52 protein-coding genes and 1 tRNA gene are annotated in these 48,849 nt (G+C 68.5%); 25 read left to right on the top strand and 28 right to left on the bottom strand.

What is annotated here, in order from left to right; all coding sequences use genetic code 11:
- Positions 1 to 40: 40 nt before the first annotated feature.
- From ITP53_RS21250 to ITP53_RS21275, 6 genes are all read right to left on the bottom strand, one after another.
- The gene (locus ITP53_RS21250) at positions 41 to 997 is read right to left on the bottom strand and encodes an anti-sigma factor family protein (protein ID WP_195897170.1); all 957 of its coding nucleotides are present in this window, start codon (positions 995 to 997) and stop codon (positions 41 to 43) included.
- Positions 987 to 1,622, bottom strand: coding sequence for an RNA polymerase sigma factor SigM (gene sigM, locus ITP53_RS21255; RefSeq protein ID WP_195897171.1), 636 nt, complete (start codon positions 1,620 to 1,622; stop codon positions 987 to 989). Before sigM ends, ITP53_RS21250 begins: the two co-directional genes overlap by 11 nt.
- A 15-nt stretch (positions 1,623 to 1,637) precedes the next feature.
- Entirely contained in the window at positions 1,638 to 3,152 is a 1,515-nt protein-coding gene (locus ITP53_RS21260) for a protein kinase family protein (protein WP_195897172.1), read from the bottom strand.
- Between the two features lie 166 nt (positions 3,153 to 3,318).
- Positions 3,319 to 4,926: a murein biosynthesis integral membrane protein MurJ gene (gene murJ, locus ITP53_RS21265; protein ID WP_236051047.1), complete on the bottom strand. Its 1,608-nt coding sequence runs from the start codon at positions 4,924 to 4,926 to the stop codon at positions 3,319 to 3,321.
- Entirely contained in the window at positions 4,923 to 7,031 is a 2,109-nt protein-coding gene (locus ITP53_RS21270) for a DUF6049 family protein (protein WP_195897173.1), read from the bottom strand. Before ITP53_RS21270 ends, murJ begins: the two co-directional genes overlap by 4 nt.
- A gap of 50 nt (positions 7,032 to 7,081) precedes the next feature.
- Positions 7,082 to 7,606, bottom strand: coding sequence for an aminoacyl-tRNA deacylase (locus ITP53_RS21275; protein ID WP_195897174.1), 525 nt, complete (start codon positions 7,604 to 7,606; stop codon positions 7,082 to 7,084).
- A 147-nt stretch (positions 7,607 to 7,753) separates the two neighbouring features.
- On the opposite strand from ITP53_RS21275, the gene ITP53_RS21280 reads away from it, so the two are divergent.
- The gene (locus tag ITP53_RS21280) at positions 7,754 to 9,154 is read left to right on the top strand and encodes a CCA tRNA nucleotidyltransferase (RefSeq protein WP_195897214.1); all 1,401 of its coding nucleotides are present in this window, start codon (positions 7,754 to 7,756) and stop codon (positions 9,152 to 9,154) included.
- Here ITP53_RS21280 and ITP53_RS21285 read toward each other — a convergent pair.
- Positions 9,134 to 10,420, bottom strand: a complete 1,287-nt coding sequence (locus ITP53_RS21285) for an MFS transporter (RefSeq protein WP_195897175.1) — start codon at positions 10,418 to 10,420, stop codon at positions 9,134 to 9,136. The genes ITP53_RS21280 and ITP53_RS21285 overlap by 21 nt on opposite strands.
- 99 nt (positions 10,421 to 10,519) lie before the next feature.
- Between ITP53_RS21285 and idi the strand changes: the two genes are divergently transcribed.
- Positions 10,520 to 11,104, top strand: coding sequence for an isopentenyl-diphosphate Delta-isomerase (gene idi / locus ITP53_RS21290; RefSeq protein WP_195897176.1), 585 nt, complete (start codon positions 10,520 to 10,522; stop codon positions 11,102 to 11,104).
- Between the two features lie 51 nt (positions 11,105 to 11,155).
- On the opposite strand, the gene ITP53_RS21295 is transcribed toward idi, so the two are convergent.
- Together ITP53_RS21295 and ITP53_RS21300 are read right to left on the bottom strand one after the other, a co-directional pair.
- Positions 11,156 to 12,235 (bottom strand): inositol-3-phosphate synthase, encoded by a 1,080-nt coding sequence (locus ITP53_RS21295; protein WP_195897177.1) that lies wholly within the window; start codon positions 12,233 to 12,235, stop codon positions 11,156 to 11,158.
- A gap of 12 nt (positions 12,236 to 12,247) precedes the next feature.
- Positions 12,248 to 12,838 (bottom strand): PadR family transcriptional regulator, encoded by a 591-nt coding sequence (locus ITP53_RS21300; protein WP_195897178.1) that lies wholly within the window; start codon positions 12,836 to 12,838, stop codon positions 12,248 to 12,250.
- A 133-nt stretch (positions 12,839 to 12,971) separates the two neighbouring features.
- On the opposite strand from ITP53_RS21300, the gene ITP53_RS21305 reads away from it, so the two are divergent.
- The 4 genes from ITP53_RS21305 (at position 12,972) to ITP53_RS21320 (ending at position 18,414) form a co-directional block, all read left to right on the top strand.
- Entirely contained in the window at positions 12,972 to 13,358 is a 387-nt protein-coding gene (locus tag ITP53_RS21305) for a DUF5318 family protein (protein WP_195897179.1), read from the top strand.
- A 258-nt stretch (positions 13,359 to 13,616) separates the two neighbouring features.
- Positions 13,617 to 16,034: a transglycosylase domain-containing protein gene (locus tag ITP53_RS21310; protein ID WP_195897180.1), complete on the top strand. Its 2,418-nt coding sequence runs from the start codon at positions 13,617 to 13,619 to the stop codon at positions 16,032 to 16,034.
- The gene (locus ITP53_RS21315; protein ID WP_195897181.1) at positions 16,031 to 17,353 is read left to right on the top strand and encodes a glycosyltransferase family 87 protein; all 1,323 of its coding nucleotides are present in this window, start codon (positions 16,031 to 16,033) and stop codon (positions 17,351 to 17,353) included. The genes ITP53_RS21310 and ITP53_RS21315 overlap by 4 nt, the downstream gene beginning before the upstream one ends.
- On the top strand, positions 17,350 to 18,414 hold the full coding sequence (locus ITP53_RS21320; RefSeq protein ID WP_195897182.1) for a mannosyltransferase family protein: 1,065 nt from the start codon (positions 17,350 to 17,352) through the stop codon (positions 18,412 to 18,414). The genes ITP53_RS21315 and ITP53_RS21320 overlap by 4 nt, the downstream gene beginning before the upstream one ends.
- A 63-nt stretch (positions 18,415 to 18,477) precedes the next feature.
- On the opposite strand, the gene ITP53_RS21325 is transcribed toward ITP53_RS21320, so the two are convergent.
- Positions 18,478 to 19,221: a deoxyribonuclease IV gene (locus ITP53_RS21325; protein WP_195897183.1), complete on the bottom strand. Its 744-nt coding sequence runs from the start codon at positions 19,219 to 19,221 to the stop codon at positions 18,478 to 18,480.
- Between the two features lie 72 nt (positions 19,222 to 19,293).
- Here ITP53_RS21325 and ITP53_RS21330 point away from each other — a divergent pair, with 72 nt between their 5' ends.
- Positions 19,294 to 19,473, top strand: a complete 180-nt coding sequence (locus ITP53_RS21330; RefSeq protein WP_195897184.1) for a hypothetical protein — start codon at positions 19,294 to 19,296, stop codon at positions 19,471 to 19,473.
- A gap of 74 nt (positions 19,474 to 19,547) precedes the next feature.
- On the opposite strand, the gene ITP53_RS21335 is transcribed toward ITP53_RS21330, so the two are convergent.
- Entirely contained in the window at positions 19,548 to 19,787 is a 240-nt protein-coding gene (locus tag ITP53_RS21335) for a hypothetical protein (protein ID WP_328815269.1), read from the bottom strand.
- A gap of 265 nt (positions 19,788 to 20,052) precedes the next feature.
- On the opposite strand from ITP53_RS21335, the gene rpsF reads away from it, so the two are divergent.
- From rpsF to ITP53_RS21370, 7 genes are all read left to right on the top strand, one after another.
- The gene (rpsF, locus tag ITP53_RS21340) at positions 20,053 to 20,343 is read left to right on the top strand and encodes a 30S ribosomal protein S6 (protein WP_195897185.1); all 291 of its coding nucleotides are present in this window, start codon (positions 20,053 to 20,055) and stop codon (positions 20,341 to 20,343) included.
- A 79-nt stretch (positions 20,344 to 20,422) separates the two neighbouring features.
- Positions 20,423 to 20,986, top strand: a complete 564-nt coding sequence (locus tag ITP53_RS21345; RefSeq protein ID WP_195897186.1) for a single-stranded DNA-binding protein — start codon at positions 20,423 to 20,425, stop codon at positions 20,984 to 20,986.
- Positions 20,987 to 21,203: 217 nt separating this feature from the next.
- A complete protein-coding gene (rpsR, locus tag ITP53_RS21350) occupies positions 21,204 to 21,440 on the top strand; it encodes a 30S ribosomal protein S18 (RefSeq protein WP_020543048.1) in 237 nt (78 codons plus the stop codon).
- A 14-nt stretch (positions 21,441 to 21,454) separates the two neighbouring features.
- Positions 21,455 to 21,901 carry a 50S ribosomal protein L9 gene (rplI, locus tag ITP53_RS21355; protein WP_195897187.1) on the top strand — a complete coding sequence of 149 codons (447 nt, stop codon included), beginning with the start codon at positions 21,455 to 21,457 and terminating at the stop codon, positions 21,899 to 21,901.
- Positions 21,902 to 22,186: 285 nt separating this feature from the next.
- Positions 22,187 to 23,038, top strand: a complete 852-nt coding sequence (locus ITP53_RS21360) for an ABC transporter substrate-binding protein (protein ID WP_195897188.1) — start codon at positions 22,187 to 22,189, stop codon at positions 23,036 to 23,038.
- A 7-nt stretch (positions 23,039 to 23,045) separates the two neighbouring features.
- Positions 23,046 to 23,885, top strand: a complete 840-nt coding sequence (locus ITP53_RS21365) for an amino acid ABC transporter permease (protein ID WP_195897189.1) — start codon at positions 23,046 to 23,048, stop codon at positions 23,883 to 23,885.
- Positions 23,882 to 24,625, top strand: a complete 744-nt coding sequence (locus ITP53_RS21370) for an amino acid ABC transporter ATP-binding protein (RefSeq protein WP_195897190.1) — start codon at positions 23,882 to 23,884, stop codon at positions 24,623 to 24,625. The genes ITP53_RS21365 and ITP53_RS21370 overlap by 4 nt, the downstream gene beginning before the upstream one ends.
- Here ITP53_RS21370 and ITP53_RS21375 read toward each other — a convergent pair.
- On the bottom strand, positions 24,622 to 26,100 hold the full coding sequence (locus ITP53_RS21375; protein ID WP_328815274.1) for an APC family permease: 1,479 nt from the start codon (positions 26,098 to 26,100) through the stop codon (positions 24,622 to 24,624). The genes ITP53_RS21370 and ITP53_RS21375 overlap by 4 nt on opposite strands.
- A 67-nt stretch (positions 26,101 to 26,167) precedes the next feature.
- Positions 26,168 to 27,469, bottom strand: a complete 1,302-nt coding sequence (locus ITP53_RS21380; protein ID WP_195897191.1) for an MATE family efflux transporter — start codon at positions 27,467 to 27,469, stop codon at positions 26,168 to 26,170.
- A 346-nt stretch (positions 27,470 to 27,815) separates the two neighbouring features.
- Between ITP53_RS21380 and ITP53_RS21385 the strand changes: the two genes are divergently transcribed.
- Positions 27,816 to 31,148, top strand: a complete 3,333-nt coding sequence (locus ITP53_RS21385; protein ID WP_195897217.1) for a replicative DNA helicase — start codon at positions 27,816 to 27,818, stop codon at positions 31,146 to 31,148.
- 83 nt (positions 31,149 to 31,231) lie between these two features.
- On the opposite strand, the gene ITP53_RS21390 is transcribed toward ITP53_RS21385, so the two are convergent.
- Positions 31,232 to 32,257 carry an aldo/keto reductase gene (locus ITP53_RS21390; RefSeq protein ID WP_195897192.1) on the bottom strand — a complete coding sequence of 342 codons (1,026 nt, stop codon included), beginning with the start codon at positions 32,255 to 32,257 and terminating at the stop codon, positions 31,232 to 31,234.
- 112 nt (positions 32,258 to 32,369) lie between these two features.
- Between ITP53_RS21390 and ITP53_RS21395 the strand changes: the two genes are divergently transcribed.
- Both ITP53_RS21395 and ITP53_RS21400 read left to right on the top strand, forming a co-directional pair.
- A complete protein-coding gene (locus tag ITP53_RS21395; protein ID WP_328815278.1) occupies positions 32,370 to 33,020 on the top strand; it encodes a TetR/AcrR family transcriptional regulator in 651 nt (216 codons plus the stop codon).
- A 75-nt stretch (positions 33,021 to 33,095) separates the two neighbouring features.
- Positions 33,096 to 33,542: a universal stress protein gene (locus ITP53_RS21400; RefSeq protein ID WP_195897193.1), complete on the top strand. Its 447-nt coding sequence runs from the start codon at positions 33,096 to 33,098 to the stop codon at positions 33,540 to 33,542.
- Positions 33,543 to 33,550: 8 nt separating this feature from the next.
- On the opposite strand, the gene soxR is transcribed toward ITP53_RS21400, so the two are convergent.
- Together soxR and ITP53_RS60380 are read right to left on the bottom strand one after the other, a co-directional pair.
- Positions 33,551 to 34,045 (bottom strand): redox-sensitive transcriptional activator SoxR, encoded by a 495-nt coding sequence (gene soxR, locus ITP53_RS21405; protein ID WP_195897194.1) that lies wholly within the window; start codon positions 34,043 to 34,045, stop codon positions 33,551 to 33,553.
- A gap of 9 nt (positions 34,046 to 34,054) precedes the next feature.
- Positions 34,055 to 34,486, bottom strand: coding sequence for an Lrp/AsnC family transcriptional regulator (locus ITP53_RS60380; protein WP_195897195.1), 432 nt, complete (start codon positions 34,484 to 34,486; stop codon positions 34,055 to 34,057).
- A 56-nt stretch (positions 34,487 to 34,542) separates the two neighbouring features.
- Between ITP53_RS60380 and ITP53_RS21415 the strand changes: the two genes are divergently transcribed.
- Entirely contained in the window at positions 34,543 to 35,451 is a 909-nt protein-coding gene (locus ITP53_RS21415; protein ID WP_195897196.1) for an SMP-30/gluconolactonase/LRE family protein, read from the top strand.
- Positions 35,452 to 35,453: 2 nt separating this feature from the next.
- On the opposite strand, the gene ITP53_RS21420 is transcribed toward ITP53_RS21415, so the two are convergent.
- Complete coding sequence (locus ITP53_RS21420; protein ID WP_195897197.1) at positions 35,454 to 36,182, bottom strand: ABC transporter permease; 729 nt, start codon at positions 36,180 to 36,182, stop codon at positions 35,454 to 35,456.
- Complete coding sequence (locus tag ITP53_RS21425) at positions 36,179 to 37,084, bottom strand: ABC transporter ATP-binding protein (protein WP_195897198.1); 906 nt, start codon at positions 37,082 to 37,084, stop codon at positions 36,179 to 36,181. Before ITP53_RS21425 ends, ITP53_RS21420 begins: the two co-directional genes overlap by 4 nt.
- A 109-nt stretch (positions 37,085 to 37,193) precedes the next feature.
- Here ITP53_RS21425 and ITP53_RS21430 point away from each other — a divergent pair, with 109 nt between their 5' ends.
- The 3 genes from ITP53_RS21430 (at position 37,194) to dnaN (ending at position 40,444) form a co-directional block, all read left to right on the top strand.
- Positions 37,194 to 38,624, top strand: coding sequence for a sensor histidine kinase (locus ITP53_RS21430; RefSeq protein ID WP_195897199.1), 1,431 nt, complete (start codon positions 37,194 to 37,196; stop codon positions 38,622 to 38,624).
- Complete coding sequence (locus tag ITP53_RS21435; RefSeq protein WP_195897200.1) at positions 38,621 to 39,271, top strand: response regulator transcription factor; 651 nt, start codon at positions 38,621 to 38,623, stop codon at positions 39,269 to 39,271. The genes ITP53_RS21430 and ITP53_RS21435 overlap by 4 nt, the downstream gene beginning before the upstream one ends.
- A 75-nt stretch (positions 39,272 to 39,346) precedes the next feature.
- Positions 39,347 to 40,444, top strand: coding sequence for a DNA polymerase III subunit beta (gene dnaN / locus ITP53_RS21440; RefSeq protein WP_195897201.1), 1,098 nt, complete (start codon positions 39,347 to 39,349; stop codon positions 40,442 to 40,444).
- Here dnaN and ITP53_RS21445 read toward each other — a convergent pair.
- From ITP53_RS21445 to upp, 7 genes are all read right to left on the bottom strand, one after another.
- Entirely contained in the window at positions 40,422 to 40,883 is a 462-nt protein-coding gene (locus tag ITP53_RS21445; protein WP_195897202.1) for a MarR family winged helix-turn-helix transcriptional regulator, read from the bottom strand. The genes dnaN and ITP53_RS21445 overlap by 23 nt on opposite strands.
- Before the next feature lie 19 nt (positions 40,884 to 40,902).
- Positions 40,903 to 41,577 (bottom strand): FadR/GntR family transcriptional regulator, encoded by a 675-nt coding sequence (locus ITP53_RS21450; RefSeq protein ID WP_195897203.1) that lies wholly within the window; start codon positions 41,575 to 41,577, stop codon positions 40,903 to 40,905.
- 99 nt (positions 41,578 to 41,676) lie between these two features.
- The gene (locus ITP53_RS21455; RefSeq protein WP_195897204.1) at positions 41,677 to 43,008 is read right to left on the bottom strand and encodes a helix-turn-helix domain-containing protein; all 1,332 of its coding nucleotides are present in this window, start codon (positions 43,006 to 43,008) and stop codon (positions 41,677 to 41,679) included.
- A gap of 96 nt (positions 43,009 to 43,104) precedes the next feature.
- Positions 43,105 to 43,638 carry a PH domain-containing protein gene (locus ITP53_RS21460; protein WP_195897205.1) on the bottom strand — a complete coding sequence of 178 codons (534 nt, stop codon included), beginning with the start codon at positions 43,636 to 43,638 and terminating at the stop codon, positions 43,105 to 43,107.
- Positions 43,635 to 43,793 (bottom strand): hypothetical protein, encoded by a 159-nt coding sequence (locus tag ITP53_RS21465; protein ID WP_195897206.1) that lies wholly within the window; start codon positions 43,791 to 43,793, stop codon positions 43,635 to 43,637. Before ITP53_RS21465 ends, ITP53_RS21460 begins: the two co-directional genes overlap by 4 nt.
- Before the next feature lie 97 nt (positions 43,794 to 43,890).
- A complete protein-coding gene (locus ITP53_RS21470; protein WP_195897207.1) occupies positions 43,891 to 44,115 on the bottom strand; it encodes a hypothetical protein in 225 nt (74 codons plus the stop codon).
- A gap of 121 nt (positions 44,116 to 44,236) precedes the next feature.
- Complete coding sequence (upp, locus tag ITP53_RS21475) at positions 44,237 to 44,875, bottom strand: uracil phosphoribosyltransferase (RefSeq protein ID WP_195897208.1); 639 nt, start codon at positions 44,873 to 44,875, stop codon at positions 44,237 to 44,239.
- Positions 44,876 to 45,020: 145 nt separating this feature from the next.
- Here upp and ITP53_RS21480 point away from each other — a divergent pair, with 145 nt between their 5' ends.
- The 4 genes from ITP53_RS21480 (at position 45,021) to ITP53_RS21495 (ending at position 46,582) form a co-directional block, all read left to right on the top strand.
- Positions 45,021 to 45,536, top strand: a complete 516-nt coding sequence (locus tag ITP53_RS21480; protein ID WP_407941277.1) for a tRNA adenosine deaminase-associated protein — start codon at positions 45,021 to 45,023, stop codon at positions 45,534 to 45,536.
- A gap of 17 nt (positions 45,537 to 45,553) precedes the next feature.
- Positions 45,554 to 46,030, top strand: coding sequence for a tRNA adenosine deaminase-associated protein (locus tag ITP53_RS21485; protein ID WP_195897210.1), 477 nt, complete (start codon positions 45,554 to 45,556; stop codon positions 46,028 to 46,030).
- Positions 46,027 to 46,482: a tRNA adenosine(34) deaminase TadA gene (tadA, locus tag ITP53_RS21490; protein ID WP_328815287.1), complete on the top strand. Its 456-nt coding sequence runs from the start codon at positions 46,027 to 46,029 to the stop codon at positions 46,480 to 46,482. The genes ITP53_RS21485 and tadA overlap by 4 nt, the downstream gene beginning before the upstream one ends.
- A 10-nt stretch (positions 46,483 to 46,492) precedes the next feature.
- Positions 46,493 to 46,582: transfer RNA gene (locus ITP53_RS21495), tRNA-Ser, on the top strand.
- A 39-nt stretch (positions 46,583 to 46,621) separates the two neighbouring features.
- Here the strand turns inward: ITP53_RS21495 and ITP53_RS21500 are convergent.
- The 3 genes from ITP53_RS21500 to ypfJ form a co-directional block, all read right to left on the bottom strand.
- Positions 46,622 to 47,410, bottom strand: coding sequence for a DUF4352 domain-containing protein (locus ITP53_RS21500; RefSeq protein WP_207756236.1), 789 nt, complete (start codon positions 47,408 to 47,410; stop codon positions 46,622 to 46,624).
- A 111-nt stretch (positions 47,411 to 47,521) separates the two neighbouring features.
- The gene (locus tag ITP53_RS21505; RefSeq protein WP_195897211.1) at positions 47,522 to 47,818 is read right to left on the bottom strand and encodes a type II toxin-antitoxin system VapB family antitoxin; all 297 of its coding nucleotides are present in this window, start codon (positions 47,816 to 47,818) and stop codon (positions 47,522 to 47,524) included.
- A gap of 146 nt (positions 47,819 to 47,964) precedes the next feature.
- On the bottom strand, positions 47,965 to 48,849 hold an 885-nt coding region (ypfJ, locus tag ITP53_RS21510; RefSeq protein WP_207756237.1), incomplete at its 5' end, for a KPN_02809 family neutral zinc metallopeptidase.

A 48,849-nucleotide genomic window follows, 5' to 3' on the forward strand; every position in this document is an offset into this window, starting at 1 on the left:
AAAGAGCCCGCCGAAGCGGGCGCTGACGCCGGTTTTACGTCTACCAGCGGCCCAGGGCGGGCTTACGCAGGTTCTTGCAGTTGAACGGGTCGACGATGTCGATGCGCAACCGCTGGTCGGCCTTGTTCTTCCAGGAGGCGATGACGAGTGCCTCCTGGCCGTTGTACTGGCCCTGGTCGACCGCGTACGTCGGCAGCTTGGACCGGCTCGCCACCCGGCTCACGCACTTGTCGACCTGGCCGTCGGAGGAGTCGCCCTCGTCCATCATGCGGACGAAGCCGAACATGCCTTCGATCGGCTGACGCAGGTCCTGGTCGCTGTAGTTGTGGCCGCTGTCGGTCAGCACGTACGGCCTGGTCGGCTGGACCTCCGCCCACTGAGAGTTCCTGGGAGGGGTCGCGGACTTGGCTTCCACGCCGCCGCCGCTCCCACTCGGTGCCGTGCCGTCGCCGGCTGTCAGCAGGCCGGTGGAGGCCACGGTGGCACCCACCACCACGACGGCGGCCGCCGCGGCCGCCACCGCCGGCATCGCCCATCGGCGCCGCCGGGCGGCTCTCCGCCTGGCCGGGACGATGGTGCCGTCGCCTGCGACCACGCCGAGGCGCACCGGCTCCGGCGTGTCCGCCGGGTCCGTCTCAGGGACGTCCGTGGAGGCCCGTCCGAAGCGGGCAGGCTCCGGCACCTCGACTGACCGCTCCCATGGGGCATCCCGCATGAGCTCGTCCCAGTCGGGTGTTGCCACGAGGCCGATACCCCCGCGCCGAGACTCCGCCTCGGCCGCCAGAGCATTGTCGATGCGTAGTGCGACACCCATCGGCATGGCCGGGGTGGGAGTCGCCGCGAGGACCTCGCGAACCGCCGCCAGGTCTGCCAGTCGCTCCCCGCAGGGGTCGCAGACCGCGAGATGCTCGCGGACCTGGCGCGCCGTACCGGCGTCCAGGAGACCCTCGGCCAACTCGGCCAGGATCTCCAGATCGTAGTGCGTATCACCCGTCACGAAGTTCTGCTCCCTTCGCGGATGAGACGCGATTGAGGTCCGTTCGGTTCCGCAGATGCGAAAGAATCGGGGCAAGTTTCGCGCGCCCTCTGGCACACCTGCTCTTCACGGTGCCGCTCGGCACATTGAGCACCTGAGCTGCGTCTTCGACCGAATAACCCATCATGTCTACGAGTACGAGAGCCGCCCGCTGGTCGCTGGGCAGCAGTTTCAGTGCGGCCGAAACCTCCATGGAGACCTCGCGCTCCACGGTCTGGTCCGGCAGCGGAGTCTCACGCTCGGCCGCCTCGATCAGCTCGTCGTCGGCGACCGGCCTGACTGATTTTCGGCGCATCCTGTCGAGACAGGCGTTGACCACGATGCGGTGCAGCCAGGTGGTGACGGCTGCTTCGCCGCGAAACGTGGCGGCCTTGCGGTAGGCGGAGACGAAGGCGTCCTGCACGGCGTCGGCGGCCTCGTCAGGGTCACCGAGCGTACGCAGGGCGACCGCCCACATACGGTCGCGGTGTCGCTTGACGATTTCGCTGAAGGCGTGTGGATCCCCGTTGATGTGCGCGGTCAGCAGCTCGGCGTCTGTGACCGCCGGCCGCTCCGCTGGAGAGGGTGTCTCGGGTGGGGAGTTCACAAGAGAGATTCCTGATTATGCCGATCCGGGAGAGTGCACCACTACTTCATAGATGGTGCCATGAAACTTGCCTGCATCCGCCGGAACACGTGTAAACCAGATCAAAACGTACTGGCCGCTTGCCGCTTGATCAGGAGTCAGCGTGGTCTCGCCCGACGCGTTCTTCTCGGTGGCCACGGTCTTCAGCGCGTCCAGCTCGGGAGAGTCGCCCACCTTGAGCTCGACGCCGGCGCCGGACGCATCCGACAGAGTAGCCACCACTTCACTGATCTGCATGGACTTGCCCATGTCGAGCAGCAGGCCGACGCCCTCCTTGAGGTTGCCGAGATCGGCGCTGGTGTAGGCCTCGGTCTTCCACAGGGTGCCGGGCTTGCCGTCGATGGCCAGCTCCGCCATTTCGGACTTCTCATCGCTGTCGCCGAGCGGGTCGAAACCCTGGGCCTTCTCCGGCTCGACCGCCTCGGCCTCGGCCGACGCCGACGCGGAGACGCTCGGGGTGCCGGGCTGCGCCTCGGGGGTGGTGGGACTGCCCAGGCTGCGGCCGATCGTCCAGGCGCCGACGCCGACGGCGGCGATGACGAGCAGGACCACCAGCGTCATCAGCACCCGGTTGAGCGTGCCGCCGCCGCCACCGGAGGGCGGACGACGCGGCACGGGCTGCGGCGGTGGCACGGTGAGCTGCTGGCGGTGGGCGATGTCCAGGCCCTCGGTGTGGGAGGCGGAGGCCACCGCGGGCGTCGAGGGGTAGGCGATCGGGATCGGCATGGGCCTGGCCACGTCGGCCAGCGCCTCGGCCACCTCGGCCGGGCTGACCAGCGCGCCCTGGCCCTTGCGGGTCTCGGGCAGGCAGGCCCGTATGGTCACCGCGTCGAGGTAGCCGGGCACCCCGGCGGTGACCTGGCGGGGCGTGCAGAAGTGGCCGTCGGTCATGGGGGCGGCGGGCAGCTCGCCCTCTTCCTCGTCACCCGGCCAGTGACCGGTCAGCCCGGCGTAGAGCAGCCGGCCCAGCCCCTCCGCGTCGTCGAGCGCGGGCTGGTCGGTGGTGAGCCCGGACAGCGCGGCGTCGACGGCGACGCCGAGCACCTTAACCGTGTTGCCGGTCGTCCACACCAGGTGGGAGGGGCGCAGGCACAGGTGGTAGAGCTGCGCCTCGTGGGCGTGCGCGAGCGCCTCGGCGGCCTCGGCGACCAGCCCGGCCGCGCGCTCGGGCTCCAGCGGTCCTGAGGCCAGCAGGTCGGTCAGCGTCTCGCCGGTGACCCACTCGCTCACCACGTAGGAGTGCTTGCCGTCCTCGCCGGCGTCGAACACCTGGGTCAGGCGCGGGTCGGTCAGCCTGCTCGCGGCGCGGGCGGCCGTGACGACCTCGTGGACGCGGGGGAAGTCGGATGTGAACGTGTGCACGGCCACGGGACGGGCGAGGATCTCGTCGATGGCCTTCCACAGGGTCGCGCCGTCGGACTCGCTGACGCGGTCCTCCAGCCGGAAGCGTTCGGCGAGGCGGGTGCCGGGTTCGACGGCCGACGTGCTCACTGGCTCACTCCGCTCGGCCGATCGGGCCTTCTCATGACTCGACTCACCCGCGTGGTGGTGTCCCACGAAGGCCCGCTATGCCGGGTGGATCCGCCCACGCCCCTCCTGCTTCCATTCGCGCGTGTCGGGCTCCATGGTAGTGCCGAGTAGATTCCGCCCGCGTTCTTTACCGACCTACCCGCCCCGCGACCATCCCAACGATCGAGTTGACCTCCGGAATGCGCATTCTGTGGGCCACGCCGAGATAGAGCAGCAAACCGAGACCGCCGGCGATCGCGAGAACGATCAGTGAGTTGACGAGGGCGAGACCGCCGAACATCTGCGTGACCGCCCAGACCGCGGCCAGCGACAGCGCCGCCGTGGGCAGCGCCGCGAGGTACATCCTGGTCATCGCCATGCCGATGGCCCAGCCGCCCAGCCCCTGGAGCCGGCGGCTGGCCAGCAACCAGCCCGCGACCGCGCCCAGCGCGTACGCGATGGCGTACGCGAGCGCCAGCCCCATCACCGCGTAACGGGCCGGCAGGAGGTTGTAGAACAGCACCATGAGCAACGCGTTGACCGCCGTCGTCCCCGCGCCGATGAACACCGGCGTACGAGTGTCGCCGAAACTGTAGAAAACCCGGAGCAACAGCTGGAAGAGCGCGAACGGCACCAGCGCCAGCCCGTACACCTGCAACACGTTGCCGATGTAGACGGCGTCGGCGACGCTGTTGGCCCCGTGCCCGTAGATCGGCACGGTGATCGCCGGCCCGAGCACCATGAGCAGCAGCGACACCGGCACCATCAGCGAGCAGATCAGCCGCACGCTCGACCCGAACTCGCTGCGCACGTCGCCGAAGCGGCCCTCCCCGACGGCCCGGCTCATCCGCGGCAGCATGGCCGTGATCACCGAGACGCCGATGACACCGTACGGAAGCTGGAAAAGCTGGAACGCCAACGTGTACGGGCTGACGCCGTGCCCGGCCACCGCGTCGCCCGCCGAGCTGGCCAGGTTGGTCGTCAGCACGAAGCCGAGCTGGGTGATGACCACGTAGCCGATCGTCCACACACCGGCCTTGGCCATCTCGCCCAGGCGCGCGTTGCGCACGTCCAGGCGCGGCACGAAGGAGAACCCGGCCCGCTTGAGCGCAAGGATCAGCACGACCGCCTGGGCCACGATGCCGGCCGTGGTGCCGAGGCCGAGCAGCGCCAGGTCGCCGTCGGTGACCCGCGCGATGTCGCCGCCCCCGGTGCCGAACACGGCGTAGGCCAGGAACACGCAGATGACGAACAGGTTGTTGACGACCGGCGCCCACATGGGCGCGCCGTAGCGGTCGCGCGTGTTGAGCACGGCGCCCGCCACCGCGCCGATGCCGAAGAAGGCGAGCTGCGGCAGGATGAGCCTGGCCAGCGTGACCGCGACCTCGTACTGCGTGCTGCCGACGTCCCAGACGGTGTAGAGGTCGATGATCAGCGGCGCGGCGAACACGGCGGCGACGGCGACGGCGACCAGCGCCACCGTCGAGAGCGTCAGCAGCCGCTGCTCGTAGGCCCGGCCGCCGTCGGGGTCGTGCTGCTGCGCCCGCACGATCATCGGCACCACGACGCTGCTGAGCACGCCCAGCAGCAACAGGTCGAGGATGCTGTACGGGATCTGGTACGCGACGTTGTAGGAGTCGCCGAGCGCCGCCGTGCCGATGGCGTAGGCGAGCACCATGGTCCGCACGAACCCCGTGACCCTGGACACCATCGTGCCCGCCGCCATGACGGCGCTGGCCCGAAGCATGCGGCTCATACGGTCTCACTTTCCCGGGACTTGGCGGCACGCGCGAGCTTCCGCTCGGACCTGCGGCGCAGCACGCGCGTCACCACGGCCGCGAGCATCACGGTCAGCGCCGCGCCCACGATCACCAGGGCGATCCCGGTGTAGCCGGTGGTGCGGATGGTCAGCCGCTGCGGCTCGCCGTACGGCAGGCCTTCGCGGGTCTTGAGCTGGACGGTCACCGTCGCGTCACCGCTGGTGGTCGTCGTGGCGTTCATCGGCACCTGCACCGTGCCACTCTGCCCGCCGCCGATCGGCAGCGGCTCCTCCTGGCTGAAGTTGACCTGCAGCAGGTTGGGGTTGTTCGACTTGACGTCGATGTAGAGGGAGACGGGCGTGCTCAGCGAGTTCTTCACGCTGATCGGCACCACCCCGTTGGTGCCCGCGAGCGTGCGCGGGCGGTCGGGGCCGGTGCCGGTGATCTGGACCTTGTCGATCCTGGCCGTGACGGCCGTTCTCACCAGGTTGGTCACCGCGCGGCCGGCGCGGGTGCCGTTACGCCAGGCCGACGAGGCGGTCCTGAGCACCGCCGCGTCGAAGCTCGACCGCGTCCCGTCGGAGGTGATCAGGGAGGTGAGCTGGGCCTGCGACCCGACCTCCTTGACCGGCGCGAGGTATTTGCCGGTCAGCTCCTCGTGGCGGTCCTTGTCGGTGTAGGTCAGGCCGGCACGGGGGACCGGGGCCTTGCCCGGTTTGATCGAGTCGAGGTTGGTCATCTGCAGCCACGGGAGCCGGCCCGCGACCTTCAGCAACGCGGTGACGAGCGTCGGGTTGGGGTCCCAGCGTCGCGAAGGGGCGACGACCAGGGACCGCGGTGTGGTCTGACCGGCCTCGGCGGCGATCATCGCGGTCTCGGCGATGAAACGCTGCGTGCTGAGCAGTACGGACGTCGGCGCGGTCGGCTCGAACAGGCGGCTCAGCTCGGCGTCCGCGACCAGCGCGGTGACCGGCCCGTTGACCGAGTCGAGCGTGGAGGCGGCGTCGGGCGTGAACGCGACCGGCGGCTCCGGCGGCAGGTTGGTGGAGTCGAGCAGGACCCGGTCGACCTTCTGGCTGCTGACCGAGAGCAGGTCGAGCGCGTCGGCGTCGAGCAGGCCCGCGGGCGGCCAGTTGGTGGTGGTCTCGGCGTTGCGGTTGAGCAGCGCCCTGGCCACCTGCCCGGCCAGCTCGATCGCCCGGTTTGTCTGCGTGTCCAGCCCGCGGTGCGCGAGCGCCGCCACGTCGGGATCCGCGTACGGGACCGCGACCACGGGTGAGGCGGCCAGCGCGGTCCGCATGGTCGTCAGCCACGTCGCGGCCTCGGCGCTGCCCGGCCTCTCCTCCTCGTCGTCCTCGGTCTTGACCCGGTAGCCCTTCGTCATCGTGTTGAGGTCGTCGAGCAGCGCGGGGTCGACGAACCAGGTGACGGCCTTGGGCGCGGACTGCGCGATGGTGGCCAGGTCGGCGAGCCGGCCCCGGTCGGCGATCGCCTCGCTCAGCTTCTCGTCGACGAACAGGGCGTCGTCGGTCGCCCGGTGCGGCTGGTCGATGACGGGCAGCGCGATGGCCAGCGGGTTGCGCGGCAGCTTCGGCTCGGTGGGCGGCGCGTAGGTGAGGTAGGTCCGCTGCGCGGTGGTGATCGGCACGTTGTTCTGGGCCACGTCGACGGCCACCGGATAGACCCCGAACGACCGGTAGCCGAGCTGCACAGGCGTCGCGGTGAACTCCCAGCGCGCCTGGGCGCCGGCGGCCAGCGGCGGCAGGTCCATCGCCGAGGAGAACGAGACGCTCGGCGGGAGGGTCGCGGGGTTCTGGTCGCTCTGGTAGGCGGCCATGGTGACGCGGTCGGTGAACTTCTGCTGCGTGTAGCGCAGGCGTACGCGCAGGGCGGACATGGGCGTGCCGGTGTCGTTGCGTACCGTGCCGGTGAACTTGATCACATCGGTCTGGCTCTTCGGCACCTCAGGCGTGATCGAGGAGATCGACACGGCCAGGGTCTGCCTGCTCGCCTTCGTGGCAGCCGTGCTCGGCGTCGCGGCCACCATGGGGGCGAGCAACGCGGCGGACAGCACGGCGAGCAGCGCGGCCTTACGGATCACGCGGAAGCCCGGCCTGGAGTACGACGACGCACGCCCGCAATGGTACGGGTTCAGTGCCGCCCCGCGACCGCCTCACGTGATCCCCTCCGGCGTGTGCCGCGTAGGTCGGCCATCTTGCCGGGCAGGAGTGCCAGCAGGTCCAGCGCCCGCATGGTGAGCGCGGTGTGCCGTTCGCCGGTGGTGGTGAAGATCGGCTCGGAGTCCGGTCTGATCCGGTCGTCGATGAGCATCGGCAGCGACTCGGGCAGCAGCAACGGGCAGACCAGCCCGTCGGCGTAGTCGGTCGCCGCGTTGACGACGTGGGCGGGCGCGGGGCGTACCTGGCGTGCGCCGAGTAGTCCGCCGATGGCTCCCGGAGGTGGCGGGGCCGCCACGGTGGACGTGACCGCGATGACGACCTCGCGGTCGATCCTGGTGGCGACCTCGAACACCGTCACCATCAGGCACCTCCCGGGCGCCGCGGAGACCGTCTCCGGCAGTTCTTCCGCGCAAGTCATGGGGCGCGGAAGGCGTACGATCTCATGATGGACCTGGTGTGTGAGGAGCCAGCGGTGGATCGCGAGGGCGTCCTTCATATATGCCTCCTTACCTCGTTCCATGGCCCCCGACGGTCCCTTGACCGACGGTAACCCGGACCTGGTGTGGCCCGGGGGATATGTTCCGGAATCGAAGGACCGACTCGTTTGTCCGACTCAACACTGACCGAAAGCCAGCGGCGGGCCATGACCGACCTGTTCCGCAAGATCGCCCCGGTGGCCGACGAGCTCGGCCGCCTGTTCGCCGCCAAGGGCCACGAGTTGGCCCTCGTCGGCGGTCCGGTGCGCGATCTCCTGCTCGGCCGCATCGGCAACGACCTCGACCTGACGACCGACGCCCACCCCGAGCGGGTTCTGGAGATCGTCAGGGACTGGGCCGACTCCGTGTGGACGATCGGCATCGACTTCGGCACCGTGGGTCTGCGCAAGGGCGCCTGGCAGATCGAGGTCACGACGTACCGCAGTGAGTCGTACGACCCGAAGTCCCGCAAACCCGACGTCATGTACGGCGAGACCCTCGAAGCGGACCTGGAGCGGCGCGACTTCGCGGTCAACGCGATGGCGGTACGCCTGCCCGGCCACGAGTTCGTCGACCCCTACGGCGGGCTGAGCGACCTGGCCGCCAAGCTGTTGCGCACGCCGGGCAAGCCGGAGCGGTCCTTCGACGACGACCCGCTGCGCATGCTGCGCGCCGCCAGGTTCGCCTCGCAGCTCGGGTTCTCCGTGGACGCGCGGGCGGTGGCGGCGATGACCGGGATGGCCGAGCGCATCGAGATCGTCTCTGCCGAGCGGATCCGCGAGGAGCTCGACAAGCTCATCTGCGGCACCTACCCGCGCGAGGGGCTGCGGCTGCTGGTAGAGACGGGGCTGGCCGCGTACGTGCTGCCCGAGCTGCCCAAACTGCGCCTGGAGATCGACGAGCACCACCGGCACAAGGACGTCTACGAGCACTCGCTGACCGTGCTGGAGCAGGCCATCGCGCAGGAGGAGGACGGGAAGCCCGACCGGATCCTGCGCTGGGCGGCGCTCATGCACGACATCGGCAAGCCCAAGACGCGCCGCCACGAAGTGGGCGGGCGGGTGTCGTTCCACCACCACGAGGTGGTCGGCGCCCAGCTGACGAAAAAGCGGATGACCGAGCTGCGCTTCCCCAAGGACGTGGTGGCCGACGTCTCGCGGCTGGTCGAGCTGCACCTGCGCTTCCACGGCTACGGCACGGGTGAGTGGACCGACAGCGCCGTACGCCGCTACGTCCGCGACGCCGGTCACCTGCTGGAGCGGCTGCACAAGCTGACCAGGGCCGACTGCACCACGCGCAACAAGCGCAAAGCGGCCGCGCTGTCGCGTACCTACGACCACCTCGAGGAGCGCATCGCGAGGCTCGCCGAGGAGGAGGAGCTGGCCAAGATCCGGCCCGAGCTCGACGGCAACGAGATCCAGCGCGTCCTCGGCGTCGGTCCTGGGCCGGTGGTGGGGGAGGCGTACAGGTTCCTGCTCGACCTCAGGCTCGACAAGGGCATGATCGGCAAGGAGGCGGCCACCGAGGCGCTGCTGGAGTGGGCCAGGTCACACGACCTTGGCACGTGACGACATCGTGATCATCCGGTAGGCGAAGGCGGAGGCGAAGTAGCCCGCCGTGATGATCATGAGGGCGAGGTAGGACTTGCCGTTCGGGGGGAGGATGACCGCCGACAGGGCCGCGGCGAGGACGTACATGCCGTTGAAGAGCATGTCGTAGATCGAGAACGCCCGGCCCAGGTAGATGTCCTCCACGTCGCGCTGGACCGTGGTGTCGGCGCAGATCTTGACGCTCTGCCCCGCCACGCCCAGCACGAACCCGGCCACCGGCAGCCCCCACTCCTGGAACGGCGCCACGAGCACGGCCGACAGCACGCCGGCCACCGACAACGCGATCGGCACCCAGCGCTCGATCCCGAACCACTCGGTCGCGTACGGGGTGATGATCACGGCGAGGAAGTAGCCGAAGCCGGAGGTGGCCACCACCAGGCTGATGCCGCGCAGCGCGGCGTCGGGGTCGCCGTCGGTGAAGTAGTAGCGGTAGAGGATGATGCCGATCGCCGTCGCCATGCCGTAGAAGAAGCGGTGGGCGGCCATCGCGCCCATGGTGGCGGCGGCGATCCGATGGCCCGCCAGGTGCTTGGCGCCGTCGGCCAGGCCGACCACGACGTTGCGCAGGGCCTCGCGTGCCTTCGGCCTGGCGGCGTCGTACGACGGGCCCAGCAGGTCGCGCCCCATCGTGCGCGCGACCAGCGCGCTCAGCCCGAACATCACGCCGGAGGTGGCCAGCAGCAGCCCGACGCCGACGTCGTCACCGCCGAGCACCTCGCGCAGCAGGAACCCGACGCCCGCGCCCACGAACGTCACCACGGTCCCGGACGTGGGCGTGACCGCGTTGGCCGCCATCAGCCGGTCGGCGGGCACCACGTGCGGCAGCGAGGCGCCGAGCGCGGCCAGGAAGAACCTGTTGACGCCGAGCACGGCCAGCGCCGCCGCGTAGAACGCGGGATCGGGCACGTCCGCGACGACCAGCCCCGCGGCGACCAGCAGCAACGCGCCACGCACGATGGGCGCGACCATCAGGATCTGCCGCCGCGACCAGCGGTCGATGAACACACCGACGAAGGGACCGAGGATGCTGTACGGCAGCAGCAGCACGGCGAGCCCCGCGGCCACTTCGAGCGCGGTGGTCTGGCTCTCGGGACTGAAGAACGCGAAGCCGGTCACGCCGAACTGGAAGATCCCATCGGAGAACTGGGAAACCAGCCGCGTGCCGAACAACCGTCTGAAATCCCTGCCACGAAGGACCACGCGGAGATCGGCGACGAATGACACGCGGTCAGCCTAGCCGGACCGCACCTGCCGGAACCGAGTTGGAGTATCAAATCCGAATGAGGTTCCAATCGGTGCTCATGATCTCGTACGCTTCATAGCGTGACGACCGAGGAACACGTCGTGCTGGTTGACCGTGACGGCCATGCACTCGGCACCGCCCCCAAGACGGCGGTGCACCGCCATGACACCCCCCTGCATCTTGCGTTCTCCAGCTACGTCTTCGACCAGGACGGCCGCGTGCTGCTCACCAGGCGGGCGGACCACAAGATCACCTGGCCCGGCGTCTGGACCAACAGCTGCTGCGGCCACCCGCTGCCCGGTGAGGCGCTCGACCACGCGGTCCTGCGCAGGCTCTCGTACGAGCTGGGTCTTTCCGTGGCACGCGCCGACCTGATGCTGCCGACCTTCGCCTACCGCGCCGCCATGACCAACGGGATCGTCGAGCACGAGCTCTGCCCGGTCTACCGCGTCACGGTCGGCTCGCCCGTCACGCCCAACCCCGACGAGGTGGGGCAGACGCGGTGGATGCCGTGGAAGGAGTTCGTCGACGGCGTCCAGAACGGCCTGCTGGCCGTCTCGCCGTGGTGCAGGGAGCAGGTGCCGCTGCTGACCGGGCTCGGCGCCGACCCGACGATGTGGCAACCCGCCCCGGCGGCCGACCTGCCCCCCGCCGCCCGCCTCTGAACCTGAGAAAGGCGCCACATCCGCTGCGGCGCCTTTCTCAGGTTCAGGAGGTCAGCGCTCGACCTCGCCCCTGATGAACTTCTCGACGTAGTCGCGAGCCTCGTCGTCGGAGTACTGCTCCGGCGGCGACTTCATGAAGTACGACGACGCCGACAGGACCGGCCCGCCGATGCCCCGGTCGAGGGCGATCTTGGCGGCCCTGACGGCGTCGATGATGATGCCCGCCGAGTTGGGGGAGTCCCAAACCTCGAGCTTGTACTCCAGATTGAGCGGTGTGTCACCGAAGGAACGCCCCTCGAGCCTGACGTAGGCCCACTTGCGGTCGTCGAGCCACGGCACGTGGTCGGACGGGCCGATGTGCACGTCGGCCTTGCGCATCTCGTGCGGGATCTGCGAGGTGACCGACTGCGTCTTGGAGATCTTCTTGGACTGGAGCCGCTTGCGCTCCAGCATGTTCATGAAGTCCATGTTGCCGCCGAAGTTGAGCTGGTACGTGCGCAGCAGCTCCACCCCGCGGTCCTCGAACAACTTGGCCAGCACGCGGTGCGTGATCGTGGCGCCGACCTGCGACTTGATGTCGTCGCCGACGATCGGCACCCCCGCCTTGGTGAACTTCTCCGCCCACACGGGGTCGGAGGCGATGAAGACCGGCAGCGCGTTCACGAACGCCACCTCGGCGTCGATGGCGCACTGCGCGTAGAAGCGGTCGGCGTCCTCCGAACCCACCGGCAGGTAGGAGACCAGGACGTCGACCCGGTTGTCACGGAGCACCTGGACCACATCGACGGGTGCCTCGTCGGACTCCTCGATGATCTCGCTGTAGAACTCACCCAGACCGTCGTAGGTGTGACCGCGCTGAACCGTCACCCCCGTGGGCGGCACATCCGTGATCTTGATCGTGTTGTTCTCGCTGGCGACGATCGCCTCGGACAGGTCGCGCCCGACCTTCTTGGCATCCACGTCGAACGCCGCGACGACCTCGACGTCGCCGACGTGGTAGTCGCCGAACTTCACGTGCATCAGGCCCGGGACCCGGATGTCCGGGTCGGCGTCCTTGTAATAGTGAACGCCCTGGACCAGCGACGACGCGCAGTTGCCGACACCGACAATGGCCACGCGAACCGAACCCATCGCACTCGCTCCTTACTCATCAGTTGACGTGGTATCTCTTTCGGGCCTCTCCTCCGATGAGGCCCGACGCTCTGTCGCGATCAGCTCGTTGAGCCAGCGCACCTCGCGCTCGACCGACTCGAGCCCATGACGCTGCAGCTCGAGCGTGTAACTGTCGAGGCGCTCCCTGGTGCGCGCGAGCGCCGTGCGCACCGCGTCGAGCCGCTCCTCGAGCCGGCTGCGCCGGCCCTCGAGAATGCGCAGCCGCACCTCCGCCTCGGTGTGCCGGAAGAACGCGAAGTGCACGCCGAAGCTCTCGTCCTCCCAGGCTGAAGGACCGGCCTGGGACAGCATGTCCTGCAGCCGCTCCTTGCCCTCGGCGGTGAGCTTGTAGACGATCTTCGACCGGCCGCCGACGATCGCGGACGGAGCGGGCTGCTCCTCCGCGATGAGGCCCCGCGCCAGCAGGGATCGCAGACAGGGGTACAGCGACCCGTAGGAGAACGCACGGAACATCCCCAGCAGGGCGTTGAGCCGTTTGCGCAGCTCGTAGCCGTGTAGCGGCGTCTCGTGCAACGACCCGAGCACGGCCAGCTCCAAAACCCTGCCCTGTCCGCTGGCCACTGGAACCGCCCCCTCTCGCGTCGATGTATCGAGCCGATACATCTCCAGGATACGTCGGGCCGCTATATGCCCGCAATCCACGAATCCCGCAAGCCGTTGGGATGATCCGGAAAAACGCCGTAGTCTGGCGCTCATGTGGTCACAGCGAAGGGTGGTGGATTACGGCCTCGCCAAAAGGGCGGTGGTCCGCTCCCTGCGCACCGGGCACGCCTCCCGCGGCGATGTCTGTGACGCACAGCCCTACCTCCTTCGCGCGGCGCGCCACTTCGGCGAGCCGACCGAACGCCCCTGCCCGGTCTGCGAAAGGGAGAACGTCACCAACGTGACCTATGTTTACGGCGATGCGCTCGGGCGGCATGCCGGACAGGCAAAGGTCATGTCAGAACTCGTCGCGATGGCCCATGATTACGATGAGTTCAGGGTGTACGTCGTCGAGGTCTGTCAAGGTTGTTCCTGGAACCACCTGACGGTCTCGTACGTCCTCGGGAACGGACCGCCTGACCGTGCCAGCCAGATGTGACGGTCAGATGTGACGACCCGAGTGTGAAGACCGAGGGCGGCGAATGCATGCGCGCCCGAACGCCGTTTTGTTCAGCCGACGATGCGAGGACGTGTGAGTGAGAGCATGAATGAGGGGACGGCCCGCCCTGGAAGGCGCCGTCGGTCCAGCTCATCCCGTTCCGTTCCCCAGAGTTCTCCGCCACAAACGGGTGAGCAGGGCTGGGGCGCCGCACAACCGCAGCGCCGTGCAGAAGCGGCCTACGAGCAGACGGGCGCCATGGCGGCGCAGCCTTACGAGGAGTCTCCTTCCGCGCGCTCCGAGCAGCCGCCGCGCTCACGTGCTCGCCAGGACACGCGCGCGATGAGCAACCAGGAGACGATGGCCAGCGACATGCCGCGCCGCTCCCGCAGGAGCGGCGGCGGCCGGCCACCTGGCCCCCCGGCCCCGCCGAAGAAGACCAAGGGCGGCTGGCGCAGGTTCGTCCCCAGCTGGAAGATCCTGGTGGCCGGGTTCGTGGTGGTCGCGGCCGGCATCTTCGGCATGATCATGGTCGCGTACGCCAACACCCCGATCCCGACGACGGCGCAGGCCGAGGCGACCGCGCAGCAGAGCACGATCTACTACAACGACGGCAAGACCGTGATCGCCAAGCTCGGGACACCGCGGAAGTCGGTCAAGCTCGCGCAGATCTCCGAGCACGTCAGGGAAGCCGCGATCGCCATCGAGAACCAGAGCTTCTACGAGGACTCCGGCATCTCGATCCCCGCCATGTTCAGGTCCCTGTACATGACCGCGACCGGGCAGCAGCTCCAGGGCGCTTCGACGATCACCCAGCAGATGGCCCGCGGCTACTACGAGGGCCTCAGCCAGGAAGTGTCGATCAAGCGTAAGGTCAATGAGATCTTCGTCGCGGTCAAGCTCGACGACGAGATGACGAAGGACGAGATCCTCGAGACCTACCTCAACACGGTCAACTTCGGCAAGGCTTACGGCGTCGAGGCGGCCTCGAGGGCCTACTTCAACGTCTCCGCCGCCAAGCTGACCCCTGAGCAGGGCGCCTATCTCGCCGCGCGCATTCAGCAGCCCAGCTGGAAGGATGACGAGCCCGCGCTCAGAAGCCGCTTCAAGGACGTCATCACCAACATGGCCAAGGTCTGGCCGGAGAAGTACGGGCAACTCCCGCAGACCGCGAAGTTCCCCAAGACGCACGACGACAAGGGCGCCAACGAGCTCGGCGGCATCAAGGGCTACATGGTGGTCCAGGTTCTGGAGGAGCTCAAGCACCGCGGCCTGACCCCGGACGAGGTCAGGAGCGGCGGCTACGAGATCACCTCGACCTTCGACAGGAAGCTCATGCGTGCCGCTCGGGAAGCGGTGACGAGCACGATGCAGGGGATGAACAAGGAGTTCCACGCCGGCCTGGCCGCGGTGGACCCGAAGAACGGCCGCGTCGTGGCGTTCTACGGCGGTACCGACTACGTCACCGACCCGGTCAACGAGCCCTTCGACGCCAAGAAGCAGGCCGCCTCCGCGTTCAAGCCGTACGTCCTGGCGGCCTGGCTGCAGGCCGGCTACTCGCTCAAGAGCTATGTGCCGGGCAACGAGACGGTGCCGAAGGAACTCCCTGGTCAGCAGGACGGCGGTATCACGAACAGTCACAACGTCGGCCGGGCCGTCGACGTGGTCAAGGCGACCGCCCAGTCGGTCAACACCGCGTTCGTCTCGATGGCGTTCGCGCTGCCCAACCAGCTGGATGACGTGCGCAACCTCGTCGAGGCGGCCGGCTTCGACCCGGAGGACATGAAAGCCGACATCGACGAGCACCACTACCAGTTCGCCATCGGCAGCGCCCCGGTGACGCCGGTCGAGCAGGCCGCCGGCTACTCCATCTTCGCCAACGGCGGCAAGTACACCCCCTACCACGTGGTGCAGAACGTCAAGCTGGACAAGAAGGTCGCCTACCCCGAGCAGAAGCAGGCCAAGTCGGTCATCGACCCGGGGGTCGCCGCCGATTCCACGGTCGCCATGGCGGAGGTGCTGAAGAGCGGCACCGCGGCGGGCAAGGGTCTGGGCAGCCAGCCGGCGGCCGGCAAGACCGGCACCAACAATGACGAGAACGGCGCCTGGTTCGTCGGCTACACGCCGCGATACTCCACCGCGGTCGGGTTCTACCGCGAGGAGTGCGTGACGAAGACGGGCAAGGTCGTCCCGCCCATGCATTCGGCTTGCCCCGTGACGCCTGGCGGCAAGCCGAGCAAGAAGTGGGGGCCGGAGAAGCCGTACACCTCGGCCCGCGAGGTGTCCCTGGGCTTCGAGGGCGCGGGCCCGCCCACGATCGCCTGGCAGAAGTTCATGCTGGCCGCGCACCAGGGCAAGCAGGTCGAGCCGTTCCCGGAGAAGGCCGAGGTCGGCGTCCCCGAGAACATCGTGCCTAGCCCGACGCCCACGCCGACGAAGACCGAGGAGGACCCGTTCGACACGGAGAACCCGTTCGACGAGGAGCTTCCCGAGGACTGCTTCATCAACTGCGGTGACCCCGAGATCGACGACGGTGAGGCCACCGTCGAGGAGGAGGACACCGACACCCAGGAGGAGGTTCCCCAGATCGGGGACGAAGGGCTGATGGGCGGCGGCGGCGGTCCTGACTCGCGGTCGGGTCCGGCGGCCAGGTCGAGTAGACCAGAGGACCAGTGACGAGCACGGAGGTACGCGCTCCGCTGCTGGCGCGTACCGTTCCGTACCTTCCCCTGGGGCTGATCGCGGCCCTGGGGGCGACCCTCGCGTACGTCGTGCGCCTGCCGTGCCGCACCGGCGGCTGGAACGACCAGGTCTCGACGTACACCAACTTCTGCTACACCGACATCTACCCCCTCTACTTCGACAGGGGGCTGGCGACCCAGAACCCCTACTTCGCCGACGTGCCGTTCGACAAGCAGGTCGAATACCCGGTGGTGCTGGGCGAGGTCATGCAGGCGATCAGCTGGATCGTCCGCTGGCTGGAGCCCGACCAGGTCGCGCAGGCGGTCAGGTTCTACGACATCACCGTCATCCTGCTGGGCCTGTGCCTGGTGGGCGGCGTGCTGCTGATGGCCGCGGTGGCCGGGCCGAAGCGGCGGTGGGACGCCCTCTGGTACGCCATCTCGCCCGCCGTGGTGCTGGCCGCGTACATCAACTGGGACCTGGTCGCGGGCGTGCTCTCCATGGGCATGCTGCTGGCCTGGGGGCGGCGCAGGCAGGTGCTCGCGGGGGTGCTGCTGGGGCTGGCGATCGCGACGAAGTTCTACCCGCTGATGTTCGTGGGCGCGTTGTTCCTGCTCACGCTGCGTACCGCGCGATGGCGGCCGTTCCTGGTCACGATCGGCTCCGCGGCGGGCGCGTGGATCGTGGTCAACGCGCCTTTCATGATCTTCGCGTGGGACGGGTGGCGCAGGTTCTACGTCTTCTCCCAGGAACGCGGGGTCGACTGGGGCTCGCCGTGGCTGTTCTTCCAGAACAAGGGATGGCCCGTCCTGGGCGAGAGCGACGTCAGCATGCTGGGCATGGTGTCGCTGGCCGCCCTGTGCCTGGGCATCGCCGTGCTCACGCTGGCCGCGCCGCGGCGGCCGAGGCTGGCGCAGATCTGCTTCCTGGCGCTGGCCGCGTTCATGATGACGAACAAGGTGTGGTCGCCGCAGTTCGTGCTGTGGCTGGTGCCGTTCGCCGTGCTGGCCAGGCCCAACTGGAAGCCGCTGGCGCTGTGGCAGCTAGCCGAGGTGTGGTACTTCGCCGCCATCTGGCTCTACCTGCTCTCCCAGCCGCCGCTCAGCAGGAACGACCTGGGCATCGGCGACGACACGTACTTCACCGCGGTCTGGGGACGCGTCATCACGATCGGGATCATGATGGCGTTCGTGGTGCGCGACATCCTGCGTCCTGGCAAGGACGTGGTACGGCAGTCCGATATCGACGACCAGGCCGGCGGCGTGTTCGAGGGCGCCCCTGACCGGTTCACGCTGTCCTCCGTCACCCGGTGATCACTCGGTCGGCCGCCCGCGACGCCCTGCTGCTCTGGTTCGGCTCGCGGGCCGGCCTGCTGGTCTCGACGTTGCTGGGCGTGACGCTGAGCGAGTACGCCGGCAAGTGGCGGCAGTGGGACGCCGGCCTGTTCGTCACCATCGCCCAGTACGGCTACGACGGCGAGCCAGGCAAGCCGCCGGACGAGGGGCTGCCCGCGTTCTTCCCCGGATTGCCGGTGTTGCTGCGGCTGGTGCACGTCGTCGTGCCCGACTGGGCGGCGGCGGGGCTGCTCATCTCCCTGGTCTCCGGTGCGGTGGCCATGGTGGCGCTGGCCAGGCTGGCCGAGCTCGAAGGCGCCTCGGGGTGGATGGCGGTGCTGGCGCTGCTGGCCTTCCCGATGGCGGTGTTCCTGACGGCCGGCTACAGCGAGTCGCTCTTCCTGGCCTTCGCGATCCCGGCGTGGCTGTCGGCCAGGCTGGGCCGCTGGCCGCTCGCGGTGGCGCTGGCCGCGGGCGCCTCCTGCGTGCGGATCACGGGGTTGTTCCTCGCGGTCGCGCTCGTGGTGGAGTTCTTCGTGAGCAAGGAGTCGCCGCGGCGGGCGGGGTGGTTGGTCGTGCCCTTCTTGCCGCTGGCGGCGTACTCGTATTACCACTACGGCAGGTCGGGGGACTGGCTGGCCTGGAAGCACGCGCAGGAGGCCGGTTGGGGGCGTGACTTCGTGTGGCCGTGGGAGGCGTGGCGGACGACGTGGCACTCGGCCATGGGCGCGGACGACTTCGCGGTGGCGTTCCGCATGGAGATCGCCGGGGCCGTCGTGGCCGTCGCTGTCCTGCTCTGGCTGGTCGTGTTGCGCAGGTGGAGCGAGCTCGTCTACACGGGCGCGCAGGCGGCGGCGCTGATGACGTCGGCGTACTATCTGTCGATTCCGCGCTCGCTGGTGCTGTGGTTTCCGCTCTGGGTGCTGGTCGCCAAGGTCGCGACGCGCCGGGCGTGGCTGATCGTGCTCTACGCCACGATCTGCGGGCCGCTCATGATGATCAACACCGCCCGTTTCCTCAGTGGCGCGTGGGCGGGCTGATCTCTCTACCCGTTTCTTCGCCTTGGTAATCCAGGGAAGTTATCCACAGGCTGTGTGTATTCGCTAGAGGTTCTTCCTCAGGAACGCGATGTCCTCCGCCTGCCCCTCGGCCGGCGTCTCCACCACGATCGGCGCCGCGGCCGCTCGGCACACCGCCAGGATCAACTCCGGGTCGATCTTTCCCTTGCCCAGGTTGGCGTGGCGGTCTGCGCCTGAGTCGAAGTCGTCGCGCGAGTCGTTGCAGTGGACGAGGTCGATCCTGCCGGTGATGGCCTTGACCCGGTCGACCAGGTCGATCAGCTCCTCGCCGCCCGCGTGCGCGTGGCAGGTGTCCAGGCAGAAGCCCACGTCGAACCCGTCAAGCGCCTCCCACAGCCGGGCGATGCGCTCCAGCTTGCGCGCCATCGCGTTGCCGCCGCCCGCGGTGTTCTCGATGAGTACGGGGATCGGGCACTCCATGCGCTCGAACACCTTGCGCCAGTTGTCGAACCCCACCTGTGGATCGTCGCTCTTGTTGACGTGGCCACCGTGCACGATCAGGCCCTTGGCACCGAGCCCCGCGGCCGCCTTGAGATGCTGCTCCAGCAGTTTGCGGCTGGGGATCCTGATCCGGTTGTTCGTGGTCGCCACGTTGACCAGGTAGGGAGCGTGAACGTAGATGTCGACGCCCTCGACCGGCTTGGCCGGCAGCACGGGCTTGTCGTAACCCTGCGGATCGCCGAGAAAGAACTGCACGACCTCGGCCCCCACCTCATCGGCATGAGCCGCAGGATCATCCTGCCCGACATGAGCTCCGATGCGCACCATGCCCCCGAGCTTATCTGTTTGCTTGTAACTCAGGAGGGCAGTCGGCAGGCACCCCCTATATGAGGAGAAGCGATGAGCCGCTGGCGCTTACGAGCGCTGATCGTCTTGATCTACGTCGTCGTCGGCATATATGTAGCCTGGCTATACGACTACATCACACCGGGGCTGCTGAGGGATCTCGCGGAGGCGTTGCTCGCGGTGTTCCTGTGGTTCCTGGTCCTGCTCGGGATAGACCTGCACATCGGCGGGTGAGATCACATATCTGACGGCCCCGGACCGAGACGCCGGGGCCGTTGCTCATGTGGGTGCTCCATCAGAGAGACTCGTCAGTGGGGGAGGAAACCGCCGTGGGCGATGCCGAGCGCGGCCCCCACGAACGATCCCACGAGCCCGACGATGTTGAGCGAACGCTGCGGCGTGGTCGCCGAGACGTACTGCGAGTAGAGACCGACGCCGAACCCCAGCGTGCCGATCCACGCCGAGACGACGTGCGCGGCCGTCCAGAACGTGAAGGCGAACGCCACCACCCCGCACGCCAGGGTGACGAGGGCCAGGACGTTCTCCACCGGGTGTGAGCGTCCGTCCGTGTTCAGCGTGAGTTTGAACCGTTCCCTCTCGGAGGGATGAAGCACATGTGGCACAGCCACCACCCCCTAGGTTTTACCAAGGCCTTCCCACCTTCTCGCTACTGGTAACCTGGCCAGGCTGCGTTGTGATGGGTGACCCATCGCCCCGGGGCGCCGAAAGGGGCGGCCCGGCCGGAAACGTCAGCGTCCTCCTGTCACGGCAGAGTGTCGTGACCGCAAGAGTCCAGAGGAGGTTGGAGTCCGCATGCGTCGTTACGAAGTAATGGTCATCCTGGACCCTTCGCTCGATGAGCGCACCGTCGCGCCGTCCCTCGACCAGTTCCTCACCGTGGTCCGCAACGATGGCGGCACCGTGGAGAAGGTCGACGTCTGGGGCCGTCGCCGGCTCGCCTACGACATCGACAAGAAGTCGGAAGGCATCTACGCCGTCATCGACCTGTCCGCCCAGCCGGACACGGTCAAGGAGCTCGACCGGCAGATGAACCTCAACGAGGGCATCCTGCGCACCAAGGTCCTCCGCCCCGACGTGCGCTAAGCCCCGGCATTCTGTCGGGGGAGCCCCGTAGTCTGAGCCGTAACCCAAGAGAAGGCGTGCAGGAAGGCGAGCGCTAGCCATGGCAGCAGGCGACACCGTAATCACCATCGTCGGCAACCTTGTCGACGACCCGGAGCTGCGCTTCACCCCGACGGGGCAAGCGGTGGCTCGATTCCGCATCGCGTCCACTCCGCGGTTCATGGATCGCCAGACCAACGAGTGGAAGGACGGCGAGAGCCTCTTCCTGACCTGCAACGTCTGGAGGCAGGCGGCGGAGAACGCCGCTGAGAGCCTCCAGCGTGGCATGCGGGTCATCGTGCAGGGGCGGCTCAAGCAGCGGTCCTACGAAACCAAAGAAGGCGAGAAGCGCACGGTCTACGAGGTCGAGGTCGACGAGGTCGGCCCGTCCCTGCGCAACGCCACCGCCAAGGTCAACCGCACCTCCCGCCAGGGCGGCGGCGGCGGCTTCGGCGGCGCCCCAGCCGACGATCCCTGGGCCTCAGCCACCCCCGCCCCCCAGGGCGGCGGCGGCTACCAGGGCGGCGGCGGTGGTGGCTTCAGCGGAGGCGGCGGCCAGCAGAGCGGTGGCTTCAGCGGAGGCGGCGCCAGCAGCAACGACTTCAGCGACGAACCGCCCTTCTAACCCTGAAGAATGCGCCAAGCGCATTATTTAGGGTTAGAAACCGGGATGAATCCGCGAAGCGCATTCATCCCGGTTCAATAAGACAGCAAGGCCCACAGGGCCTTTCCAAGCAGTTCAGAATCCGCCGAAGGCGGGCAAATCCGCCGAAGGCGGGCCAGCTCGCCGAAGGCGAGTGCCCATTCCCGCTTTGATGCGGGGCTCTGAGAGGAGCACCATGATGGCTAAGCCAGCACTGCGCAAGCCCAAGAAGAAGGTTTGCCTGTTCTGTCACGACAAGATCTCCTACGTCGACTACAAGGACACGGCGCTGCTGCGGAAGTTCATTTCCGACCGCGGCAAGATCCGTGCGCGCCGGGTGACGGGCAACTGCACCCAGCACCAGCGCGACGTGGCGACCGCGATCAAGAACGCGCGTGAGGTGGCTCTGCTGCCTTACACGAGCACGGCGCGCTAAGGAGGCCTGTCGATATGAAACTCATCCTCACCAACGAGGTCTCCGGCCTCGGCACCCCTGGGGACGTCGTGGAGGTCAAGGACGGCTACGGCCGTAACTACCTCATTCCCCGCGGCTACGCGATGCGCTGGACGCGTGGGGCCGAGAAGCAGATCGAGACGATCAGGAAGGCTCGCGACGCTCGCGAGATCCGCGACATGGGCACCGCCAAGGAGGTCGCCGGCCAGCTCGGCGCCCTGCGCGTGCGCCTGACCACCCGCGCGGGTGAGTCCGGTCGCCTGTTCGGCTCGATCACCACGGGCGACATCGCCGAGGCCGTCAAGGCCGCCGGCGGCCCGGTCCTCGACCGCCGTCGCATCGAGATCGTCAACCCGATCAAGAGCGTCGGCTCCCACAAGGTCACCGTCAAGCTGCACCCCGAGGTGTCGGCCGCGGTCGACGTCGAGGTCGTCGCCAGCTGATCTGTGTGATCAGGCCCCGCTCCGTCGTGGAGCGGGGCCTTTTCATGGTGTACGCGTTGCCCAGCCAACCACCCCCCGCACAGGGCTGACGACCTTCCAGGGAAACGGCCTCTGACCCTTCACCGGCTGACCGCCGCTACGCGAGCCCACGCCGGCCGGTCGCCGTGGCACCGGGGCGGCCGGTCGCCATGCGCCGGGGTGGGGCCAGGGCGGTGGCGGTTATTTCCTATTTGGGCAGCGTAGAATGCCTTCGTTGTTTCGCGCGTTCCCCCTGGAGGCTAGGCCATGGCCCGTTCCTTGATGCTGCTCGCGCTGGCCGTGGCGGTCGTCGGTTGCGCGCCCGTTGACACCACCGCCACCACGGCTGCCCCCACGACGTCCACCGCGTGCACCAAGGAGCAGTTGCAGCTCACCAATGCGGGCAAGCTCACCATCGGGACCGACAAGCCCGCCTACGAGCCGTGGTTCAAGGACGACGACCCGAGCAACGGGCAGGGGTTCGAGAGCGCGGTGGCGTTCGCCGTGGCGGGAGAGCTCGGCTTCGACCGCAGTGAAGTGCAGTGGAGCACGGTCACGTTCGACTCGGCGTTCGCACCGGGGGAGAAGCAGTTCGACTTCGACATCAACCAGGTCTCGATCACGCCCGACCGGGCCAAGGCGGTCGACTTCAGCAACGGCTACTACACGGTCAAGCAGGCCGTCGTGGCGGTCGAGGGTAGCGAGTTCGCCAGTGCGAAGAGCCTGGCGGAGCTGAAGGACGCGAAGATCGGCGTACAGGTGGGGACCACGTCGCTCGACGCGGTCAAGGACGTGATCAAGCCGGCGGACGACCCCAACGTCTACAACGTGCAGATCGACGCCGTCAACGCGCTGAAGAACGAGCAGGTGGACGCGCTGGTCGTGGACCTGCCGACGGCGTTCTACGTGACGGCCGCGCAGGTCGAGGGCTCCAAGATCGTGGGCCAGTTCAGCGCGACGGGCGGCGGGCCGGAGGAGTTCGGGCTGGTCATGGAGAAGGGCAGCGCGCTCAAGCCGTGCGTGGACAAGGCCGTGGACGCGCTGAAGGCCAAGGGCGACCTGACCAAGATCGAACAGCAGTGGCTCGGCTCCGCCGCGGGCGCGCCCGAGCTGCAGTGACGTCCCTATGAGCGAGTGGGTCAAGTCCGAGCGGCAGGCCGAGCGCGAGCGCGTACGCAGGACGGACACTCGCCGCTCGGCCTCGATCGCGACGGTGTCGACGGTTGTGTTCGTCGTCCTGGTCGTGTGGGTGGTCACGAGATCGCCCGGCTGGCCGCGGGTGCAGGAGACGTTCCTGAACTTCGACCGGTTCACCGAGGCGTTTCCTGACGTGCTGAGCGGCTTCCTGCTCAACATCAAGATCTTCCTGATCGCCGAGCCGCTGATCCTGGTCGTCGGGTTGCTGGTGGCGCTGGCCAGAGGGATCAAGACGCCCGCGTTCTTCCCGATCCGGATGCTGGCCACCCTCTACACCGACGTCTTCCGCGGCGTGCCGACGATCCTGGTGATCTACCTGGTCGGGTTCGGGCTGCCCGCGCTCCGGCTGCGGGGCATCCCGTCCGACCTGGCGACGCTGGGCATCATCGCGCTGACGCTCTCGTACGGCGCGTACGTGGCCGAGGTGTTCCGCGCCGGCATCGAGTCCGTCCACCCGAGCCAGGTGGCCGCGGCCCGCTCGCTAGGGCTCAGCCATGGGAAGACCATGCGCTTCGTGGTGCTGCCGCAGGCGACCCGCAGGGTCGTTCCACCGCTGCTGAACGACTTCATCTCGCTGCAGAAGGACACGGCGCTGGTAGCCACCATCGGCCCGCTGGAGGCGCTCAGGCAGGCGCAGATCCACGCGGCCAGCACGTTCAACTACACGCCCTATCTCGTCGCGGCGCTGCTGTTCATCCTGCTCACCATCCCCCTGGCCAGGTTCACCGACCACCTGGCCGCCCGCACACGCAGGAGGCGCGGCGCATGAGCGTGCTGACGATCGACGGGGTGTGGAAGACGTTCCACGGTCACAGCGTGCTGCGCGGCATCGACCTGGAGGTGGATCCGCACGAGGTGGTGAGCCTGATCGGCGCCTCCGGCTCGGGCAAGTCCACGCTGCTGCGCTGTGTCAACCTGCTGGAGACGGTGGATGACGGCACGATCTTCCTCGACGGCGCGGAGATCACCGACCCGCGCGTGAACGTCGACGACGTACGCAAGCGGCTGGGCATCGTGTTCCAGTCGTTCAACCTGTTCCCGCACATGACCGTGCTGGACAACATCACGCTCGCGCCCCGGCAGGTGCACAACGCGGGCCGGGCGCAGGCCGAGGAGCAGGCGCACGACCTGCTGGCCAGGTTCGGGCTGGCGGAGAAGGCGCGAGCCTACCCTGACCAGCTCTCCGGCGGTCAGCAGCAGCGGGTGGCCATCATCAGGGCGCTGGCCACCCAGCCCAGGCTGATGCTGCTGGACGAGGTCACCTCGGCGCTGGACCCGGAGCTGGTGCGCGAGGTGCTGGGGATCATCAGGGAGCTAAAGGAATCGGGCATGACGATGGTCATCACGACCCACGAGATGGGCTTCTGCCGGGACATCTCCGACACGGTGTGCTTTCTCGACGGAGGCGTGCTGGTCGAGCAGGGTCCGCCCGAGAAGATCTTCACTGATCCGGAGCACGCGCGGACGAGGGAGTTCCTGAGCGGCGTGCTCGAGTCCGGCCGGTTCTAGCGCCGGTGCCGGCCGCCGCCGCGTCCGGACTCCACCGGGGCGTGGGGGCGGGCCAGGATGCTGTGGCGGCGGCCGTACACGAGGTAGACGAGCAGGCCGAAGGCCATCCACAGGACGAACCACGCCCACGTCAGCACCCGCAGGTTCACCATCAGCCAGAGCGTGGCGACCAGCGAGAGCGCCGGCAGCAGCGGGGAGAGCGGCACCCGGAAGCCCCGCTCCAGGCCGGGCATGCGGCGGCGCATCACGATCACCCCGGCCGCCACGAACAGGAACGCGAACAGCGTCCCGATCACCACGAGCTCCTGCATCGTGAGCACCGGCACGAACTCGGCCAGCGCGATCGCGACGAACCCGATCACCAGCGTCACCCGCGTGGGCGTGTGGTACCTGCGGCTCACCGAGGCCAGACCGCGCGGGATCAGACCGTCGCGAGCCATCGAGAAGAGCACCCGCGTCTGCCCCACGATCAGCACCAGGATCACCGTCGTCAGCCCGAGCACCGCGCCGGCGTCGATGACGTGCACCATCCAGTCCACGCCGGCCTGCCGGAACGCGCCCGACAGCGGCGCCTCCACCGAGATCTTCGTGTACGACGCCATCCCCACCATGACCAGCGCCACCGCGAGGTAGATGACGGTCGCGATAACCAGGCTGCGGATCATCCCCTTGGGCACCGCTTTGGGCGCGTTCACGGTCTCCTCGGCCGAGGTGGCCACGATGTCGAACCCGATGTATGCGAACGCGATCGCCGAGGCCGCCGCGAAGACGCCGAACCAGCCGAACGCCTGGCCCTCCCCGAAGAGGACCTCCAGCACGGTGGCCGGCGGGGTCGTCAGTGTCTTCGGCGGGACGTAGAACTCGCCGAAGTTGGCCACGTCGATGTGCGCCACGCCCACGACGATGACCGCGCCGATGGCCAGCAGCTTGGCCGACACCATGATCCACAGAGCTCGCAGGCCGACCCGCGCGCCGAGCGCCACGATGCCGGTGAGCAGCACCAGGATGACGAACACGAGGATGTCGCCGACCAGGCCCTCGTTCGGCACGCGTACACCGAAGTTGGTGATCGCGCCGACCGTGATCCCCGCCCACGCCCTGGCCACCACCGCGGCGGCGAACTGCAGCTCCAGGATCAGGGCCCAGCCGATGATCCAGGCCCAGACCTCGCCGAAGATGACGTACGTGAAGGTGTACGCGCTGCCCGAGGCCGGCATCGTGGACGCCAGCTCGGCGTAACACAGGCAGGCGAGCAGGCACGCGATGCCCGCGATCATGAAGGAGAGGATCACACCGGGACCGGCCGTGGTGGCCGCCTGCTGGCCGGCGATGCTGAAGATGCCCGCCCCGATCATCACACCGAGTCCGAGCACGACCAGGTCGGCCGGGCGGTAGACCTCGGCCAGGCTGTGCCGGCGGCCGGTACGCAGCCCGGTCGCCTCCGTCGGCGGTAGTCGTCGCAGAATCGTGGACACGGAACACCCCGCTCAGGGAACTCGCCCACTCTGTCTCACCACTTGGACATCAGCAAGCACAGGACGGTTACGCCCCGGTTACCAGCCAAGCGGTGCCGGCGGCACGGCGGGTGAGCGTGATCAGCCGTGCGATCATCCACACCCCGAGCGCGCACCAGAGCGCGACGACGCCGAAACCGGCGGCCAGCAGCGCGGCGGGCAGGTACGCGAGCGTCGTCCACACCCCGGCCCAGGCCAGGTAACGCTGGTCGCCCGCGCCGATCAGCACCCCGTCCAGCACGAACACGACCCCGCACACCGGCTGGAACACCGCCACCGGCCACAGCACGGCCAGCAGCAGCTCGGTGACCGCCGGATCGGCGTCGAAGAGCCCCGGCAGCACCGGCCTGGCCGCCACGACCAGGACGCCGAGCACCGCCCCCGACCAGATTCCCCACTGCACCATGCGCCTGGTCGCCGCCCTGGTCGCCGCGACGTCTCCCGCGCCCAGCGAGCGGCCCGTGATGGCCTGCCCGGCGATGGCTATGGCGTCCAGCGCGAAGGCGAGCAGCGTCCACACCTGGGTGGCGATGGCGTACGCGGCCAGCTCCGCCTCGCCCATCCTGGTGGCGATCACGGTCGCCGCGAGCAGCACGACCCGCATGCAGGCGGTACGGATGAGCAGCGCGAACCCGGCGGTCCCCGCCTGCCTGACCCCGGCGAGGCCCGGCAGGAGCGACGTCCCCATCCGCGACGCGCCCCTGGCCACCACGACCAGGTAGACGGCCGCGCCCAGCGTCTGCGCCAGCACCGTGCCCCACGCCGACCCGGCGATCCCCCATCCGAGACCCAGCACGAACCAGGCGTTGAGTACCGCATTCAGCACGAAGGACCCCACGGCCACCACCAGCGGCGTGAGCGTGTCCTGCAGCCCCCGCAGCACCCCGGTCCCGGCCAGCACGATGAGCATCCCTGGCGCCCCCAGCAGGCTGATCCGCAGGTACGTCACCGCCTGCGCGCTCTGCTCCGCGCCGGCCCCGAACAGCTCCACGACGGCCGGCGCGAGCGGCCACCCCACGGCGATCAGCGACACGCCGATGCCCAGCGCCAGCCAGATCCCGTCCACTCCGCTGCGCATGGCCCGCGCGTGGTTGCCCGCACCGGACTGGCGCGCCACGGACGCGGTCGTGCCGTAGGCGAGGAACACGCACAGGTTCACCAGCGTCGTCAGAACGGTGCCCGCCACACCCAGAGCCCCCACCGCCGTGGTGCCGAGGCCGTGTCCCACGATGGCGTAGTCGGCGAGCAGGAAGAGCGGCTCGGCCACCAGCGCGCCGAACGCGGGCACGGCCAGGCGTAGTATCTCCCGATCCCTGGATGTAATGGGCATTTGTCCATTATGGCCATTACACGGCGTGTCGGCGCAACTTTCTTTCCTCCACAGCCGGTGGACACAGTTCTCCCAGGTCGGGAGCGGTTCGGTGGATATCGGAAAGAGTTATCCCCAGCTCCGTCCACAGGTCTTTCACACCCTGGGCGCTACCGTACACAGCTTGACCACAGGGTTATCCACAGGCCGCGTTGCCGACTCACCCGGACTCCGCGAAACTGTCAGACCGGTCGACTACAAGTGGGGGTGGTGCGACCGCCTGCGAGGTTTTCGAGGGGGCGCGGTGAGCATTGTTGAAGAGGCCGGCGGCGGAGGTCCAGGTTTCGAGCGCACGCCCCCGCACAACATGGAGGCGGAGCAGTCGGTGCTCGGCGGCATGCTGCTGTCCAAGGACGCCATCGCCGACGTCGTGGAGATCCTGCGCTCCGACGACTTCTACCGCCCCGCGCACCAGATGGTCTACGACATCATCACCGACCTCTACGGCCGGGGCGAGCCAGCCGACGCCGTCACCGTCTTCGACGAGTTGCAGAAGCGCGGCGAGATGGCCCGTGTGGGCGGCGCCGCCTACCTCCACACCCTCACGGCCGTCGTCCCCACGGCCGCCAACGCCGGCTACTACGCCAAGATCGTCCGCGAGCAGGCCATCCTCCGCCGCCTCATCGAGGCCGGCACCCGCATCGTCTCCTTCGGCTACGGCGGCCAGAACGAAGAGGTCGACGACCTCGTCGACCGCGCCCAGGCGGAGATCTACAAGGTCACCGAGCGCCGCACCTCCGAGGACTACGCGCCGCTGGCTGACATCATGCCCGGCGCGCTCGACGAGCTGGAGGCCATCGGCAGCCGCGGCGGCCAGATGGTCGGCGTACCGACCGGCTTCCAGGACCTCGACCAGCTCACCAACGGCCTCCACCCCGGCCAGATGATCGTCGTGGCCGCCCGCCCGGCCATCGGAAAGGCGCTCGCGCTAGACACGCCGCTGCCCACAGCGACCGGCTGGACGACCATGGGCGAGGTCCGCACAGGCGATCGCCTGCTCGGCGCCGACGGCAGGCCGACCCGGGTGGTCGCGGCAACCGAGGTGCTGCACGGCAGGCCGTGCTACGAGGTGGAGTTCAGCGACGGTACGATGATCGTCGCGGACGCCCTCCATCAATGGCACACCACCGAGAAGGTGATGACCACCGAGGAGATCGCCGCGGACGTCCGCCAGGCCGACGGACGGCCCGGCCACGCGGTGCCGGTGGCGGCGCCCTTCGCCCTCGACGAGCAGGACCTCCCACTGCCGCCCTACACGCTCGGGGCCTGGCTCGGCGCCGCCCGCAGCGCCGCCGCGCACGAGCAGGGCGTCCTCAGGAAGCTGGGCGTCCTCGAAGAAAAGCACATCCCGCCGAGATACCTGCGAGCCTCGGAGCGGCAGCGCCGCCACCTCCTGAGCGGCCTGCTCGACGCGGCGGGCACGGCCGGGCGGATCCACTTCCAGGAGACCGAGCACCGGCTCGCCGCCGACGTCCATGAGCTGCTTCTCAGCCTCGGCCACCAGGCGACCATGCATGCCCGGCCGGGCACCGAGCACCTGGTCGAATACGAGTCCGGCGCGCCGGTCCGGCACATCGCCGACGTACGAAGGGTGGAGACCCGCCCGGTCCGCTGCGTCGAGGTGGACAACGACGACCACCTCTATCTGGCCGGCCGGGCCTGCATCCCCACCCACAACAGCACTCTGGGGCTGGACTTCGCCCGTTCCGCGGCGATCAAGCATGGGATGACCACGGTCATCTTCTCCCTGGAGATGTCCCGCAACGAGATCACCATGCGCCTGCTGTCCGCCGAGGCGCGGGTCGCGCTGCACGCCATGCGCTCGGGCATGATGGGCGACGACGACTGGACCCGCCTGGCCCGCCGGATGAGCGAGGTGGCGGAGGCGCCGCTGTTCATCGACGACTCGCCCAACATGTCGATGATGGAGATCAGGGCCAAGTGCCGGCGGCTCAAGCAGCGCAACGACCTGAGATTCGTGGTCATCGACTACCTCCAGCTGATGAGCTCGCCGAAGAAGACCGAGAGCCGCCAGAACGAGGTCTCGGAGATCTCCCGAGCGATCAAGCTGCTGGCCAAGGAGCTCGAGGTCCCGGTCATCGCCATCTCCCAGCTCAACCGCGGCCCCGAGCAACGCACCGACAAACGCCCCATGGTCAGCGACCTACGCGAATCCGGCTGCCTGACCGCGGCTACGCGGCTCCTGCGCGCGGACACGGGCGCCGAGGTGACCCTGGGCGAGCTGCTGGAGTCGGGGGCGCGTGACATCCCCGTCTGGTCACTTGATGACCGCCTCAAGCTGGTTCCGCGCACGATGACCCACGCCTTCCCGAGCGGGGTGCAGCAGGTCTACCGGGTGCGGCTACGTTCGGGCCGGGAGGTGGAGGCCACGGCCAATCATCCCTTCCTCACCTATGACGGCTGGCGAGCGCTCGCAGACCTGATGGTGGGGACGCGAGTCGCCGTGCCGAGGCACATGCCCACACCTCTCGACATCGTGCCGTGGGATGAAGACGAACTGGTCCTGCTTGCCCACCTCATCGGGGACGGGTCATTCGTACGGCGGCAGCCCGTCCGTTACAGCAGCACCGACGAGACCAACCTGGCCACCGTGGCGGAGGCGGCCCGTCGCCGTTTCGGCATCACGGCGGTTCGTGATGACCACGAGGCGGCGCGGTGCACGTCCTTGCGACTTCCTGCGCCGTACCGGCTGACGCATGGAAAGCGGAATCCGATCGCGGCCTGGCTGGATGGTCTCGGGCTGTTCGGGCTACGCAGCCATGAGAAGTTTTTGCCGCAGGGGATTTTCGCGCTCCCAAAGCCGCAACTTGCGCTCTTCCTCCGGCACTTGTGGGCTACGGACGGATCTGTGACAACTGGCGCGCTCGGTCACGTCCGGATCTACTACGGGACAACAAGCGAGCGTATGGCCAGAGAATTGCAGTTGCTGCTTCTGCGCTTCGACGTGAAGACGCGCCTTCGTTCGGTAGGAAACACCTACGGGCGACCCCAGTGGACGCTTGATGTGGGGGGAGCTGAAGATCAGCGTCGTTTCCTGGAGGAGATCGGTGTTCATGGCGAACGCGAAAGGGAAGTCGCCAAAGCGATGGCGCGCCTCAGTGAGACAATGCCCGCGGGGCGTTTTGATACCGTCCCACCGGAAGTCTGGGGGCGCGTGCGGGAAGTCATGATCGAGCAGTCGAAGAGCCTTGACCAGGTTCAAACGATGGTCGGAACCCGCAGCAGAGGCGATCTGAATAAGGCGATCAGCCCTTCTCGAGGTCGCCTGCGAAAGATCGCAAACGTTCTGGGCGACGCCGAGCTTGAGATGTTTGCCACAAACGATGTTTTCTGGGATGAGATCACATCGATTGAGAGCCTCGGGGAGCAGCCCGTCTATGACGCCACAGTGATGGGGACTCACAACTTCCTCGGAAACGGCATCCACCTCAAGAACTCGATCGAGCAGGATGCGGACATGGTCATTTTGCTGCACCGTGAGGATGCGTACGAGCGGGAGTCGCCGCGGGCCGGGGAGGCGGACCTGATCGTGGCCAAGCACCGTAACGGGCCCGTCGCCACGGTGACGGTCGCGTTCCAGGGCCACTACAGCCGGTTCGTGGACATGGCGCAACACTGACGGGTGCGATGGAGGGCACCGACGAGCAGCGGCCGCGTTCCAGGAGCACGGCGGGCACTCGCCGTCGAGAGCGCAGGATGTGGTCAGGCGGCGGCGCGTTCGTTGACGGGGCGGCGGCGGAGGCGTGAGTGCTGGAGGGCTGGGGGCAGGTAGGCCATGTCGAGTGTGCCGACATCGGTGCCGGGCGGGACGATCTCGTCGATTTGGTCGAGGATCTCGTCGGTGAGGGTGACGTCGACGCCGGCGAGCAGGTCGTCGAGCTGCTCCATCGTGCGTGGCCCGATGATCGCGCTGGTCACGCCGGGGTGAGCGATGGCGAACGCCATCGCGAGGTGCGTCAGCGGCAGGCCCGCCTTGTCGGCGAGCGGGATGAGCTGTTCGACGGCGTCGAGCCGGCGCTCGTCACTGAGGTGCTTGAAATAGGCGGCGCGGCGGAGGTCTGTCGGCCGGCCCTTGCGGATGCGGCCGGTGAGCATGCCCTGCGCGAGCGGGCTCCACACCATGGTGCCCATCCCGTAGCGTTGGGTGACGGGGAGCACCTCGGTTTCGATGCCGCGGTTGAGGATGGAGTAGGTCGGTTGTTCGGTGCGGAACCGTTCGAGGCCGCGCCGCTCGGCGACCCACTGGGCTTCGACGATGTCGGATGCGGGCATCGTGGACGACCCGATCGCGCGGACTTTGCCGCTGTGGATCAGGTCAGAGAGCGCGGAGAGCGTCTCTTCGATGTCGGTGTCGGGGTCCGGGCGGTGGATCTGGTAGAGGTCGATGTGGTCGGTCTGCAGGCGGCGCAGGGAGTTCTCGACCGCGGTCATGATCCAGCGCCGCGAGTTGCCTCGCCGGTTGGGGTCGTCACCCATCGGGAGGTGCAGCTTGGTGGCGAGGACGATGTCGTCGCGACGTCCCTTGAGCGCCTTTCCCACGATCTGTTCTGACTCGCCGTGGGCGTAGGCGTCGGCGGTGTCGACGAAGTTGATCCCCGCGTCCAGCGCTTTGTGGATGATGCGGATCGAGTCGTCGTGGTCGGGGTTGCCGATGGCGCCGAACATCATGGCGCCGAGCGCGTAGGGGCTGACCTTGATGCCGGTCCGGCCGAGGGTGCGGTACTGCATGTTTCTCCCTGAGGTGGTGGTCGGTGCTCTTGGATGCCGTATCCTGGACTAAACGGAATGTCTTTCCAGAACTATACGGAAAGGATTTCCGGTTAGCAAGCGAAGGAGCGACGTGACGGAGAACACAGCGCCGACCGGCTCCGCGGGGCCGGTCGCACGCGAAGGCGCGCCGCGCCGGCTGCGCGCCGACGCGCAACGCAACATCGACTCCCTGCTTGAGGCGGCGAAGACCGTCTTCGGCACCTCAGGCGTGGACGCACCCGCGAAGGAGATCGCCGATCTGGCCGGCGTCGGAGTCGGAACGCTGTACCGGCACTTCCCGCAGCGCTCGGACCTGGTCAAGGCCGTGTTCCAGCGCGAGGTGGACGCCTGCGCCGACGCGGCCCCGGCACTGACCGCGGCGCACCAGCCAGGAGCGGCCCTCGCGAAGTGGCTCCACCGGTACACCGAGTTCCTCGCGACCAAACGAGGACTCGCCGCAGCCCTTCACTCGGGCGACCCGGCGTTCGACGCCCTGCCCGGCTACTTCATGCAGCGACTCGGACCCGCCCTCGGCTCACTGCTCGAAGCCGCGACAGCCAGTGGCGAGATCCGCGCCGACACCAGCTCCAAGGACCTCCTGTACGCCGTCGCCAACCTCTGCCTGCCCATGGCCGACGAGGGAGTCGCGTACAGCCAGCGCATGGTCGCCCTCCTCATCGACGGGCTGCGCTACGGCGCCGATACGAGCGGCACGAGTGCTCGCTCGAACTCCACGGTGTGACCAAGAAGACAGAGAGCCCAGGAATGGCGGCTGATCATGTCGTTGCTCTAGCAGATGAGCTAAGGAGACAACGACATGACCATCCTGATCGCCTACGACGGCTCCGCCGACTCGCGTAGCGCCATCGAGTTCGCGGCCAAGCACCTCGCGGCCGAGCCCACCCTCGTCCTCACCGTGTGGGAGCCGCTGCTGGTGCAGCTCAGGAGATATCCGCTGGCCGCGGGTGTGCTCTCACCGGAAGGCGAGGACGAGGCGCAGGCGCTGGCGGAGCGGCACGCCAAGGAGGGGGCCGAGCTGGCGACCGCCTCCGGGCTCTCGGACGTCACCTACCGGGCGGTCGCCGACAACGAGTCGATCTGGAAGACGATCGTGGACGTCGCCGACGAGATCGACGCCTCGCTGGTCGTCACCGGGTCGCGCGGGTTGGCCGGGGTCAGGTCGGTGCTGCTCGGCAGCGTCTCCAACCACGTGCTGCACCACGCCCACCGGCCGACCCTGATAGTGCCGCCGGTCAAGGCGTGACATCGGTCCTATGACTGCTTGACTGGCACGCAGCTCTGAGGAGGGCACAGCCGGGTGTCGATGCGCCGCGCGCCCGGCCCCTCCTCACCCAGCCGATCGTGCGGATTGGCGACCGGGCACAGATCCAGCGACAGGCACCCGCACCCGATGCAGTCCGTCAGATCATCGCGCAACCGCTGCAACTGCTCGATCCGGTCGTCGAGCTCGCCCTGCCAGGCGGCCGACAGCCGGGCCCAGTCGGCCCGGTTCGGCGTACGCTCGTCGGGAAGCTCGGCCAGCGCCTCCTTGATGGTCTTCAGCGGGATCCCGATCCGCTGCGCCAGCCTGATGAAGGCGACCCTGCGCAGGCTGTCACGGGTGTAGCGGCGCTGGTTTCCTGCCGTACGCCGGCTCGTGATGAGCCCCTTGGCCTCGTAGAAGTGCAGGGCGGAAACGGCGACCCCGCTACGCTCGGCGAGCTGGCCGACCGTGAGCTCCTTGGTGTTCCAGGCGACCTTGGTCATCCCTAGAGATTACTTGAGGGTTCGCTCGAAGAAGGTCTGTAGCACGACGACCGTCCGCGTCCCCGCCACGCCGTCCACCGCGAACACCTGCCGCAGCACGTCCTGCAACTCGCGCGTGCCGCTCGTACGGACCTTGAGCAGCACCGACGCAGGACCGGCGATGACGTGCGCCTCCTCGATCGCCGGTATCGCCGCGAGCCGGTCCGCGCTGTCCCCCATCCAGGTGCTTCCGTCGACCAGCACGTACGCCGTCACCGCACGCCCGAGCGCCGCCTGGTCGACCTCGATCGTGGTGCGCCTGATAACCCCGCGCTCGCGCAGTTTGCGTACCCGCTCGTGCGTGGCCCCGCTGGACAGCCCCACCGCCTGACCGAGCACCGCGTACGACCGCGTGGCGTCCTCCTGGAGCAGGCCGATCAACATCCTGTCTATGTCGTCCACAACCGAATGCTATCCCGCGATATATCCGTATAGCTGAACGGCGTATGGTAGGCGGCATGACGGAGAAGATCCCCACTGAGTTCGAGGTGCTCGACGAGCGGTTCGCCAGGATCGGCGGCGACGACTGGATCGAGCGCCTCCACACCGGCACCCGCTGGGCCGAGGGTCCGGTCTACTTCGCGGCGGGCAGGTTCCTGGTCTGGAGCGACATCCCCAATGAGCGCATGCTGCGCTGGGACGAGACGACCGGCGCGGTCGGGCTGTTCCGCCAGCCGTCCGGCTACTCCAACGGCAACACACTCGACCGCGAGGGCCGATTGATCACCTGTGAGCACGGCGGCCGCCGAGTCACCCGCACCGAGCACGACGGCGGCATCACGGTGGTCGCCGACCGCTGGGAGGGCAGGCGGTTCAACAGCCCCAATGACGCGGTGGTGCGCTCCGACGGGTCCATCTGGTTCACCGACCCGCCCTACGGCATCCTCAGCGACTACGAAGGATGGGCCGCCGAGCCGGAGATCGACGGCTGTCACGTCTATCGCGTCGATCCGGTGACGGGCCAGGTCGTTCGTGTGGCCGACGACTTCGAGCGCCCCAACGGCCTGGCCTTCTCGCTCGACGAGCGGCGACTCTACGTCGCCGACACCGCGGCCAAGCACATTCGGGTGTTCGACGTGCTGGACGACGGGACCCTCGCCGCCGGCAGGGTCTTCGCCGAGGGCACCGACGGCTTCGACGGCCTGCGGCTCGACGACACCGGCCGGGTCTGGGCCGCGGCCGGCCGGGCGGTGCTCTGCTACGACCCCGACGGCACGCTCATCGGCCGGCTCAAGCTGCCGGAGCCGGTGGCCAACCTGGTGTTCGGCGGGCAGAAGCGCAACCGCATGTTCATCACGGCCGCGTCCTCGCTCTACTCGCTGATGACCAATGTCACGGGCGCCCGCCCGGTCTGGGCCGGGCGCTAGTCTCACTCCCACCGGAAGAGCCGCACGGCCAGCCCACCGAAGATCGCCAGCCCGGCGGCCATCACCACGAGGTGCATGACCTCCGGCGACTGCCCCGCCCAGGTGTCCTTGAGCGCCTGGGTGAACGGCCCGGCGATGGAGTAGTCGCTGACGACGCGCAGCCCGTCCGGCATGACCTCGCGCGGCACCCACATCCCGCCCAGGAACATCAGCGGGAACATCGCCAGCGACCCGATCCCGGGCGCCGCCTTCCTGTTCGCCACCGCGGCGATCACCAGCCCGATGGCCATGAGCGCGGCGGTGCCGAGCAGGAAGACCACGACGAACCATCCCCACTGCCGCGGCAGCGGCGAGCCGAACACCAGGTTGGCGGCCACGATGAGAACGATCGTGGAGAGCACGCCGGTGGCCAGGTTGATCAGCAACTGGACGCCCAGCAACCGCGCGGGATGCACCGGCGTGGTGGACATCCGCCTGAGCACCCCGAGCTCGCGGTACGTGGTGAGCACCCCCGGCACCATGGTGCAGGCCAGCGTCAGCAGCGCGAGCAGGGTCATCGTGCTCGGCATGTGCGTGTCCACGGCCCTGAGGCCGGACGCGTCCGGCTCGGTCAGCGCGGGAATGCTGATGCCCAGCACGACCAGCAGCCCGACCGGCAGCGTGATGGTGAACAGCACCATCGGCCACTCCCGCAGCCACAGCTTGGTCTCCACGATGAGCAGCTTCCTCATGACAGCTTCCTTCCGGTCAGTGCGAGGAACGCGTCGTCCAGGGTGGCCTGCTCGATCCGCAGGTCTCCTGGAACGATCTGGTGCTGGGCCAGGGCCAGGGTGACCACGGGGGCCAGGTTGCCCGAGCCGCTGACCACGACCTGGCCGCCGCTCCTGCTGACCTGCCGCACCTCGGGCAGGGCCAGCAGCACACTGTCGTCGACCGGCGCGGAGGGCCGGAACCTCACCTGCTGCTCGCCGCCCACCTGTGCGACGAGCCCCCGGGGCGTGTCGGTGGCGGCCACCTTGCCCGCGTCGATGAGCGCGAGCCTGTCGCAGAGGCGCTCGGCCTCCTCCATGAAGTGGGTGACGAGCACGATGGTCACCCCGGAGTCGCGTACCCGCTCGACCAGCTCCCAGGCGTCCCTGCGGGCCTGCGGGTCGAGCCCCGTGGTCAGCTCGTCCAGGACCGCCACGCGCGGCCGGCCCACCAGCGCGAGCGCGACGGACAGCCGCTGGCGCTGACCGCCGGAGAGCTTCTTGAACGCGGCGTCCCGCTTGTCGGTCAGTCCGACCTGTTCGAGCAGCTCCCGCCAGTCCGCCGGATCGGGGTAGAAGGAGGCGTAGAGGTCCATGGCCTCCCACACTTTGATCTTCTCGGGCAGTGCCGCGCTCTGCAGCTGCATGCCCAGCACCTGCCGCAGTTCGTCCCTGTCCCGCTGCGGGTCCAGCCCGGCCACCCGTACGGTGCCGCCGTCCGGCGCCCGCAGTCCCGCCAGGCATTCCACGGTGGTCGTCTTGCCGGCGCCGTTCGGGCCGAGGATGCCGAAGATCTCGCCCTCCGCCACCTCGAACGACACATCGTCGACCGCCAGGTGGCCCGGATACTGCTTGCGCAGGTTCCTGACTTCGATGATTTTCATGGGTTCGACGCTAGAAACGCGCGACCTGTCGGGGAATCTCGCTAGATGCCCGGCAAGGGTGTACCTAAGTGCAGTGACCGCGACGCTCCCGCTGTCGCAGACTGGGAGCATGCTTCGCAGGTTCGGTCAGGTCACCGTGTTGTTCGCGCTCCTCGTCGTCGAGGTGGCGGCGATCATCGTGGCCGCCCCCATGCTGCTCCTGTCGTTCGGGCTGGGCATGGTCTTCCTGTTCCCGCCGCAGGTACGGCTGGTGAGGAGTCTGGCGGGGCTCAACAGGCGGCTGATGCAGAGGTGGACCGGCGTCCTCATCGAGGCGCCGTACCTGCCCAAACCTCCGCCGCCGGTGCCGCAGCCGGACGGGCTGTACCGCTCGGACCGGACCCTCTACAGGTCACCGCGGATACCGGCGTGGAACGACCGCTGGAGGTGGCTGGTCAGCGACCCGGGGACCTGGCGCGACGGCCTCTGGCTGCTGCTCGACCCGCTGGTGAAGCCGGCGCTGGCGCCGCTGTTCATCCTGCTGCCCGAGCGCGGCCTGCGCCTGTACGCGCTCTGGAGCGACCTGCTGCTCGGCTCGACCGCCGCCAGCCGCCTGGCCGGCCAGGTGAGCCACCTGAGGCGGACGCGCAACCTGGCCACCGACTCCCAGGCCGCCGAGATGCGCAGGATCGAGCGTGACCTGCACGACGGCGCGCAGGCCAGGCTGGTGGCGATCGGCATGACGCTCGGCGCGGTCGAGCAGCTCGTGGACAACGATCCCGCCTCCGCCAAGGCGCTGCTGGCCAAGGCCAGGGACGCCTCCTCCGAGACGCTGACCGAGCTGCGCAGGGTCATCCGTGGCATCCACCCGCCGGTGCTGGCCGAGCGCGGGCTCGCCGACGCCGTACGCGCGCTGGCCATGGACAGCCCGATGCACGTCACCGTGGACGTCGACCTGCCGCACCGGCCGGAGGCGCCGGTGGAGGCGGCGGTGTACTTCGCGGTCAGCGAGCTGCTCTCCAACGCCGCGCGGCACGGCGACGCGCGCTCCGCGATCGTGGACATCAGCTCGAACGGCCCTCACCTGCGCGTGTCGGTCACGGACGACGGTCTGGGCGGCGCCGACCCGGCCAAGGGCAGCGGCCTGGCGGGCATCGAGCGGCGGATGTCGGCGTTCGACGGGGTGCTCGCGCTGAACAGCCCGCCTGGCGGCCCCACCACCGTGACGATGGAGCTGCCCAAGGTGCTGCCGGACCACTGGGCGGGCAACCTGCCCAAGCTGCCGCGCTGGAAGGCGGTCACGGTGGTCGTCCTCTGGGGTACGGCCTGGTGCCCGACGTTCCCGCAGGGTCTCGTACCGGCCGTCTTCAAGACCTTCGGGATCGAGGAGAAGTCCTGGTTCCTGGCCCTGCACCTTCCCGGCCCCTGGCAGTGGCCTACGATCCTTGGCATGATCCTGCTGGGCGTCGTCATGCATGTCCTGGCCATGCGCATCCCCGCCAGCCATGACCGCGACCGCGGGTTCACTGACATGGTCCCGAGCAAGCCACGGTGCTCATGAACCGCGTGCTCATCGCCGAAGACCTCTACCTGCTCAGAGACGGGCTCGTCCACCTGCTCCAGGCCCACGGCTTCACGGTCGTCGCCGCCGTGGAGTCCGGTCCCGAGCTGCTGAAGGGGCTGGTCGAGCTGCGCCCCGACGTCTCGGTCGTGGACGTACGCCTGCCGCCCACGTTCACCGACGAGGGCCTGCAGGCCGCGCTCGCGGGCCGGAAACAGGTGCCTGGGCTGCCGATCCTCGTGCTGTCCCAGCACGTCGAGCAGCTCTACGCGCGCGAGTTGCTGGCCGACGGCTCGGGCGGGATCGGCTACCTGCTGAAGGACCGCGTCTTCAACGCCGAGCAGTTCATCGACGCCGTACGCAGGGTCGCCGCCGGCGGCACGGCCATGGACCCGGAGGTGATCGCCAAGCTGCTGGCCAGCAACGCCAGGAGCGAACCGCTGGCCGCGCTCACACCGCGCGAGCGCGAGGTGCTGGAGGCCATGGCGGAAGGGCGGTCCAACGCGGCGATCTCCCAGCGCCTCTACCTCAGCGAGAGCGCCGTCGCCAAGCACACGGCCTCCATCTTCGCCAAGCTCGGCCTGGCCCCTTCTGACGACGACAACCGTCGCGTGCTGGCCGTGCTCGCGTACCTCAACAGCCGTTAGCGGGATCGGCCCACCCTGAGTTGTCGGTGACACCGGCTATTTTCATAGAGGCACGGTGACGAAGGGGTGTTACTGGTGAAAATCCGGGTTAACCGCGATGTACTCGCAGAAGCGGTGGCATGGGCCGCCCGAGTCCTGCCCAGCCGTCCTGTGGTGCCCGTCCTGTCCGGGCTGCTGCTGGAGGCGGGCGAGGAGCTGAGCCTGTCCGCGTTCGACTACGACGTGTCCGCTCGGGCCACGGTCCACGCCGACGTCGCCGAGGCGGGCAGCGTGCTGATCCCCGGCCGGCTGCTGGCCGAGATCAGCCGGAGCCTGCCCGCCGACGACGTGGAGATCGTCACCGAGGGGCCCGAGGCGGTGCTGACCTGCGGGAGCGCCGAGTTCGGGCTCGTCACGATGCCCGTCGAGGACTTCCCGAGCATGCCGGCGATGCCGCCTGGCATCGGCGCCGTCGGCGGCGGGGTGTTCGCCTCGGCCGTCGGTCAGGTCGCCCCCGCGGCCAGCCGCGACGACACGCTGCCGATGCTCACCGGCATCAGGGTCGACATCGACGGCGAGTCCGTGGCGATGGCGGCGACCGACCGCTACCGCATCGCCGCCCGCGACTTCACCTGGCGCCCGGCCGGCCCCGGCCTCGCCGTCTCCGCCATGGTGCCCGCGCGGGTGCTGGTCGAGATCGCCAAGTCCCTGCGTGGCGGGGAGGTGTCGATCGCGATGGGCGACGGGGTGGCCGGGTTCGAGAGCGTGGGGCGGAGCACGACCGTGCGGCTGCTCGACGAGCAGTTCATCGACTATCGCGCCAGGCTGACCGCCGACTGGTCGATCAGGGCCGACGTGGCGGTGGCGCCGTTCGTCAACGCGATCAAGCGGGTGGCTCTGGTGGCCGAGCGCAACACCGCGATCCGGTTGTCGTTCACCCAGGGGCAGGTGCGCATCCAGGCGGGCGGCGGCGACATCGGGCGCGGCACCGAGGTGGTCGACTGCGAGCTGACCGGTGAGGACATCCAGATCGCGTTCCAGTCGCAGTTCCTGCTCGACGGGCTGACCGGGATCGAGGGCGAGCTCGCCCGCATCAACCTGGAGTCTCCCACCAGGCCCGCCCTCATCCAGGACGTGCCTGGCGACGCCCAGCCCGCCTTCCGCTATCTGGTCATGTCGCTGCGCCAGAGCTGAGCTGGCGCTCGGTGACCTGCTGGAAGACCTTCTTGAAGTCCGCGTACGCCTGCTCGCCCACGGCCAGCGCGTGCGCCGCCTCCATCTCGGCGAGGATGGCGTCCGACCTGGCCATGTGGTCGAGCCCTTGCGCGGTCGGCACGATCAGCTTGGCCCGGCGGTCGGCCGGATCCGGCCGGCGTTCGACGTAGCCGAGCTCGACCAGCTCGTCCACGAGCGTGCCGATCACCTGCTTGTGCTGCCCGGACTGGGCGGCCAGGTCGGTGGCCCGGCTGCCCTCCTCGTCCAGGTACGCCAGCACGGCGCCGTGCCGCGGCCTCAATCCTGGGTGGCCCTGCTCGGCCAGCCTGGCGAACAGCTCCCGCTGCAGGCTGAACAGCGTCCGGCTGGACAGGATGCCGAGGTCGGGCTCCCGCTGTTTGCGCTCGCTCCTGCGCACCGCGCGCTCCCCGGCCGGGTCAGGACTCGGTGAGGGCGATGAGGATGTGCTCCATGCAGGTGTGGCCTGCCCGCTCGGCCGCCGCCGCGTCACCGGACGAGATGGCCCGGGCGATGGCGTCGTGCGGAATGTAGCTCTTGTTGAGCGAGGTCCCCGCGGCGGTGATGCTGGCGCGCAGCGCTGCCGAGAAGTCTTCGTACAGGTCGATGAGGACCAGGTTGTGCGTGGCATGGGCGACGGCCATGTGGAAGGCCAGGTCGGCCTCGACGAAGAAGTCGGGGTCGTCCAGGTCCCATGCGCGCTCCCGTTCGGCCAGCGCGGCCTCGATGCGGACGATGTCCTCGTCGGTGCGCCGGGTGGCGGCCAGGCGCGCCGACTCGACCTCGAGGGCGCGGCGTACCTCGAGGATCTCCAGCTGCTCGGCCTGCCTCAGCCGCCTGAGCATGGCGCCGGAGAGCTCGCTGGTCGCGCGGACGTAAGTGCCGTCCCCCTGACGGCACTCCAGTAGCCCGGCGTGCGTGAGCGCGCGTACGGCCTCACGAACGGTGTTGCGACCCACCCCGAGCTGCTCGGCGAGCACGGTTTCTGTCGGGATCTTCCCGTTCATCTGCCACGACCCTGAGGTGATCTGCTCCTTGAGCTGATCAATCACCTGGTCGACGAGCGAAGCCCGCTGAGCCGTACGCAGACTCACAGTCCGCCTCCTCCGGGAAACCAATCATCCTATGAGTCAATGACTGGTAGACCCTAATTATTCCAGACGCGAAAAGCCAAATCTGGAACTCCAGGAGGATCAGCTCGTAACAGTGGCGTCGACCGTCACCCCTGCCATGGCCGAGCGAACTCCGGCGGCTTCGAGCGCCTTACGGTAGACCGCCGTCTGCTCCGCCCTGTGGCCCGCCCTGCCGTAGAGATCGCCCAGCTCACGCCAGCATCGGGCGACATGCCGGTCCGAGCCGAACACCGGCCGGTCCAGCGTGCTGAGCAGCTGGTGCGCGGCCCGCAGGTGCGCCGAGACGTCGCCGTCCCGCTCGAGCGCCACGGTGGCCAGCACGAGGTGCGCCTCGGCCGGCGTGATGCCCGGACGGTCCAGCGCCGTGCCGGCCAGCTCGCCCGCACCGGCCAGGTCACCGGCGCGCAGCCTGACCCGCGCGTGCACGATCAGGCTCTCGCCGAGCTCGTGACCGGTGACGGGGAAGACGGCGAAGGCCTTGGAGGCGGCCCCGATGAGCTGCTCGGCCTCTTCGATCGGCGCCGTGACCTGCCTGGCCCAGTGCATGGCGGCCCGGGCCAGCTGCAGCGCGAGCCGCGTCTGGCGGCCGGCCATGATCGCGTCGTCGGCCAGGCGCACGGCCAGCGCCGAGTCCTCGCCCGCCGCGGCCGCGGAACTTGCGTGCCACAACGCCCGGATCTCTCCGGAACGGTCCAGAACTTCGGGAACACCCGTCATGTCCAGCACACGCTTGACATATCCGAGCTCGGGGGAGTCGCTCTCGCGCTCGCTGCGCGCCTCGACCAGCGCGGCGGCCAGGTCGACGGCGAGCTCGCCCTGCGTGATGGACATCCGCTCGGCCTGGCGCAACGCGTACGCGGCCAGGTCGCGGGCGCGCAATCGGTCGCCGGCCCGCTGGTAGCAGCGGCTCAGCGCGATGGTGAGGGGGAGGTCGGCCAGCCGCTCAGGATGAGCAGCGGCCTCCCTGCGCAGCCGCTCGAACGCCTCCACCGCCTGCCCGAGGCGCCCCTGCGCCTCGAGTGCGCGTGCCCTGCCGAACCGCGCCTGCGCGGTCAGCATGGCGTTTTCCTCGTCGGCCGCCTTCACGATCTCCGTGAAGCGGTCGGCCGCGACGGATGGGTCTCCGTGCTGGAGCTCTAGCTCGGCATGGCGCAGTCCCAGCTCGGTGTCGATGCGCTGCCGAGGCTCGATCCCGTGAAGGAGGAACTCGGTCGTGCATCCGAGACGCTCGGCCAGGAGCCGGGCGACGACAGGAGTCGGCGTGCGCTTGCCCGACTCAATGAGCGAGACATAACTGTCAGACAGGTCGGGTCCGGCCAGTTGGGCCTGAGACATCCGCCTGTTCAGCCGCAATCCACGGACGCGGTCACCGATGGTTCCCTGACTCGGCATCTCATCTCTCAAGGCGGGGAAGGGTCAACAACACGCAATGATTGCATGAAGTAGCCGAATCTGGTATCCCCGGGTGAAGAATTCTCCACGGGAGGATTAATCGTCGCTGTCGTCCTTGCTGGGAAAAAGCATCTGGCAGACCTCGAGGTACAAGGTCTCCGGATACGGAATGTACTCGACCGTTGACAGCGCCTGATCCTGGCCGGCTGATTCGAGGATGAACTCACCGTAACCGAGCATGCGCCCAAGCAGAGATCTCTGGAAGCTCATGTCGGTGACCTTCCCCAAGGGCATCATCGCGACCTTGCGCGTGATCAGGCCCGTGGTCAGCAACATCCGCTTGGACGTCACCACGAAGTAATCGACCGACCACTCCGCGACTTTCCATACGAAACGGATCAGCAGCAGGAGCCAGAGCCACCAGACCACGACGAGCGCCGTGCCACCCGAGGTGCCCCCGCCGAAGAACCTGCTGAGCAGCCCGGCGATGATCAGGCCACCGAAGACCTCGGCGATGGGCCGGAGCAGGATGGCAGGGTGCCGTCGCACCATGAGGACCTGTTGTTCGTGGGGGAGAAGGTAGCGGTTGACCGACGCCGGAGCAGAGTCCCCGTGGGTCACAAGTCTCATGCGAGGCTGTTCACAAATTGGGCCAGCGAGTCGGCCGCGTTGAACACCGTGTCGAACGCCCCCTTCACCGCATCCGCGGCGTCAGCTGGTCGTGCGAACAGGTAGTACGCAACAAATGCGATACCACCGTATGTGAGGACTTTTTTGACCTGCACTGTCGCCTCCGTGCCACTAACCCACTCCACCCGCCGTATACATTACCCACCCGGATGCCCGGGTAAAGGTGACTTCAGCGGTATCTTTTGATCTTGCTCAGCCACGTTCGCTGGCCACCAGGGCCAGGACGTGAAGGTGCTTGCGCGCGATGCGTTCGACGAGGCTGGGATGGGCGTAGCCGGTGACCTCCAGCGCGCCGTAGTGCGCAGCCTCGACGCAACGCGTTACCGTGGTCGTGGAGTGGACACCGGCGAACTCGTCGCGCAGCACCGCCTCCACCTCCGCGTACGGAGTCGGATCCGCCTCGATGTGATCGCTCATCGTGCTCCCCCACGCGCATGCGGAAGTTGCCTTCCTGTCTCTTCGTACCCACTCAACCACAGTATGTAACGAAGAGGCGACTGAGCGTAGCAATTCAGGTCACACGGGCACCGGCGGAGGATCAGACGACGCCGTAGAGCCGGTCGCCCGCGTCACCGAGGCCGGGCACGATGTAGCCGTGCTCGTTGAGCCGCTCGTCGAGCGCGGCGGTCACCACGCGGATCGGCCTGCCGGTGTTCGCGAACACCTTGTCCATGTACGCCAGCCCCTCGGGGGCCGCCAGCAGGCAGATGGCCGTGACGTCCACGGCGCCCCGCTCGAACAGGAACTGCACCGCCGCCGCCAGCGTGCCGCCGGTGGCCAGCATGGGATCGACCACGAAGCACTGCCGCCCGGACAGGTCGTCGGGCAGTCGCGTGGCGTACGTCTCCGCCTTCAGCGTGGACTCGTTGCGGACCATGCCCAGGAATCCGACCTCGGCCGTGGGCAGCAACCGCGTCATGCCGTCGAGCATGCCGAGCCCGGCCCGCAGGATGGGCACGACCAGCGGGTACGGCTTGGCCAGGCGCACGCCCTTGGCGGGCGAGACGGGCGTGTCGACGGTCACGTCGGTGACGCGCACGTCGCGGGTGGCCTCGTACGCGAGCAACGTCACCAGTTCGTCCGCGAGCCTGCGGAACGTGGGCGAGTCGGTGCGGACATCGCGCAGCGTGGTGAGCTTGTGAGCCACGAGCGGATGGTCGACGACGAGGGTTTCCATGGGGAACAACGCTATCTTGTGAAGAACGGGCCAGCATCACGTGTGATTGCTTTGATCACAATTTGGTCGGAGAGGCACACGCCCAGTCGCCGGTTCTGGAACGATTGGGTGCTGGTGATTCTGTCGTGTCAGAGGTCGGGTGGAGATGGCGATGACAGACGAAGACGCTCTCGACTTCGCCATTGTGGTTTATCGCGAGGACGAGTGCTGGGACGCCGAGCTGCTGCCTGTCACGCTCACGTCCGACCTGAAGGGGCTGATCCACGCCCTCAGGCAGCAGCCGAGCGAGAGCGGCACCATCGGGCTGGTGGCGGTCGGCGACGAGTTCTTCGTGGCGCTGCGGGTCCTGGGTGAGCGGGTCGACGTGTTCCTGTCCGACATCGCCGCTTCGTGGGACTTCCCGCTGGCGCGCCAGGTTCTCGACTACCTCGACGTGCCCGTGCCCGACGAGGAGGAGCTCGACGAGATCCTCCAGGACGAGGAGACCGTGCTCCCCGCCGGAGATCTGTCGATCTTCGCCGATCTCGGGTTGGACGAGATGGAGCTGGGCATCCTTTCCGGCGACATTGATCTACTGCCCGAAGACGTGTTGTCCAGCATCGCCGCGCGGCTCGGCTTCTCCGAGTCGTTCGAGCGTGCCATCGAATCGGTCTTCGGCTGACCCCCTGGAGCTCGGACATGGCGTCCAACACCTTTTCTGCGGCTTTTGTGAGGACCTCCGACGGCTGGAGCGGCGCCGAGGTCGACCTGGGTGGCGCTGAGGTCGTCGATGACTTCGGTGACGCCGTCGTGGAGGCGCTTGGCCTCCTCGGTGACGAGTTGGCCCTGCTCTGCGTCGAGGTCGAGGACGAGTGGTTCGCCATCGTCCGATACCGGGGCGAGGACGAGCCGCGCGTGTTCCTGTCGGACGCGCACGCTGTGCTCTCCGACCGTCTGGGCGAGTTGTTCGCCGAGTTCGCGGGGGTGGCCCCCGACAAGGAGAGCAACGGTCTCGGCGTGCGCCCGGCCGGCGATTTCGAGCTGCTCAGCGACCTGGGCGTGAGCTCGGAGGAGCTGCTCGAGCTGAGCATGGAGGAGGGCATGCTGCCCGCCGACATCCTGTCGGTGATAGCCGAGCGGCTGTCGTTCGCGGATGAGCTCGACCGGTTGCGGTGACGTACGAGCAAGCCATGCGCCTGGCCCTGGCGGAGGCCGCCACGGCGGCCGCCAGGGGAGAGATCCCGGTGGGTGCGGTGGTGCTCGATCCGCTCGGCGAGGTGCTGGCCGGGGCGGGCAACGACCGCGAGTCCACCGCCGACCCCACGGCCCACGCCGAGGTCCTCGCCCTCAGACGGGCCGCGGCGCTGCGCGGGCAGTGGCGGCTGACCGGCTGCACGCTCGTGGTGACGCTGGAGCCCTGCACGATGTGCGCGGGCGCCGCGGTGCTCGCCAGGGTGGACAGGATCGTGTACGGCGCCGTCGACGAGAAGGGCGGGGCCGTGGGCTCGCTCTGGGACGTCGTACGCGATCGGCGGCTCAACCATCGGCCCGAGGTCGTCATGGGAGTTCTGGCCGAGGAGTGCTCCGCCGTACTAAAGCGGTTCTTCGCCACCCGGAGGATCCGGTAAGCTCGTCGGCGGTGGTGTCGCCTAGTGGCCGAGGGCGCACGCCTCGAAAGCGTGTGATGGGGCAACTCATCCGTGGGTTCAAATCCCACCACCACCGCCACAAGGGCTCCCGAGGCTTCGGGGGCCCTTTCGCGTGGGCTCAGTTCAGCCGCCATTCACCCTTCTGCTCGGCGAACCCGCTGTTGAGCGCGAACTGCAGCTTGGCGGGCGTGGCCGACTCGGGCAGCTCGAACACGATCATGCCCTTCCTGCTGTCGCCGGTGTTGATCGTGGCCGAGCCGCCGAACGACTCGCCCTCGCGCACGTCCGCGACGATGCTGGCGCGGTACTGCTGGCCCTCGTTGTCGATCATCCAGGCGCCGTTCGTCGGGGAGTCGCTGTAGACGTCCGTCCCCTTGTTGGTGAGCGTCACCTGAACCGCCACGAATCGCTTGCCGCTGTCGGGCTTGATGAAGGTGTTCGCCGAAGTCGCGGTGGAGACCACCTGGTTGACGGTCACGTCGACCTTGAGACCGGGCTCGATGCCTTCGAGGGTGAGCGTGTCGCCGACCTTGGCCGAAGCCGGCTGCTGTGGGGGCTGCTCCTGCTGTTGTTCGGGCGCCGAGCTGGGCTCTTGTCCGGGGGCCGAGCTCGGCGGGGTGGTCGGGTCGAGCCGGGCCTGCGGCGCGTCGTCCTCCACGGCCTCCTGTTCGAGCGAGTCGCGGGTGGTCACGCCGGCCCGATCGGCGGTGGCCACGAAGAACACGGCGCCGCAGCCGCCGAGCAGCAGCAGCGGTAACCCGATGGCCAGCAGCAGGATCACGCCGAGATTGCTCTTCTTCGGTGGGGGCGGTGGAGGCGGCGGGTAGCCGTAGCCGGGGTGGGTCGGCGGGCCGTAACCGTATCCGTTCTGTGGCTGCTGCCCGGGGGGTTGCTGGGGATACGACACGGCATTTCTCCAAATGATGTTGAAGGACGTTGCTGTGACGCGCGAGACGTCGTACCGGTTGACGCACGAAAAAGGGAGCCGCGAATCGCGACTCCCTTTTTTCTTCCTTTCTCAGTTGGGCAGCTCCAGGACCCTGGCGTGCAGGATCGATCGTTGGTGCAGCGCCGCGCGCAGCGCGCGGTGCAGGCCGTCCTCCAGGTAGAGCTCGCCCTGCCACTGGACCACGTGCGGGAAGAGGTCCCCGTAGAACGTGGAGTCGGCGGCGAGCAGCGAGTGCAGGTCCAGCATGGCCTTCGTGGTGATCAACGAGTCGAGCCGGACCTGCCTTGGAGGGATCTGCGCCCACTCGCGGTGCGTCAGACCGTGTTCGGGGTAAGGGCGTCCGTCGCCGACTAGCTTGAAGATCACCCCCCCGATTTTAGGAGAGAATCCGATTCCTTGCGCTGTTCGGGCGTGTCAGGCCAGATCAGCTTGCAGGAACGCCGTTTATACCGCCGGACTGGAAGGCGCCGGCGGATTCCAGGCGCACGGATTTCGGATAGCGGGCGGATCGGCTAGATGCCGCCGGAGAACGTGTCGCATTGCCCGGGATCGCCGCTGCCGTAGCCGACGCTGAACCACTTCTCCCGCTGCCGTGACGTGCCGTGCGTGAAGGCGTCAGGGGTCACGCGGCCCTGGGAGCGGCGCTGGATGCTGTCGTCGCCCACCGCGGCCGCGGCGCTGAGCGCCTGGTCGATGTCGTTCCTGGAGAACGGCTGGTCGTAGAACCCGGTCGCGACCGCGTTGTGCGCCCAGATTCCCGCGTAGCAGTCGGCCTGGAGTTCGAGGCGTACCGAGGGACTGTCGGCGCCTGGCCGGTTGTCGCGGTCGATCCTGTTCATGGTGCCGCTCAGGCTCTGTACGTGGTGACCGTACTCGTGGGCGACCACGTACGCTTGCGCGAACGGGCCGCCCTTGGCGCCGAAATCGCGCTGGAGTGTGTCGAAGAAGGTCAGGTCGAGGTAGACCCGGCGATCGGCCGGGCAGTAGAAAGGCCCGACGGCGGAGTCGGCCAGGCCGCAGCCGGTGTTGACCTCGCGGGAGAACAGCACGGTCTTGGCCGGCACGTAGACGTCGCGGCCGTGCCGCGCGAACGCCTGCCGCCAGTAGGCCTGGATGCTGTTGACCGTGCCGACGACGCGGCAGTCCTCGGACTGGTCGGCGTCCGCGCCCGTGCGGCAGCGTTCGGCGAGGTTGCCGCTCGGCGAGGCGGCCGTCGGCGGGGCGCTCGGCTGCCTGCCGCCGCCCTGCCGGCCGTCCTCTTTCCCGGTGAACGGCGAGGGGACGACCCCGAACAGGAAGATCCCGGCCGCCGCCAGGACCAGCAGGAGGCAGCCGCCGCCGCGCCCGCCGATCGGCAGCAGGCAGCCGCCGCCGGGCATGCCGCCGCCCCCGCCCAC

Source organism: Nonomuraea cypriaca, assembly GCF_015645445.1.
In the GTDB taxonomy this organism is placed as follows: Bacteria; Actinomycetota; Actinomycetes; order Streptosporangiales; family Streptosporangiaceae; genus Nonomuraea; species Nonomuraea cypriaca.

Coding starts and splice junctions, on each gene's coding strand:
- ITP53_RS21470 (WP_195897207.1), bottom strand. CDS start 44,115: ATGAGCGATCACATCGAGGCGGATCCGACTCCGTACGCGGAGGTGGAG.
- ITP53_RS21280 (WP_195897214.1), top strand. CDS start 7,754: ATGACCGACCTGTTCCGCAAGATCGCCCCGGTGGCCGACGAGCTCGGC.
- rpsR (WP_020543048.1), top strand. CDS start 21,204: ATGGCTAAGCCAGCACTGCGCAAGCCCAAGAAGAAGGTTTGCCTGTTC.
- ITP53_RS21420 (WP_195897197.1), bottom strand. CDS start 36,182: ATGAGGAAGCTGCTCATCGTGGAGACCAAGCTGTGGCTGCGGGAGTGG.
- ITP53_RS21305 (WP_195897179.1), top strand. CDS start 12,972: ATGTGGTCACAGCGAAGGGTGGTGGATTACGGCCTCGCCAAAAGGGCG.
- ITP53_RS21360 (WP_195897188.1), top strand. CDS start 22,187: ATGGCCCGTTCCTTGATGCTGCTCGCGCTGGCCGTGGCGGTCGTCGGT.
- ITP53_RS21435 (WP_195897200.1), top strand. CDS start 38,621: ATGAACCGCGTGCTCATCGCCGAAGACCTCTACCTGCTCAGAGACGGG.
- ITP53_RS21400 (WP_195897193.1), top strand. CDS start 33,096: ATGACCATCCTGATCGCCTACGACGGCTCCGCCGACTCGCGTAGCGCC.
- murJ (WP_236051047.1), bottom strand. CDS start 4,926: ATGAGCCGCATGCTTCGGGCCAGCGCCGTCATGGCGGCGGGCACGATG.
- ITP53_RS21295 (WP_195897177.1), bottom strand. CDS start 12,235: ATGGGTTCGGTTCGCGTGGCCATTGTCGGTGTCGGCAACTGCGCGTCG.
- upp (WP_195897208.1), bottom strand. CDS start 44,875: ATGGAAACCCTCGTCGTCGACCATCCGCTCGTGGCTCACAAGCTCACC.
- ITP53_RS21425 (WP_195897198.1), bottom strand. CDS start 37,084: ATGAAAATCATCGAAGTCAGGAACCTGCGCAAGCAGTATCCGGGCCAC.
- ITP53_RS21455 (WP_195897204.1), bottom strand. CDS start 43,008: ATGCCGAGTCAGGGAACCATCGGTGACCGCGTCCGTGGATTGCGGCTG.
- soxR (WP_195897194.1), bottom strand. CDS start 34,045: ATGACCAAGGTCGCCTGGAACACCAAGGAGCTCACGGTCGGCCAGCTC.
- ITP53_RS21485 (WP_195897210.1), top strand. CDS start 45,554: ATGGCGTCCAACACCTTTTCTGCGGCTTTTGTGAGGACCTCCGACGGC.
- ITP53_RS21390 (WP_195897192.1), bottom strand. CDS start 32,257: ATGCAGTACCGCACCCTCGGCCGGACCGGCATCAAGGTCAGCCCCTAC.
- rplI (WP_195897187.1), top strand. CDS start 21,455: ATGAAACTCATCCTCACCAACGAGGTCTCCGGCCTCGGCACCCCTGGG.
- ITP53_RS21480 (WP_407941277.1), top strand. CDS start 45,021: ATGGCGATGACAGACGAAGACGCTCTCGACTTCGCCATTGTGGTTTAT.
- ITP53_RS21385 (WP_195897217.1), top strand. CDS start 27,816: ATGGAGGCGGAGCAGTCGGTGCTCGGCGGCATGCTGCTGTCCAAGGAC.
- ITP53_RS21415 (WP_195897196.1), top strand. CDS start 34,543: ATGACGGAGAAGATCCCCACTGAGTTCGAGGTGCTCGACGAGCGGTTC.
- ITP53_RS21370 (WP_195897190.1), top strand. CDS start 23,882: ATGAGCGTGCTGACGATCGACGGGGTGTGGAAGACGTTCCACGGTCAC.
- rpsF (WP_195897185.1), top strand. CDS start 20,053: ATGCGTCGTTACGAAGTAATGGTCATCCTGGACCCTTCGCTCGATGAG.
- ITP53_RS21325 (WP_195897183.1), bottom strand. CDS start 19,221: ATGGTGCGCATCGGAGCTCATGTCGGGCAGGATGATCCTGCGGCTCAT.
- ITP53_RS21365 (WP_195897189.1), top strand. CDS start 23,046: ATGAGCGAGTGGGTCAAGTCCGAGCGGCAGGCCGAGCGCGAGCGCGTA.
- ITP53_RS21460 (WP_195897205.1), bottom strand. CDS start 43,638: ATGAGACTTGTGACCCACGGGGACTCTGCTCCGGCGTCGGTCAACCGC.
- ITP53_RS21430 (WP_195897199.1), top strand. CDS start 37,194: ATGCTTCGCAGGTTCGGTCAGGTCACCGTGTTGTTCGCGCTCCTCGTC.
- ITP53_RS21330 (WP_195897184.1), top strand. CDS start 19,294: ATGAGCCGCTGGCGCTTACGAGCGCTGATCGTCTTGATCTACGTCGTC.
- ITP53_RS21380 (WP_195897191.1), bottom strand. CDS start 27,469: ATGCCCATTACATCCAGGGATCGGGAGATACTACGCCTGGCCGTGCCC.
- ITP53_RS21275 (WP_195897174.1), bottom strand. CDS start 7,606: ATGAAGGACGCCCTCGCGATCCACCGCTGGCTCCTCACACACCAGGTC.
- ITP53_RS21310 (WP_195897180.1), top strand. CDS start 13,617: ATGGCGGCGCAGCCTTACGAGGAGTCTCCTTCCGCGCGCTCCGAGCAG.
- ITP53_RS21345 (WP_195897186.1), top strand. CDS start 20,423: ATGGCAGCAGGCGACACCGTAATCACCATCGTCGGCAACCTTGTCGAC.